The sequence below is a fragment of the Pseudomonas sp. NFACC24-1 genome (assembly GCF_900115235.1).
Lineage (GTDB): Bacteria > Pseudomonadota > Gammaproteobacteria > Pseudomonadales > Pseudomonadaceae > Aquipseudomonas > Aquipseudomonas fluorescens_AA.
In genome coordinates this window covers 1-57671 of record NZ_FOVS01000010.1, presented here as the reverse complement: position 1 = coordinate 57671, position 57671 = coordinate 1, and the positions used below count along the sequence as shown (strand labels likewise).

General features: G+C 61.9%; 46 protein-coding genes and 1 pseudogene (1 of these 47 running past the window's edge). 28 read left to right on the top strand and 19 right to left on the bottom strand.

The window, feature by feature from the left end:
• Nucleotides 1-154 carry the 5' end (the start) of a glycine-betaine demethylase subunit GbcB gene (gene gbcB, locus BM317_RS11655; RefSeq protein ID WP_060743118.1) on the bottom strand. 947 nt of this gene lie to the left of the window's left edge, so 154 of the gene's 1101 nt are visible here — the first part of the coding sequence; it begins with the start codon at nucleotides 152-154; its stop codon lies beyond the left edge, outside the window.
• Nucleotides 155-435: 281 nt separating this feature from the next.
• On the opposite strand from gbcB, the gene gbcA reads away from it, so the two are divergent.
• Entirely contained in the window at nucleotides 436-1731 is a 1296-nt protein-coding gene (gene gbcA, locus BM317_RS11645) for a glycine-betaine demethylase subunit GbcA (protein WP_092169437.1), read from the top strand.
• Between the two features lie 129 nt (nucleotides 1732-1860).
• Here gbcA and BM317_RS11640 read toward each other — a convergent pair whose 3' ends face one another.
• From BM317_RS11640 to BM317_RS11595, 10 genes are all read right to left on the bottom strand, one after another.
• Nucleotides 1861-3105, bottom strand: a complete 1245-nt coding sequence (locus tag BM317_RS11640) for a metallophosphoesterase family protein (protein ID WP_092169434.1) — start codon at nucleotides 3103-3105, stop codon at nucleotides 1861-1863.
• Nucleotides 3106-3132: 27 nt separating this feature from the next.
• On the bottom strand, nucleotides 3133-5001 hold the full coding sequence (locus BM317_RS11635) for a c-type cytochrome (protein ID WP_092169429.1): 1869 nt from the start codon (nucleotides 4999-5001) through the stop codon (nucleotides 3133-3135).
• Between the two features lie 121 nt (nucleotides 5002-5122).
• Nucleotides 5123-8575 (bottom strand): GMC oxidoreductase, encoded by a 3453-nt coding sequence (locus tag BM317_RS11630; protein WP_092474362.1) that lies wholly within the window; start codon nucleotides 8573-8575, stop codon nucleotides 5123-5125.
• Between the two features lie 1101 nt (nucleotides 8576-9676).
• Entirely contained in the window at nucleotides 9677-10243 is a 567-nt protein-coding gene (locus BM317_RS11625; RefSeq protein WP_092175074.1) for a GNAT family N-acetyltransferase, read from the bottom strand.
• Between the two features lie 315 nt (nucleotides 10244-10558).
• On the bottom strand, nucleotides 10559-11329 hold the full coding sequence (locus tag BM317_RS11620; protein ID WP_092474360.1) for an electron transfer flavoprotein subunit beta: 771 nt from the start codon (nucleotides 11327-11329) through the stop codon (nucleotides 10559-10561).
• 13 nt (nucleotides 11330-11342) lie between these two features.
• On the bottom strand, nucleotides 11343-12563 hold the full coding sequence (locus BM317_RS11615) for an electron transfer flavoprotein subunit alpha (protein ID WP_092175082.1): 1221 nt from the start codon (nucleotides 12561-12563) through the stop codon (nucleotides 11343-11345).
• The gene (gene dgcB / locus BM317_RS11610; RefSeq protein ID WP_092474358.1) at nucleotides 12563-14512 is read right to left on the bottom strand and encodes a dimethylglycine demethylation protein DgcB; all 1950 of its coding nucleotides are present in this window, start codon (nucleotides 14510-14512) and stop codon (nucleotides 12563-12565) included. The genes BM317_RS11615 and dgcB overlap by 1 nt, the downstream gene beginning before the upstream one ends.
• Before the next feature lie 157 nt (nucleotides 14513-14669).
• The gene (gene dgcA, locus BM317_RS11605; RefSeq protein ID WP_092175091.1) at nucleotides 14670-16730 is read right to left on the bottom strand and encodes a dimethylglycine demethylation protein DgcA; all 2061 of its coding nucleotides are present in this window, start codon (nucleotides 16728-16730) and stop codon (nucleotides 14670-14672) included.
• A 15-nt stretch (nucleotides 16731-16745) separates the two neighbouring features.
• Nucleotides 16746-17276: a DUF5943 domain-containing protein gene (locus tag BM317_RS11600; protein ID WP_025215877.1), complete on the bottom strand. Its 531-nt coding sequence runs from the start codon at nucleotides 17274-17276 to the stop codon at nucleotides 16746-16748.
• A gap of 79 nt (nucleotides 17277-17355) precedes the next feature.
• Nucleotides 17356-18333 carry a dipeptidase gene (locus BM317_RS11595; protein WP_030139307.1) on the bottom strand — a complete coding sequence of 326 codons (978 nt, stop codon included), beginning with the start codon at nucleotides 18331-18333 and terminating at the stop codon, nucleotides 17356-17358.
• Between the two features lie 235 nt (nucleotides 18334-18568).
• Here BM317_RS11595 and BM317_RS11585 point away from each other — a divergent pair, with 235 nt between their 5' ends.
• The 5 genes from BM317_RS11585 (at nucleotide 18569) to BM317_RS11565 (ending at nucleotide 21057) form a co-directional block, all read left to right on the top strand.
• Nucleotides 18569-18970: a lysozyme inhibitor LprI family protein gene (locus BM317_RS11585; RefSeq protein WP_092175099.1), complete on the top strand. Its 402-nt coding sequence runs from the start codon at nucleotides 18569-18571 to the stop codon at nucleotides 18968-18970.
• A 102-nt stretch (nucleotides 18971-19072) separates the two neighbouring features.
• Nucleotides 19073-19327 carry a type II toxin-antitoxin system RelE family toxin gene (locus BM317_RS11580; protein ID WP_060740284.1) on the top strand — a complete coding sequence of 85 codons (255 nt, stop codon included), beginning with the start codon at nucleotides 19073-19075 and terminating at the stop codon, nucleotides 19325-19327.
• Entirely contained in the window at nucleotides 19311-19634 is a 324-nt protein-coding gene (locus BM317_RS11575) for a helix-turn-helix domain-containing protein (RefSeq protein ID WP_060740283.1), read from the top strand. The genes BM317_RS11580 and BM317_RS11575 overlap by 17 nt, the downstream gene beginning before the upstream one ends.
• A 142-nt stretch (nucleotides 19635-19776) precedes the next feature.
• A complete protein-coding gene (locus tag BM317_RS11570) occupies nucleotides 19777-20553 on the top strand; it encodes a bestrophin-like domain (RefSeq protein ID WP_092474356.1) in 777 nt (258 codons plus the stop codon).
• Between the two features lie 87 nt (nucleotides 20554-20640).
• The gene (locus BM317_RS11565) at nucleotides 20641-21057 is read left to right on the top strand and encodes a DUF3010 family protein (RefSeq protein ID WP_092175102.1); all 417 of its coding nucleotides are present in this window, start codon (nucleotides 20641-20643) and stop codon (nucleotides 21055-21057) included.
• A 182-nt stretch (nucleotides 21058-21239) separates the two neighbouring features.
• Here BM317_RS11565 and BM317_RS11560 read toward each other — a convergent pair whose 3' ends face one another.
• Both BM317_RS11560 and BM317_RS11555 read right to left on the bottom strand, forming a co-directional pair.
• Nucleotides 21240-22418, bottom strand: coding sequence for an AAA family ATPase (locus tag BM317_RS11560; protein ID WP_092175106.1), 1179 nt, complete (start codon nucleotides 22416-22418; stop codon nucleotides 21240-21242).
• Between the two features lie 68 nt (nucleotides 22419-22486).
• Nucleotides 22487-23446, bottom strand: coding sequence for a GlxA family transcriptional regulator (locus BM317_RS11555; RefSeq protein WP_072405838.1), 960 nt, complete (start codon nucleotides 23444-23446; stop codon nucleotides 22487-22489).
• Nucleotides 23447-23638: 192 nt separating this feature from the next.
• Between BM317_RS11555 and BM317_RS11550 the strand changes: the two genes are divergently transcribed.
• The 6 genes from BM317_RS11550 to BM317_RS11520 all read left to right on the top strand — a co-directional run bounded on the left by BM317_RS11550 (nucleotide 23639) and on the right by BM317_RS11520 (nucleotide 29100).
• Nucleotides 23639-24583, top strand: coding sequence for a choline ABC transporter substrate-binding protein (locus tag BM317_RS11550; protein ID WP_072405839.1), 945 nt, complete (start codon nucleotides 23639-23641; stop codon nucleotides 24581-24583).
• A 71-nt stretch (nucleotides 24584-24654) separates the two neighbouring features.
• On the top strand, nucleotides 24655-25542 hold the full coding sequence (locus tag BM317_RS11545; protein ID WP_060740277.1) for a 3-dehydrocarnitine:acetyl-CoA trimethylamine transferase CdhC: 888 nt from the start codon (nucleotides 24655-24657) through the stop codon (nucleotides 25540-25542).
• 182 nt (nucleotides 25543-25724) lie between these two features.
• Nucleotides 25725-26690: an L-carnitine dehydrogenase gene (locus BM317_RS11540; protein WP_092175109.1), complete on the top strand. Its 966-nt coding sequence runs from the start codon at nucleotides 25725-25727 to the stop codon at nucleotides 26688-26690.
• A gap of 162 nt (nucleotides 26691-26852) precedes the next feature.
• Nucleotides 26853-27329, top strand: coding sequence for a thioesterase family protein (locus tag BM317_RS11535; protein WP_092175113.1), 477 nt, complete (start codon nucleotides 26853-26855; stop codon nucleotides 27327-27329).
• Between the two features lie 19 nt (nucleotides 27330-27348).
• Entirely contained in the window at nucleotides 27349-28512 is a 1164-nt protein-coding gene (locus tag BM317_RS11530; RefSeq protein ID WP_092474354.1) for a gamma-butyrobetaine dioxygenase, read from the top strand.
• Between the two features lie 327 nt (nucleotides 28513-28839).
• On the top strand, nucleotides 28840-29100 hold the full coding sequence (locus tag BM317_RS11520; RefSeq protein WP_092175120.1) for a hypothetical protein: 261 nt from the start codon (nucleotides 28840-28842) through the stop codon (nucleotides 29098-29100).
• Between the two features lie 143 nt (nucleotides 29101-29243).
• On the opposite strand, the gene BM317_RS11515 is transcribed toward BM317_RS11520, so the two are convergent.
• Nucleotides 29244-30347: a choline metabolism transcriptional regulator GbdR gene (locus tag BM317_RS11515; protein ID WP_060740272.1), complete on the bottom strand. Its 1104-nt coding sequence runs from the start codon at nucleotides 30345-30347 to the stop codon at nucleotides 29244-29246.
• 567 nt (nucleotides 30348-30914) lie between these two features.
• On the bottom strand, nucleotides 30915-32291 hold the full coding sequence (locus tag BM317_RS11510; protein WP_092175123.1) for an L-serine ammonia-lyase: 1377 nt from the start codon (nucleotides 32289-32291) through the stop codon (nucleotides 30915-30917).
• 425 nt (nucleotides 32292-32716) lie between these two features.
• Here BM317_RS11510 and BM317_RS11505 point away from each other — a divergent pair, with 425 nt between their 5' ends.
• The 12 genes from BM317_RS11505 to yccS all read left to right on the top strand — a co-directional run bounded on the left by BM317_RS11505 (nucleotide 32717) and on the right by yccS (nucleotide 50522).
• The gene (locus tag BM317_RS11505) at nucleotides 32717-33664 is read left to right on the top strand and encodes a choline ABC transporter substrate-binding protein (RefSeq protein WP_072405846.1); all 948 of its coding nucleotides are present in this window, start codon (nucleotides 32717-32719) and stop codon (nucleotides 33662-33664) included.
• Nucleotides 33665-33735: 71 nt separating this feature from the next.
• Nucleotides 33736-34581: a choline ABC transporter permease subunit gene (gene choW / locus BM317_RS11500; RefSeq protein ID WP_014340605.1), complete on the top strand. Its 846-nt coding sequence runs from the start codon at nucleotides 33736-33738 to the stop codon at nucleotides 34579-34581.
• Nucleotides 34578-35756, top strand: a complete 1179-nt coding sequence (gene choV / locus BM317_RS11495) for a choline ABC transporter ATP-binding protein (RefSeq protein ID WP_072405847.1) — start codon at nucleotides 34578-34580, stop codon at nucleotides 35754-35756. Before choW ends, choV begins: the two co-directional genes overlap by 4 nt.
• 508 nt (nucleotides 35757-36264) lie before the next feature.
• A complete protein-coding gene (gene betI / locus BM317_RS11490) occupies nucleotides 36265-36885 on the top strand; it encodes a transcriptional regulator BetI (RefSeq protein WP_092175126.1) in 621 nt (206 codons plus the stop codon).
• Between the two features lie 79 nt (nucleotides 36886-36964).
• Nucleotides 36965-38437 (top strand): betaine-aldehyde dehydrogenase, encoded by a 1473-nt coding sequence (betB, locus tag BM317_RS11485; protein ID WP_092175129.1) that lies wholly within the window; start codon nucleotides 36965-36967, stop codon nucleotides 38435-38437.
• Nucleotides 38438-38644: 207 nt separating this feature from the next.
• The gene (gene betA, locus BM317_RS11480; RefSeq protein ID WP_092474352.1) at nucleotides 38645-40348 is read left to right on the top strand and encodes a choline dehydrogenase; all 1704 of its coding nucleotides are present in this window, start codon (nucleotides 38645-38647) and stop codon (nucleotides 40346-40348) included.
• Nucleotides 40349-40719: 371 nt separating this feature from the next.
• Nucleotides 40720-42162: a TldD/PmbA family protein gene (locus BM317_RS11475; protein ID WP_092474350.1), complete on the top strand. Its 1443-nt coding sequence runs from the start codon at nucleotides 40720-40722 to the stop codon at nucleotides 42160-42162.
• Nucleotides 42162-43499, top strand: a complete 1338-nt coding sequence (locus BM317_RS11470) for a TldD/PmbA family protein (RefSeq protein ID WP_092175141.1) — start codon at nucleotides 42162-42164, stop codon at nucleotides 43497-43499. The genes BM317_RS11475 and BM317_RS11470 overlap by 1 nt, the downstream gene beginning before the upstream one ends.
• 193 nt (nucleotides 43500-43692) lie before the next feature.
• Nucleotides 43693-45120 (top strand): multidrug transporter subunit MdtD, encoded by a 1428-nt coding sequence (gene mdtD, locus BM317_RS11465; protein WP_092175145.1) that lies wholly within the window; start codon nucleotides 43693-43695, stop codon nucleotides 45118-45120.
• 339 nt (nucleotides 45121-45459) lie between these two features.
• Nucleotides 45460-46797, top strand: coding sequence for an ATP-dependent RNA helicase DbpA (gene dbpA, locus BM317_RS11460; protein ID WP_237140825.1), 1338 nt, complete (start codon nucleotides 45460-45462; stop codon nucleotides 46795-46797).
• A 143-nt stretch (nucleotides 46798-46940) separates the two neighbouring features.
• On the top strand, nucleotides 46941-48119 hold the full coding sequence (locus BM317_RS11455) for a BaiN/RdsA family NAD(P)/FAD-dependent oxidoreductase (protein ID WP_092474348.1): 1179 nt from the start codon (nucleotides 46941-46943) through the stop codon (nucleotides 48117-48119).
• 219 nt (nucleotides 48120-48338) lie between these two features.
• A complete protein-coding gene (gene yccS, locus BM317_RS11450; RefSeq protein WP_092474346.1) occupies nucleotides 48339-50522 on the top strand; it encodes a YccS family putative transporter in 2184 nt (727 codons plus the stop codon).
• 128 nt (nucleotides 50523-50650) lie between these two features.
• Here the strand turns inward: yccS and BM317_RS11445 are convergent, their stop codons facing one another.
• Nucleotides 50651-51388, bottom strand: a complete 738-nt coding sequence (locus BM317_RS11445) for a substrate-binding periplasmic protein (protein ID WP_092175155.1) — start codon at nucleotides 51386-51388, stop codon at nucleotides 50651-50653.
• Between the two features lie 261 nt (nucleotides 51389-51649).
• Here BM317_RS11445 and BM317_RS11440 point away from each other — a divergent pair, with 261 nt between their 5' ends.
• A complete protein-coding gene (locus BM317_RS11440) occupies nucleotides 51650-52102 on the top strand; it encodes a GNAT family N-acetyltransferase (protein WP_092175159.1) in 453 nt (150 codons plus the stop codon).
• Between the two features lie 105 nt (nucleotides 52103-52207).
• Here the strand turns inward: BM317_RS11440 and BM317_RS11435 are convergent, their stop codons facing one another.
• Genes BM317_RS11435 through BM317_RS11425 form a run of 3 tightly spaced genes read right to left on the bottom strand, consistent with a single transcriptional unit; the run spans nucleotide 52208 to nucleotide 55178 of the window.
• Nucleotides 52208-52504, bottom strand: coding sequence for a winged helix-turn-helix domain-containing protein (locus BM317_RS11435; protein ID WP_092175162.1), 297 nt, complete (start codon nucleotides 52502-52504; stop codon nucleotides 52208-52210).
• A 4-nt stretch (nucleotides 52505-52508) separates the two neighbouring features.
• Nucleotides 52509-53012, bottom strand: coding sequence for a M48 metallopeptidase family protein (locus BM317_RS11430; protein WP_092474344.1), 504 nt, complete (start codon nucleotides 53010-53012; stop codon nucleotides 52509-52511).
• Between the two features lie 42 nt (nucleotides 53013-53054).
• The gene (locus BM317_RS11425) at nucleotides 53055-55178 is read right to left on the bottom strand and encodes a putative bifunctional diguanylate cyclase/phosphodiesterase (RefSeq protein ID WP_092175172.1); all 2124 of its coding nucleotides are present in this window, start codon (nucleotides 55176-55178) and stop codon (nucleotides 53055-53057) included.
• A gap of 321 nt (nucleotides 55179-55499) precedes the next feature.
• Between BM317_RS11425 and BM317_RS11420 the strand changes: the two genes are divergently transcribed.
• The 3 genes and pseudogenes from BM317_RS11420 to BM317_RS31380 form a co-directional block, all read left to right on the top strand.
• Entirely contained in the window at nucleotides 55500-56168 is a 669-nt protein-coding gene (locus BM317_RS11420) for a polysaccharide lyase family 7 protein (RefSeq protein ID WP_060740254.1), read from the top strand.
• A 332-nt stretch (nucleotides 56169-56500) separates the two neighbouring features.
• Nucleotides 56501-57169: a polysaccharide lyase family 7 protein gene (locus tag BM317_RS11415; protein WP_092474342.1), complete on the top strand. Its 669-nt coding sequence runs from the start codon at nucleotides 56501-56503 to the stop codon at nucleotides 57167-57169.
• 203 nt (nucleotides 57170-57372) lie between these two features.
• A pseudogene (locus tag BM317_RS31380) lies at nucleotides 57373-57485 on the top strand (nucleoid-structuring protein H-NS); the annotation flags it as partial.
• Nucleotides 57486-57671 lie beyond the last annotated feature (186 nt).

Genomic DNA, 57671 nt, shown 5'->3' with positions numbered 1-57671 from the left:
GCCCCGGCTTGAAAAAGAACATGATCGGCTGATCGGCCATGAAGCAGAAGGTGCGCACATCCCAGGTTTCCTGGATGACTTTGACGCAACGTACGATATGTCGGCCATTGGCCCAGGTCTGGGTAGTGACCGGGTTCAGGAAGTTATTGGACATGCTGATCTCCACGGCCGACTGTCGGCCTTCATGATGGCGATTGTGCGCAGGCGTCTGGGTGACCATTTACCTATCTGCGACATTCACATACTTATCGCGACCAGCCCTTAACTACCGGGGCTTGCGCGTCGGGAACAGATTGGGCCATGTCGCCCATGGATAAGGTTCGGCCCCTGCGCGGCCCCACACTCGCCCCAACAGACAAACAATATTTTTTACCTTGCGTAGCACAACCGATCAGCCACTTTCGCGGCCACGTAGAGGGCCTTGAGGATAAAACGATGGACGTCACCACTACCCTGAGCCTGGGCGATCCGCTGGAACCCGCACGCAAGGCCACCGCGCAAATGCTGCAAGAGCGCGAGCGCACCTTCTCGCTGCCACAACCGTTCTACAGCGATGAGCGCCTGTTCGATATCGATATGCAGGAAATCTTCCAGAAGGAATGGTTGATCGCCGGCATGACCTGCGAGATCCCGACCAAGGGCAACTACCTGACCCTGCAAGTCGGCAAGAACCCCATCATCGTGATTCGCGGCGCCGACGGCGTGGTGCATGCGTTCCATAACGTCTGCCGTCACCGTGGCTCGCGGTTGTGCACCAGTGAAAAGGGCAAGGTCGCCAAACTGGTCTGCCACTACCACCAGTGGACCTACGAGCTGGACGGTCGCCTGCTGTTCGCCGGCACCGAGATGGGCGCCGACTTCGACATGAAGCAGTACGGCCTCAAGCCTGTGAACGTGAAGACCGCGGGCGGCTATATCTTCATCAGCCTGGCCGAGAATCCGCCGGCCATCGATGATTTCCTGTCGACGCTGAACCATTACATGGAACCGTACGACATGGAAAACACCAAGGTGGCGGTGCAAACCACCTTGATGGAAAAGGCCAACTGGAAGCTGGTGCTGGAAAACAACCGCGAGTGCTACCACTGCGGCGGTTCGCACCCGGAACTGCTCAAGACCCTGCTGGAATGGGACGACGTCACCGACCCACGCGCCGATCAGGCCTTCAAGGACCACGTGGCCGCCTCCGCCGCCGCCTGGGAAGCCGAGAAGATCCCTTACGCCCACGCCAGTTTCGGCCTGCGCAACCGCATCGTGCGCATGCCGCTGCTCAAGGGCACCGTGTCGATGACCATGGACGGCAAGCAAGGCTGCGCCAAGTTGATGGGCCGCATCAAGAACCCGGACCTGGGCTCGATGCGCATCCTGCACCTGCCGCACTCGTGGAACCACTGCATGGGCGACCACATCATCGTGTTCACCGTGTGGCCGATCAGCGCCCAGGAAACCATGGTCACCACCAAGTGGCTGGTGCACAAGGACGCGGTCGAAGGCGTGGACTACGACGTGGCGCGCATGCGTGAAGTCTGGGACGCCACCAACGACCAGGACCGTCGCCTGGCCGAAGAAAACCAGCGCGGCATCAACTCCACCGCCTACCAGCCTGGCCCGTACTCCAAGACCTACGAGTTCGGCGTGGTGAACTTCGTGGACTGGTACAGCGAGCGCATGCTCAATAACCTCGGGGCTGAACCGGCGCCGTACCTCAAGGGCGTTCCGGTCCAGGGCTAAAACCAGACGCTTCGGTTGGAGATCGTTCCCACGCTCCGCGTGGGAATGCAGCCCGGGACGCTCTGCGTCCCGAAAGCCGAACGCGGAGCGTCCGTTGAGGCATTCCCACGCAGAGCGTGGGAACGATCGTCAGTGAGAAGACCACCGCACACTGCCATCCTCCCCATAAAACGTCTCTTCGATGTTCTCTCCCACCAGCCGCACCTTCACGTACCCATTCAGCACCCGCTCCGGATACGCCTCATCCCCCGCCAACTGAGTCTCCGACCACAGCACCCGGGCATGCCCGTTCAGCTCGCTGGTGGTGCCATAGGGAATCGCCCCGTGCCCGGCGCAACGCGCATGCAGCCCGCCCTGGGTGGCGTAGCAGATGCCGTTATGCAAATGGCCCCAATACCAGTAGTCCGGCTCACGCCCCAGGGCATCGCACACCGGTTGGTAGAGGGCGGTCTTGTTGTGCCCGGAAATATCGAAGCCCTGATGATGACTGAGCACCATCACCTTCTTGCGCTTGGGCAGGGTTTTCATCCACTCGATCTGCTGGGTGTTGAGGGTGCCGTCCATGTACAGGTTCATCGCGTCCGAGGCGTAGGCACTGTCCAGGCCAACCACCAGCCAGTCGTCGTTGTACAAGGCAAAATAGCTGGTGCCTTGCTGCACCGGAAAACGCTTGGCCAGCTCCTTGAAGTAACCGTGGGCACCGCTGTACATCTCGTGATTGGAGTTGAGGGTGAACGAGCCGTGCTTGCCCTGGGGCCAGCCGACCATATCGACGTCTTCCTGGGAATGGGTGCCGGCGTAATACACATCACCCAGATGGATGGTGAAGTCAGCCTGGGCCAGTTGCATCTGATTGGCCACGGCCACCGCCGGCGCGTGGCTGTCGAACGGCCCGGTGCCCCAGTCGCCGGCGATGGCCAGCACCACATCGCTGTCCATTTTCACCAGCGCCGGGTTGGTGGCGAACGGCGCATGATGCCGCAGGTTCTCGATCCACTTGAGCAACGCCTCGCTCCACAGCAGGTCCAGCAGCTCCCATTTGCGGCAGCCGAGCAAGGTGCCGTCCTTGAGCACCCGGGTCGGCAGTTCGTCTTCGCTTTGCGGCAACGGCGTAGGATTGCCGATCTTCAGGATCGACAGGCCGTGGGCCAGCTCCCAGGGCACGGCCGGCTCGTCATCCGGGAGGTCGCCATGCTCGATGACGTGCCGCGCCTGGTCGTGCCCGCGCTGCAACAGTTTGACGATGGCCTGAAACTCCTCGGGCTCCAGGTCGTTGACGAGTTTCTTCCAGGACATCTCCAGCCGCGTGACCAACCCGTGCAGGCGGACTTTGACCTTGTCGAACTCATGTTCCCAATGGTGCAGTAATGACATGTGAACGCTCCTTCGCAATGCCCTGGGCTACAGGGTCTTCATGAATTCGATCAGGGCCCGTTTGTCGACGTCCGACAGCTGCGTGCCATACAGGTGGCCGCCGTTGTGGTTGCCTTCCAGGCGGGTGTCGTATTTGAAATCCGCCGATGCTTTCATCTGCGCGCCGCGGGTGACGAAGCCGACCTTCTCCTGGTCATAAATGTCGGAGCCGGTGTAGAACACCTGCGGACGCTGTTCCGGTGGTTGCAGCAAGTCCCACAGGGTCGGCACCGAGCCGTTGTGCAGGTACGGCGCCCGCAGCCAAATGCCGTCGGTGGGGGTGTTGCTGTAGCTCTGGGTCTTGCGGTAGGCGTTGAAGTCGAACGGCGGTGTCTTGAAGCCGTGGAACGCCGTCACCAGGCCCGTGGTGAAGGAATTCAGGCGATGGGGATCAGTGCCCAACTGGTCGATGTGGGTGGTGACCTGGCCGGTGTCGCTGCGGCCGAAATCATGGCAGCCCGCGCAGTTTTTCTCCCAGATCGGTTGGCCCTGGGCGACTTTCGCCGAGTCCAGGGCGAACGGCCAGGCCGGTGCCTTGTGCCCCAGCAGCCAGTTGGTCACCCGGTTGAAACTCGGCGGCAGCACCGATTCCGGCGTCGCGCCCACGGCCATGGCCGCTGCGTAGTTGCGCTCGTGGATCTGGTTGTTATTGCCGTCCCAATGCAGGTACATGGACTCCCGGGGTTTCTGGTTCCAGACCTGTGGCAGATCCACGGTGCCGATGGTGGAGTCATCCGGGAAGCCGAACACCACCATTTTGGTCGGGTTGAAGGTATCGGTCCGCCCAGGCCCCTGGGCCGGACGCAGCTTCTGCCAGGCATAGGCCTGCTTCTGCTTGAGCAGCGCACTCTTGGCCATCGGGATGATCAAGTAACGGTTGTACAGTTTTTCGAAAAAACCCAACTGGAACTTGCCATTGATCGCCGCCATCACCGCCTCGGGGGTGAATTTCGGGTCGCTGGCGCAATCGTAGGCGAACCACTGGAAAGCTTGCAGTTGCAGGGTATTGGCCGGCGCGGCGGCGACCGGCACTGCCACGTCAGTGGCATTGGCCCGGTAGGAGCCGGTGTGGCACAGGGCGCAATTGGGCTCGACCGTGGGGTAACCGAGTTGCCGCTTGGCCATGCCGATGGGCAGGTCTTTGCCGTTTTCATAGAGAAACCCGAACACTTCGTAGCCGCCGGGCTTGGGCAGTTTTTCCGGGCACATTTGCGGCAGCACGGCGAACAGGTAGTAGGGAATCCGCGCCTCGATGCCCAGGCCGATGGCGGCGTATTTGTAATGGTCTTCGTCGGAGGCGAAGTCCGGTTGCGGCACTTCCCGGATCATTTGGTACCAGGTCTGGTAACCAATGAAACCCAGCAACACGACCACCACCAACATGCCGACCTTGAAGCCGTGGCTCTGCCAGCGCAGCGCCCAGCCGGCGCGCCATTCCCGCCAACCGGCGCAGAGCAAGGCCAGCGGACGATTGGCCACCGGGCTGCCCAGGTACAACAGCACGCCCAGGATCAGGAACATGCTCAGGTCGCCCATCAACATCGGCACAAACAATTGGCCCTGGTCATTGGTGTTGATCAGGTAGATCCAGAACACCACCGCCACCAGCCGCGACAGCACGCACAACCACGAATGCACCACGAAACGCGGCGCGTTGAACCCCGAGGGCATGTAGAACAGGCTGATCCCCACCAGCAACATGCCGGCGTTCTCCAGCCAGGGATCGGACAATACAGGTGGCAGGCCGATCATGGACGTCAGCAACGCCGGCGCGAACAACGCCGGAATCGCGAAGAACATGTTCATGACAATCCCGACCCAAATGATGCGTTGGAACCAGCGGATGTAAGCGTTCATGGCATTTCCCCAGATCGTTCCCACGCTCTGCGTGGGCATGCATCCCGTGACGCTCTGCGTCACAACAGCGGACGCAGAGCGTCCATGGCGGCATTCCCACGCGGAGCGTGGGAACGATCAGCTAGCCGAGGGCGGTCTTCTCCAAGTGCCCGAGAATGAGCGGATACACATCCACCACCGCATCCTTGCCGAACATGCAGTCGATGTGACCGTACCCCGGCACTTCGTGGCGGCTGAACAACTGCGGGCCATGCATCTCGCACAGTCGCTCGTAGGTCTTGAGGGTGCTTTGCGGCAGGTAGCACTGGTTGTCGGCGCCGCTGATGAAGCAGATCGGCAACTTCAACCGATCGAAATGCGGCATGTAGACGTCGTTGCCCTTGAAGTCCACCAGGTGCCCCTTGCGCACGATCAGCGCCAGGTGCTCGAAGGTCTGGATGTTCGACTCGCCGAACAACTCATGCAGGTTGTCGTGCAGGGTTTCGTTGAGGGTGTCGTGGCGGTACAGCGACGCATACATGAACGTGATGCGATGGCAGACCGGGTTGGTGCAATAGCCCTGGGCCTCGATCCGGGCATAGCCATTGAGGGCCTTGTCGTAGAGTTTGTTGAACCAGCTTTCCTTGGTGTCGGCGTAGGCCGTGAGGGACTTGATGCCGATGGCATCGAGCATCCCCGGCAGGTGTAGACCGGCCTTCAGACCGGTGGCGGTGGCGACCACCGTGTCGGCGGCGATCTGCGAGCAAACCACCGAGCGCACGCCCTGCAGCCCCGCCAGCATCGACATGAAGAACGTCGTCGCGCCGTAGCAATGCACCACGCATTGCACGTCACGGGCCAGGGTCGCTTGCTGGATCTGCTCGATGGCCGCCTTGAAATCGTACTGGGCCACTTGGTCGCCGTTCCATTCATGCTTGCTGGCCGGCAGCAGGATGCTCACCCGCAAGTCCAGGAGCCAGACGTCATACTCGTGCTTGCACAGGTACTCCAGCAAGTTGGTATGGATGGTGTCGGTGGAGAAGATGTTCGAGCCCACGCCCAAGCCATGGACCAACATCACCGGACCTTTGGTGCCGGCCTGATAGCGGGTCAGGCGCAGCTCGACATTGTCTTCGGTCTGGAAGAAATGCACGGCCGGCGCCGGCGCATCCAACGGCCGTTTCAACCGGGGCGGCGCGTCCGGGTTGAAATAGACGTCGCCGGCGAAGACACCGCCGTAGCTCTCCCACAGGATACCGGCAAAGAACTTGCCGAATCGCGCCAATGCCTCCACGCGCTCACGCTCGTTGCGTGCATTGAGCACTTTCATGGTGGTCATCTGCTTGGCGAAGTCGGCCGGCAGGATGTGCATCACGCCGCAGCCAATCACTGCGCCGGTCTTGTCCGGCCCGCGATAGAGCGTGACATAGAGCGTGCTGGTGTCATGCCAGATATTCAGCACACCGTTGTCCTCGGGCACGGTCTTGAAGGCGCTGAAGTAATAGTCGCTGCCGTCCTCGGCGGTCAGCTTCATGTCGTAGTTCATGTGCCGTACGCCGACCTGTTCCTGGTACTGCTCGAACAGGTTGAACACCCCATTGCTGGCCACCAGCGGTTGCGGTGAGAGCAGCGGTGCATCGAGGGTGCCCACCAGGGTTGCGGCGTGTTCCGGCTCCTTGATCAAACGGTTGAGGTCGGCGGCGGTGATGGTCAGGGTGAATTCGATGGGCGAGTTGTCGGCCTTGCCGCGCTTGGCCGCCGCTTCGTACAGGCTCAGATCGGTGCCCTGGGCCTGAGTGAAGGCCGTGGAGAAGTAGCCCTTCATGGTTTCGGTGAACTGCACGCCGAGGGTCGGCGGCGCCACCGCTTTGCGCGGGGCCGAGGGCAGCGTGTAGTCGATGATCCAGCCACGGTCGGCCGCCAGCAGCCCCATGTTGCGCTCACTTACCGCCGAGATGGTCAGCAGCGGATTGACCGCCAGGGACGTGGGGATCACCGCACCGTCGGTCACGTACAGGCCCGGGTAGACATCGGTGCCGCTGGCGCCACTGAACACCTGGCCCTTGTGGTTGACCACCCCTTGGGTGGCGTCCTCGCCCATCACGCAACCGCCCAGGGGATGGACCGAGACGATGCTGTGCTTGAGCAGCTTGGTCCAGATCGGGTTCTCGACCCAGATCCCGCCCAGGGCCTTGGTGCTCTGGTGCAGCCGCTCGTTGCCGAGGGTGACGTTCTCCTGTTCGCCGACGCCGGGCCAGTCGATGCGCAACTGGTCCTTGTTGTCGAGCAGCATGCGGCCCTTGGCGTTGTCATGGCTCATGATCAAGTAGGTCTGCATGTTGTGCAGCGCGCCGTAATACGGCCCACGCAGGAAGCTCTCGGCCTCCCGGCCCTTGTACTTGAGGCTGGCACCGAAACCGGTGTCGGTGGGCACACCGATCATTTCGGCAAACGCCGCCATGCTCGGCACCATGGCCCGGCCGAGGGCGCCGGGAATCGAACCTTCCTCGATGACCATCCGGCTGCGCCAGTCGCCTTCGGTGCGCATGTCGATGACTGAGGTGATGCATGGCCCCACCGGCTCCAGCTCCTTGGCCGGATGGGCGCCGAAACCGATGCCATTGATGACCTGGTCGCAGTTGTGGCCGAACCCGAGGATGTCGCCATTGCCGCTCATGTGCTCGCCCAGTTGGCTGGACATGGCCAGGCCCTTGTCCCGCGAGCGCAACATGATTTCGGTGGAGCCCAGGGTGCCGGCGGACACCACCACGATATCGGCCCGCACGAATAACGTGGGTGCCGAGAACAGCTCGCGGCCGCTGTCCAGGTATTGGAAGTGCACGATCCAGCCGTCGCCGTCGCGCTCCAGGTGCCGCACCTCGGCCTGGCAGAAAATCTCCGCGCCGTGGTTCCAGGCATCCGGCAGGTAATTCATCAACGTGGTGTTCTTGGCCTTGTTGTTACAGCCCGACACGCAATCGCCACAGCCATTGCAGGGCAACTGTTCGACGCCGACGTGGTTGAGGTTGTTGGGCAGCTTGTCGAAGGTCACGTTGATCGGCGGCTTGTAGAAATGCGCGCCTTGCTTGAGGTAATCGGCCGACTTCTTGTGGGCGTCGAGCTTGGGCAGGTTCGGTTCCGAAGCCGGGTAAGGGTTGGGCTTGAGCATCTCCCGGGCCCGGGCGTAGCCGTCCTTGAGCAGCGTGTCGCGGTGCTCCCGGACCGCCAGGGGCCAGCGCGGGTCGTCGAACACGCCAGGCTCAGGCTCCAGCGCAACGTTGGCATTGATCAGCGACGTGCCACCCAGGCCGCAACCGACCACCACGTTCTGCTGGGCGTTGACATGCAGATCGAACAGCCCGGTACGCGAGCCGATGTGTCCGTCCGGGTCATGGACCTGCAATTCCTCGGTGGCCGCGAGCAGGGTGTTGGGGTATTCGCCGGGCTGGATCTCCCGGCCACGCTCCAGCAGGCACACCTTGCGTCCGGCCCGGGACAGGCGCGAGGCAGCAATGCCGCCACCGTAGCCGGAACCGATGACGATGACGTCGTAGTGCTCCTGGATATCACTGATGGGGGTTGAGATCCGTGTCATGTTCAAGTCCTCTCAGGCAGAAGGGGCAACTCTGCGGTTGCCTGCAAATCGACAGGCGCACGAACGCCTGGCCACTGTCCCGTGCAGGGGCCAGCGGCAGTCAGCGGTGCTACAGGGGGGAAAACCGGACGCTATAGACGTGCACGCTGATTGGCGGCGCGACGGTGGATGCGTTTGTGCAGCGAAGCAGGCGGTGCCGGGACGCAGGTCGGCAGGGGGAGCGGGTGCGAGCGGGGGTGCTTGCTATCCATCATGTGTTCTCCCTGAACCTGATGTGGATAAAGTGCGATGTCCTTGTGCCATGGAAGTGAAGACAGCCGACAGACCTGCGTCAAGGTTGGGCCTTAGAACTGTATGAAATTTGATCTATCGCGTTTTGCGCTATGCCGGCCGTGGCCTGCAGCGTTTGGCGAACAAGTTATCCACATGGCCACCCACAGCAAATGGGGACAAGTGTGCGTAGGCCACGCATTTTCTCCATGGCAAAGTGAATAAAAACCGTGACTTATGGACCATGACGGTTTTACTGGCCTATCGGTTGTTTTTTGACCAAATCTCTATAAGCCCCGATAAGCATGGGCTGTGGCGGTGAGCAAACACCTTATCCACAGAAGCGCCAACAGTGTTTGGGGGTAATTTTGACGATTCTGTGGAAAACCCCTTGGACGGCTTGTAAATCGCGGTTTTCCGGAAGTTTTCCTGATAAAAAACACCAATCGATCACTTTATGATCAATCCGCTGAACACCCCGTCCCGTATGGCTTGCAGCGTTGAGCGAACATCTTATCCACAGAAGCGCCAACAGAGATTGGGGGCAAGTTCGCCTGAGAGGAGTCGTTATTCACAACAAAAAGCCAATAAAAACCGTGGGTTAGGCTGGCTACTTTTTGACCGCAGGCCGGCAGGGCCCGATTTGCATGGGGTGCAGCGAGGGGCGAACAGGTTATCCACAGAGGCGCGCACAGGGATTGTGGGTAAACACATGCCCCTGTGGGAGCGAGCTTGCTCGCGATGGCGGTGCGTCAGTCAACATCGATGCCACTGATCTACCGCTATCGCGAGCAAGCTCGCTCCCACAGGGTTTCAGGGCCGCTGTACCGGCTACGGCCGATGCATGAGGTAGGCCGCGCCCGTTACTTGAATCAACGGATGCGGGACGACCTGACAGGTTTTGACGATGCCAAAGCCGTGACGCTCATAAAAACGCCGGGCGCCGGTATTCGCGGCGTAGTCGATCAGGCTCAGGCCCTTGAGTGCCAGTTGATCGGCACGCTGTTGCGCCAGTTCGAGGAAGCGAACGCCCAGCCCCTTGTTACGCCAGCCTTCATGCAGGGCCAAGCTTGAGATATAGAGGGTGTCGGGTACTTCCATGTCGGCGTAGGGCGCCAGGACCGGGTCTGTGACTGGGGCCGCCTGTGGATCATGACGCGTGACATAAGCGTGCATCATGCCGATGACCTGTCCGTTGGCCTGGGCGACAAGGCAGTTCTGGTAGGAAAAATCGACATTCTCCCGGGCATAACGCGCGGCGCCCACGTCAAGCAGATCCTGGCCAGGCTCCGCCAGCTGGCTCCAGATGTAATCCGACGCACCCTCCGAGGAAATCCGGAACAGACGGGCGATCTCCCGTGCATCCGTGGGCAAGGCCGGGCGAATTGCTACTTCCATTGATAGGACTCCATTGGCGATGAAACGACCCTTTTCACCCACAGGCTTGGGACGCGGCAACCCGTCAGGCCAGCGGTTTTATGGCCGGATGCTGCAGCAGGTCAGGCGGGTGTTTTGAGCGCAGGCCTGGATGGCCTGGTTTGCGGCGGGCCGAGCAGGTTATCCACAGAGGCGCACACAGCAATGTTGGGCAAACACATGACCCCTGTGGGAGCGGGCTTGCTCGCGAATACGGTATGTCAGGCTGCATTTTCGTCGCTGACACACCGCCTTCGCGAGCAAGCCCGCTCCCACCGGAATTGAGGTGTCCTGGGTTTAGCGAACAACCCCTTCCTCAATCAACAGCTTGAGAATGGCCTCAGCCCCCGCTTCCGGGCTCACGCCCTTGAGCACTTGCCCGCCTCCGCCGCTGGCCTTGGCCGTGGCGGCTTTCATGCGGTCGGCGCCGCTCTTGGCCTTGATCACTTTCAAACGTTTGGGGCGTGGCTTGGCCGGTTGCAGGGTCGCCACCGCCAGCAAGGTGTCGTCGATCACTTCGACTTCCTCGGCATGCAATGCCCCACGCCGGGCCGGGCCGTAGGCGCTTTGCCGAGGTTTTGGCGCGGCGTTATCCACAGTGGCCAGGAATGGCAGGCGCACTTTCAGACGGCGCCGTTGGCCGCGGGGCAAGGCTTGCAGCACCAGGGCCACGCCGTTGTCGATGGACTCGACCTGGGCCAGCCCCACCACCAACGGCCAACCGAGGTTTTCCGCCAGCAGAAAGGGAAGCATGCCCGAGCCTTCACCGGTTTCCGCCTGGCTGCCGGTGAGCACCACTTGGGCGCCAGCGTCACGCAGGTAGTCGGTCAGGGCCGGCAGGGCGTCGGCCCCCTCGGGATTTTCCAGGACGTGGAGTTCATCCAGGCCCATGCCCAAGTAGGCGCGCAAGGCCGGTTCGGCCACATCACCGGCGTGCAGCACTTGCAAGTCGTTGCCGGCCAGTTGCAGGCCCAGTTCTACGGCCCGGGCGTCCTGTTCGGCGCGCCGGGGCCGACCGGAAGTGGGGTGCGCGCCAATGGACACGAGGCTGATCACTTGGGTACTCATCAACTTATCCTTCTTAAGCCGCATCGCGCTTGGCTTCGTTGCGGTAAGCCTCTACCGCCGCGATCAAGGCCTGGAGAATCGCCGCGCTGTCACCGATCACCGACAGGTCCGCCCGTTTGATCATGTCGCAGCCCGGGTCGAGGTTGATCGCCACCACCTTGTCGCAGGCACCGATGCCTTGCAGGTGCTGGATCGCCCCGGAAATCCCCACGGCCACATAGACCCGTGCCGTGACCCAGGTCCCGGACGCACCGACCTGGCGGTCGCGGGCCATGAAGCCGTCGTCCACAGCCACCCGGGAAGCGCCTTCGGTGGCGCCCAGGGCTGCGGCGGTCTGGTGGAACAGCGCCCAGTCCTTGACCCCGTTGCCGCCAGAGAAAATGAACTCGGCTTCTGCCATCGGGATCGCCCCCGGGTCCACCGCCACCGCCCCCAGATCCTCGATGCGCGACAAGCTGCGGGCCACGCTTGTGGATAACTCCACGGGCAAGGCTTCGTGGCGGGTTTCGCTGACCGGTTCGGCGCATTCGGCCGCTGCCAGGATCAAGCGCGCCAATGGCCGGGCCAAGTCTTGCAGGCCCGCACCGGCACGGCCAATGCACTCTTCGCCCTTGACCTGCCAGACCCGCGTGGCCGGGCGCTCGCCCAGGGCTGCGGCAAAACGCCGGCCCAATTCACCGCCACCGGTGCGGCTGTCGGGCAGCAGCCAATGGCGTGGGTTGAATTGGTTATCCACAGCCCGCAGACCCTGGACCCGTTGTTCCGGTGCATAACCGCTGAAGGCCTCACCTTCCAGTACCAGCAAGCGGTCGACACCGGCCGTGGCGAAGGCGTTTTCCTTGTGCTCGCCGAAGACCACGGCCAGCACCGCGCCGTCCGTCCCCGCAAGCTGATGGGCCAGGCCCAGCAGATCGCGGTCGTGGCTGCTGAGGCGACCACCGACCATATCCGGCACCACACTGATGTAGAACGCCGGTTGCGCTACTTGATGCAGCGGCAATTGCACTTCGGCCGCGGCGGTACGCTTGGTCGCGCCACCCTGCTGGGCACCGCTGCGGTCGATGCGCTTGATGCCGTTGGGGCCGATGAAACCGATGCCATGGACATTCTTGCGAATGACGCCGTTGGGGCCCATCCAGCTGTGCTGGACCGGCTGCATGGCCGCGTGCAGCGGGTGCAGGCGGTTGCGGGCGATCCACTCGGCGCGCGGGTCGCGGCGGATGATGTCGCTCATTAATGCACCTCCGCAGGTTCACGTTTGGCTGGGGCCACGGGCTTGCTCGGGGTTGCGTCTTCCAGCAGTGCGTCAGCCACCAGTTCGGCAATGTCCTTGATCATTGGCCGCGGTTCGACCACGCCTTCGAGCATCGCGGTGCACTGTGGGCAACCCACCGCCACCAGCTCAGCGCCGGTTTCGCGAATGTCGTCCATGCGCATGTCAGGAATCCGCTGCTTGCCTGGAATGTCAGTGATCGGCGCACCGCCACCACCGCCGCAGCAACGCGAACGGAAACCGGAACGCTGCATCTCCTTGACCTCGATACCCAGCGCACGCAGCACCTGGCGCGGCGCCTCGTATTCGCCGTTGTAGCGGCCCAGGTAGCACGGGTCGTGATAGGTCACGCTGTCGCCCTTGTGCTGGCCAAGGTTCAGCGCACCGGCATCGATGATCTCCGCCAGGTAGGTGCTGTGGTGCTGCACCAAATAGTTGCCATCGAAGGCGCCGTATTCGTTTTTCAGCACGTGGAAGCTGTGGGGATCGCAGGTGACGATGCGGTTGAAGCTGTATTTGGCCAGGGTCTGGATGTTGCGTTTGGCCAATAGCTGGAACGTCGCTTCATCACCCAGGCGCCGGGCCACGTCGCCACTGTCGCGTTCTTCGAGACCGAGCACGGCAAAGTCGATTTTCGCCGCCTTCAGCACTTTGACGAAAGCGCGCAGGGTACGCTGGTTGCGCATGTCGAAGGCACCGTCGCCGACCCAGAACAGCACGTCGGTGGATTTCTTCTCGCTGAGCAGGCTCAGGTTCAGGTCCGCCGCCCAGTTCATCCGCCCGCCCGGGGCAAAGCCGCCAGGGTTGTCGGTGGCAATGAGGTTTTCCAGGACCTCGGCGCCCTTGTTCGGCGTGGCGCCTTTTTCCAGGGTCAGGTGGCGGCGCATGTCGACGATGGCATCGACATGCTCGATCATCATCGGACATTCCTCGACGCACGCACGGCAGGTGGTGCAGGACCACAGGGTCTCGGCGTCTACCAGGCCATTGACGATCGGCTGATGGGGATTGCCCGCATGCTCGCCCACAGGTTTGCCCGGGTATGGGCTGCCCGCGAATTTCGCATCGGTGCCGCCGGCCAGGCCGACGACCATGTCCTGGATAAGTTTTTTCGGGTTCAACGGCTGGCCGGCCGCGAACGCCGGGCAGGCCGCCTCACACTTGCCGCACTGCACGCAGGCGTCGAAGCCCAGCAGTTGGTTCCAGGTGAAGTCCTTGGGTTTCTCCACGCCCAGTGGCGCGGCGGGATCGTTCAGGTCCAGCGGCTTGAGACCGGTGGAACGGCCGCCGCCAAAACGCTCGGCACGGCGGTGCCAGGCCAGGTGCAGGGCACCGGCGAAGGCGTGCTTCATCGGCCCGCCCCAGGTCATGCCGAAGAACAATTCCGACACACCCCACAGCACACCGACACCCAGGACCGCCGCCACCAGCCAACCGCCGAAGTTCTCCGGCAGGATGCCTGCCACCGGCAGGGTCACCAGGAAGAACGACGCCGAAAACGCCAGCAGGCTTTTCGGCAGGCGCATCCACGGGCCCTTGGACAAGCGGGCCGGCGGATTGCGCCGACGCAGGTAGACGAAGATCGCACCGACGAACATCACGGCCGACATCAACAGCAACGCATAGCCGAGGAAGCGGTTATGCAGGCCAAACCCGTGGACCAGGATCGCCAGCACTACCGACGCCACTGCACCACCGGCCGTGGCGACGTGGGTGTTGGCGATGTATTTGTCCCGCGCCACTACGTGGTGCAAATCCACCATGTAGCGCTTGGGCATGGCGAAAAGGCCACCGATCAGGTCGACCTTGGCCGGTCGTCCCCGGCGCCACATGTTCACCCGCCGCAAGGCGCCGAGGACCGCGAGGCCCAAAGCGGCGAACAGCAGGATAGGAAGAAGGGTGTTCAACATGGTGAAGCTCCCACCAATACATCTGGAGAAACGCCACTGATCGTTCCTCACGCTCTGCGTGGGAATGCCTCAATGGACGCTCCGCGTCCGCTTTGGGGACGCAGAGCGTCCCGGGCTGCATTCCCACGCAGAGCGTGGGAACGATCAGTTCAACGACCTAGAAATCCTTGCACAACCGCAGGGCGTCGTAGATGGCCGCGTGGGTATTACGCTGGGCCACGCAGTCACCGATGCGGAACAGCAGGTAGCCATCGCCGCTCTGCTCCAGGCACGGCTGAGGCTTGATCGCGAACAAGGCTTCGACGTCGATCTGGCCCTTGTTGCGCGAACCTTCCTTGAGCGCGTAGTAGATTTCTTCATCCGGCCGCACGCCGTTTTCCACCACCACCTGGTCCACCACGCGTTCTTCCTTGGCACCGGTGTATTCGTTCTCCAGCACCGCTACCAGCTTGTCGCCTTCGCGGTAGACCTTCTCCAGCATCATGTCCCCGGTCATGATCACTTCCTTGGGGTACATGCTGCGGTAGTACGTGGGGAACGAAGTACCGCCAATGGCCACGCCCGGCTTGATGTCGTCGGTGACGATCTCGACCTGGCTGCCCTTGTCGGCGAGGAAGTCGGCCACCGACATGCCGGTGAACTCGCAAATGGTGTCGTAGACCAGCACGTTCTTGCCCGGCGCGACCTTGCCGTCGAGCACGTCCCAGCTGCTGACCACCAGCCCTTCGGCGGCGCCCCAGTGTTCGTTCTGCTCCAGGTTCGGATGCCCGCCAACGGCCAGCACCACCACGTCCGGACGCAGGTCCATGATCGTCGCCGCGTCAGCCGCCACGCCCAGGCGCAGGTCGACTTTCAGCCGCGCCAGTTCCAGTTGGAACCAGCGAGTGATACCGGCGATCTGGTCCCGTTGCGGGGCTTTCGAGGCGGTGGTGATCTGCCCGCCGATGAATTCTTTCTTCTCGAACAGGGTCACCTCGTGCCCACGTTCGGCGGCCACACGCGCCGCTTCCATCCCGGCCGGGCCGGCACCGACGACAACCACTTTGCGCTTGGGCCCGGTGGACTTCTCGATGATGTGCGGCACGCCCATGTATTCACGGGACGTCGCGGCGTTCTGGATGCACAGCACGTCCAGGCCTTGGTACTGGCGGTCGATGCAGTAGTTGGCACCGACGCACTGCTTGATCTGGTCGATCTGGCCCATCTTGATCTTGGCGATCAGGTGCGGGTCGGCGATATGGGCACGGGTCATGCCGACCATGTCGACGTAACCGCCCTCCAGGATCCGCGTGGCCTGGTTCGGGTCCTTGATGTTCTGCGCGTGCAGCACCGGGACCTTGACCACTTCCTTGATACCGGCGGCCAAGTGCAGGAACGGCTCCGGTGGATAACTCATGTTCGGGATGACGTTGGCCAGGGTGTTGTGGGTGTCGCAACCCGAGCCCACCACGCCGATGAAATCCAGCATGCCGGTGTCGTCGTAGTACTTGGCGATCTGCTTCATGTCCTCGTGGGACAAGCCGTCCGGGTGGAACTCGTCGCCGCACAGGCGCATGCCCACGCAGAAATCGTCGCCCACTTCGGCGCGCACGGCCTTCAGCACTTCCAGGCCGAACTTCATGCGGCCTTCGAAGCTGCCGCCCCATTCGTCGGTACGCTTGTTGACCCGCGGGCTCCAGAACTGGTCGATCATGTGCTGGTGCACGGCGGACAGCTCGACGCCGTCCAGGCCACCGGCCTTGGCACGCCGTGCCGCCTGGGCGTAGTTGCCGATCACCCGCCAGATTTCTTCCGGCTCGATGGTCTTGCAGGTGGCACGGTGCACCGGCTCACGCACGCCGGACGGCGACATCAGGGTCGGCCAGTTGAAACCGTCCCAACGCGAGCGACGGCCCATGTGGGTAATCTGGATCATGATCTTGGCGCCATGCTTGTGCATGGCGTCGGCCAGGTTCTGGAAGTGCGGGATGATGCGGTCGGTGGACAGGTTCACCGAGCTCCACCATTCCTGCGGGCTGTCGATGGCAACCACCGACGAGCCACCGCAAATGGCCAGGCCGATGCCGCCCTTGGCCTTTTCTTCGTAATACTTGACGTACCGGTCGGTGGTCATGCCGCCGTCGGTGGCGTAGACCTCGGCGTGCGCGGTGCTGAGTACGCGGTTGCGGATGGTCAGTTTGCCGATCTGGATCGGCTGGAACATTGCTTCAAAAGCCATGGCGCGATCCTCGACTTACAACGGCTTGACGATGAACAGGCCGTCGTCGTGGCCTTCTTCGGAACCGCCATAGACCTGCTCGGCCACGGTGCGGATCGAACTGCCACGAGCGGCGAGGATCTGGTCCATGGCGCCGGCGAACCAACCGGTGAACATGTAGTCGACCTTGCGCCCGACCTTGCCGTACACATAGACGAACGCCGAGTGTTCGAGCTTGACGCTGGCGGTGCCTTTATCCAGGTCGATGTCCTGGATCTTGAACAGGCCCCAGCCACGTTGGGACAGGCGCTTCATGTAGTGCTCGAACACCGCGACGCCTTCCAGGCCGTGGCATTCGGCTTCTTTTTCACACCAGTGCCAGGCGGATTTGTAGCCGGCCTTGTAGAGAATCTCGGCGTAGGCGTCGGCGCCCAGCACTTCTTCAATGCCCATGTGGTTGTTGACGAAGAAGTGACGCGGTACGTACAGCATCGGCAGGGCGTCGGACGTCCAGATACCGGTTTCGCTGTCGACTTCGATAGGCAGTTGCGGGGCGATCTTGGCCATGAAAACTTGACTCCGGAAATTCGTGGTATTGCCTGCGGCGCAGAGGGCCGCAGGTAGAGGATTAGCGATGCGGCGGCGGTTATTCGCCCCAGACGTCTTTCAGCACGTTGACCCAGTTTTCACCCATGATCTTGCGTACCACCCGCTCAGGATGGCCGCGCTTGAGCAGCGTCTCGGTGAGGTTCGGGAACTCGCCCACGGTGCGGATGCCCAGGGGGTTGATGATCTTGCCGAAGCTGGTCAGACGACGGGCGTAGCCCTTGTCGTGGGTCAGCATTTCGAAGAAATCCTGGCCGTGGCCCTGGGTGAAGTCGGTACCGATGCCGATGGCGTCCTCACCAACGATGTTCATGGTGTATTCGATGGCTTCGGCGTAGTCGTCGATGGTCGAATCGATGCCCTTGGCCAGGAACGGCGCAAACATGGTCACGCCGACAAAGCCGCCGTGATCGGCAATGAACTTCAGTTCTTCATCGGACTTGTTGCGCGGGTGCTCTTTCAGGCCGGACGGCAGGCAGTGGGAATAGCACACCGGCTTCTTCGATTCGAGGATGACTTCTTCGGAGGTCTTGGAACCGACATGGGACAGGTCGCACATGATGCCGACGCGGTTCATCTCGGCGACGATCTCGCGACCGAAGCCCGACAGACCGCCGTCGCGCTCGTAGCAACCGGTGCCCACGAGGTTCTGGGTGTTGTAGCACATCTGCACCACACCCACGCCCAACTGCTTGAAGATCTCGACGTAGCCGAGCTGGTCTTCGAAGGCGTGGGCGTTCTGGAAGCCGAAGATGATGCCGGTCTTGCCCTGTTCCTTGGCGCGACGGATGTCGGCGGTGGTTTTCACCGGAATCACCAGGTCGCTGTTCTCGCGGATCAGCTTCTGGCTGGCGACGATGTTATTGATGGTGGCCTGGAAACCTTCCCACACCGACACGGTGCAGTTGGCTGCGGTCAGGCCGCCCTTGCGCATGTCTTCGAACAGGTCGCGGTTCCACTTGGCAATGATCAGCCCGTCGATAACGATGCTGTCGGCGTGCAATTCGGCTGGGCTCATCAGGCAGTCCCCTTTTGTCAGCGATTCATGCGCCGAATCGTGTGCCGGCGCTTTGGGGCCAGCATATGCCTGAGGGCCGTCGCGACCCGGTGCAAAAACGACAGGGGAATTGCCGAAAGCGTCAATCCACGACAATGGGCTACGACAGGCCCGCCCTGCCCGTCTGTTCTTTACCCGACGGTTGCGCCAGAATCCGCCGCATCACTGGTTTTCACTGGACTTGAGCGGCAACGCGATGAAATCAATCTTCCTGGCTTTGGCACTGATCAGCACCCTGGCACACGCAACCGAAGACACCGAGCCCAATCCCTGCGACGAAGTTGAAAACGACGTCCAGACCCTGGCCTGCTCGGCCTATGGCAAAACCGCCGCCGAGCAATTGCTCAACGAAAACCTGCAGAGCCTCTTTGAGCGCCTGCAAACCCGCTACGCCAGCGACAAGGCCCAGCTCAACGACATCACCGCCAAGATCAAGGCCGCCCAACAACTGTGGCAAAAACAGCGCGACGCCGACTGCGCCATCGCCGCCTTCCCGGCCAAACCCGGCAGCGAAGCCTACAAAATCGCCGAAAACGACTGCATGGCCCAGGTGAGCGATGATCGGTCGGAGTTTTTGGAGTCGATTGGGCAGGAGTAAAGAGTTATCCACGGAGCAATATCCAGACATCGTTCACGCGTTGGCCCCGGAAAGAATATAAGTCAGGATTCGCAAATCTTATAAAAGACTTATATTCTTTCCATGAACACTATCCACTGGACCAGAAAAGCCGTTAAGCAGCTTCTGAAATTGCACTCAGCCCATCAGGCCCAAGTTCGGGATGCCGTTACGGCGCTCGCCCAGATGCCTGACGTGGTCAACGTCAAAGCGCTTGTCGGTCATGACTATGCGTACCGCCTGCGGGTAGGCAACTACCGAGTCATGTTCGATTGGGACGGGGCGATCAAGGTCGTCAGCATTCAAGAGGTCAAGAAACGCGATGAACGCACCTACTGATATTCAGATCATCAACGATGCAGACGGAAACCCGGCATTTGTGGTCATTCCGTACGCGCAATACGTTGCGCAAAAACTGGAGCCCGATCTGATTCCTCATGAAGTGGTCAGCCGTATCGTCGACGGCGCTACGCCTATCCGCGCCTGGCGCGAACACTTGAATCTGACTCAGGATGAAGTCGCCAGGCGCCTGGGTATTTCTCAGTCGGCGTTTGCCCAACAGGAATCGGTCGCAAAGCCTCGCCGGGCTACCCGAGAGAAAATTGCCGCTGCCTTTGGTATCCATGCTGATCAGTTGGAACTGTAGGCCTACGGGGGATATCCCAACAGACATTAGGCTTCGGATACTGTTAACTCTGACAGTATCCGAAGCGAAAGGAGGGGCTTAGGATCAGCTCATGACAGGCACTCACGTTAGTCGGTGTTATTGCCTATCAAGGGATTTTCATATGCTCTCTCTTACCGCCTTGCCTTTATATGGGTTAGCTATTTTTATCGCCATCGTGGCGGGCATCGAGGCCGGTCGCCGGATCGGCAACCGTCACCTGGCCCAAGACCCGGAGGGCGCCCGCCAAGGCATTGGTGCAATAGAAGGCGCGGTGTTCGGCCTGCTGGCACTCCTGATTGCCTTTACCTTCTCTGGCGCAGCCACACGCCTGGATCAACGGCGCGCGCTGATCGTTGCCGAAACCAATGCCATGGGCACCGCCTGGCTACGCCTGGACCTGCTACCGGCCAGCGAGCAACCGGCCCTGCGCCAGGCGTTCAAGGACTATGTCGACGCCCGCATCGAGTATTACCGCGACCTGCGCGAAGACGAACTCGACGAAGCCGCCCATGATCGTGCCAGTGACTTGCAACAGATCATCTGGAAATGCACGATCGCCGCCCTGCAGCAAATGCCCACCCCAACCCTGGGGGTCAGTGTGCTGCAGGCACAAAATGAAATGATCGATATCACCACCACCCGCGCCGTGGCCCATGAAACCCACCCACCGCTGGTCATCTACCTGATGCTGGTGACCATGGCCCTGATCAGCGCCCTGCTGATCGGCTATGGCATGGCCGGTGCAAAGCGGCGCAACTGGCTGCACAGCCTGGGTTACGCGGCGGTCATGGTCTGCGTGCTGTATGTGATCCTGGACTTCGAATACCCCCGCTTTGGCGTGATCCGAGTCGATTACTTCGACAAGATCATGCTCGACCTGCGCCAAAGCATGAACTGAGTGGGCCGCAGATGAAAAAATCAGAGCGGCGTTCCAGACCAAGATGGATAAACTGCAATTCCACACCTCCAGGCATCAAGGGTTCCAATGATCATTTGCGGCATCGAAATCAAAGGCAGCGAAGCGATCATCGCCGTTGCCTCGCTGGAACAGCAGACGCTGACCCACATCGCCCTGAATACCAAGAAAATCGCCCTGGACGACGATGACGACGCCGCCAACGTCAAGGCGTTTGCCGCTCAGGTACGGGCGTTCGTGGCTGAACATGGCATCGAACGCATCGCCATCAAGAAGCGCAGCAAGAAAGGCGAGTTCGCCGGCGGACCGACCACGTTCAAGATTGAAGGGGTTTTCCAGTTGCTGGAAGGCTGCGAGGTGACACTGCTGTCACCGCAGACCCTCAACGCGCAGCACAAGAAACATGACTTCGCCTTGCCGGCGACGCTGAACAAGTATCAGCACGAGGCGTACAAGGCGGCATGCTCGGCGTTGGTAAAGAAGTAAGCTGCCAACCCATACTTGATGTGGCGAGGGGATTTATCCCCGCTGGGCGCGAAGCGGCCCTGAAACCTGGTAACTCGGTCTCTCATATAGCTTGAATCGCTATTATCGGGGCTGCTGCGCAGCCCAGCGGGGATAAATCCCCTCGCCACAAGTCTTTGTTCGACAGTTCATTGGAGGTGGCATCAGTCTTTCTGCTTGCGATACCCCTTCAACCAATCCGCAAACGCCTTGTCCTCCAGTGCATAACCACCACGATTGGACTTCCACACCAGTTCCTTGTCACGCAGCGCGTCGATGCAGGATTGGATGGTCTGGGTGCCTGGCACGACTTCGCTCCCCATGCTCCTGAGCACCTTGCCCACGGCGTCCAGCGTTGAATCGGTGAAGGGCGCAAAGGGTTCGTTGTTTTGCGAGCGCTCGGCCATGACCTGCAGCACTGCTCGTTGCGGCACCGTCAAGGCGTTCCAGGCACTTTCAAACTCGGTCCAGACGCCAGCACGGAGCATTTGCGCGCTGTTGCGCAGCAATTCGCCCAAGTGGCTCGCCTCACCCAGTTCCAAGGCAATTTCGCCAATGACGCTGCGCAGCATTTCAGGGCGGCGCCCTACCAACTCGAAGGCCTGGTCCAAGTCATCGGCATTGAACTGATTGGTTTGGGCCAGATGCGCGTTCAAATGGGCAGCGTAGGCTTTGGTGAACTCTTTACCCAGCAATGGGAACGAGGTGATGCTGGATCCGTAGAACGGTTGGTTACGGCTGAGTACCAAGTGCGCGAGTTTGTCGCGATTGGAGCCGGTGAACACCAGGCGCAGGCCGCTGGTATCACCCTCGCGCCCTTGGTTGAGTTGGTCGCGGGCAGCCTTGAGGGCGAACATGGCGTTGACCCCGGCCTCGGTGGTCAACGCATGCTGGGCTTCGTCGATCACCAGCACCACGGTTTTACCGGCCGCACTGTGCAACAACTCCAGCGCCTGGGTCAGCGTCGCCCCTTCGGGCAGTTGCGGCAGGCTGAAATCCCAGGACAACGTGCGCAAGAAGCTGAGTTTGTCGATGCCCATGGATTTGGCCAGCTTGCGGATCCCCTTTTCATAAGGCACCAATGCCCCGGTGATTGCCGAAGCGATCAGGTCGGCAGGGTCTTTCTCCTTGTTGGCCCACAGGTCGACGTAGACCGCGAGCCAGCCGCGGGTTTCGCACTCGGGAATCAAGTCTTCACGCAGGAACGTACTTTTTCCGGTACGTCTCGGAGCGGCCAGGAACAGGCCTGAGGTGTAATCCTGGATCCCGGCGCCGACCAGCCCATCGACAATATTGCGGGCCAGATCAGGGCGCCGGAATACAAAACCGGGGTGCTTGGACATGGTTTTATACTCAATTATGGCGACAGGTATAATTTATAGTCGCGAGTATAATTGAGTATAAAAGCCTGTCAAACCACCTCCCGCCCATCCCCCTGCCGCCGTCGATCCTCCCGCGGACAACGCGCGAACCGTGCCCGGTAACTGCGGGTGAAGTACGACGGTGACTCAAAGCCGCAGGCGATGCTCACTTCCAGTACGCTCATGTCGGTCTGGCGCAGCAGTTGCCGGGCCTTCTCCAGGCGCAGGCGCAAGTAGAAGTTGCTCGGGGTGTCGTTCAGGTGCAGGCGGAACAGGCGTTCGAGCTGCCGGCGGGTGACGTTGATCGACTCGGCCAGGGCCAAGGTGCTCAGGGGCGGTTCGCTGTGGGTTTCCATCTCGCCGATGACGTGCACCAGCTTCTTGTTGCGAATGCCATAGCGGCTGGCGATTTCCATGCGCTGGTGATCTTTGCGCGGGCGGATGCGGCCGAGCACGAACTGTTCGCTGACCTGGATCGCCAGCTCCGAACCATGGGCCTGGCCGATCAGGTCGAGCATCAGGTCGATGGACGCGGTGCCACCGGCGCAAGTGATGCGGCGACGGTCGATTTCAAACAGTTCCTGAGTCACGCCAAGCTGCGGATAAGACTCCTTGAACGCCTCGATCGCTTCCCAGTGCAAGGTCACGCGATGCCCTTCCAGCAGCCCCGCCTCGGCCAGGACAACACTGCCGGTGTCGATGCCGCCCAGGATCACGCCTTCGTTGTCCAACCTATGCAGCCAGCGCTCCAGGGCCGGGGTGGCGAACTTCAGTGGCTCGAACCCCGCCACCACCCAAAGAGTCGCGCCCTTCTTCAACGGCTCCAGAGCGGCATCGGCGTTGACCGACATGCCATTGCTCGCCAGCACCGCCCCGCCATCGACGCTCAACACATGCCAGCGATACAGCTCGCCACGAAAACGATTGGCGACCCGCAACGGCTCGATGGCCGAGATGAAACCGATGGCCGAAAAGCCCGGCATCAACAAGAAGTAGAAATCCTGGGACATGAAGCGCACTCGGTCGACGGGTAGCGTGCGGACCTTGATACGCCAGTTGCAAGCGTCGTTCAAGAGCGCAGGTCGCTGCAGTGCAAGAGCACGTCGCCGCTGTGCGTTTTGCCGCGCTTCGGGCTGCGTAACTTGGCATCACCGGCGCACAGACACCGGGCCCCATAACAATAAGCTGCCGAGGAACCCGACATGAAACGACTGATCAGCTCCTGCGTTCTTGCACTCAGCGGTACCACCTTAATGAATGGCGCCGTCATGGCCGCTGAACCCGCCGCGTGCCAGAACGTGCGCCTGGGCGTGGTCAACTGGACCGACGTCATCGCCACCAGCGCCCTGACCCAAGTGATGCTCGACGGCCTCGGCTACACGACCAAGCAGACCAGCGCCTCCCAGCAAATCATCTTCGCCGGCATTCGTGACCAACGCCTGGACCTGTTCCTGGGCTACTGGAACCCGCTGATGACCCAGACCATCACCCCATTCGTCGAAGCCAAGCAGGTCAAGGTCCTGGAACAACCCAGCCTCAAGGACGCCCGCGCCACCCTGGCCGTGCCGACCTACCTGGCCGACAAGGGCCTGAAGACCTTCGCCGACATCGCCAAATTCGAAAAAGAGTTGGGGGGCAAGATCTACGGCATCGAACCCGGCTCCGGCGCCAACACCCAGATCAAGGCGATGATCGCCAAGAACCAGTTCGGCCTGGGCAAATTCCAACTGGTGGAGTCCAGCGAAGCCGGCATGCTCGCCGCCGTGGACCGCGCCGTACGGCGCAAGGAAGCCGTGGTGTTCTTCGGCTGGGCGCCGCATCCGATGAACGTCAACGTGCAAATGACCTACCTCACCGGCAGCGACGACGCCCTCGGCCCGAACGAAGGCATGGCCACCGTCTGGACCGTCACTGCACCGAACTACGCCGAGCAATGCCCGAACGTCGGTCGCTTGCTGAGCAACCTGACCTTCACCGCCGAAGACGAGAGCCGGATGATGCAGCCGCTGCTCGATCACAAGGATCCGCTCGAATCGGCCCGGCAATGGCTCAAGGATCATCCGCAAGACAAGCAGCGCTGGCTCGAAGGTGTAACCACCTTCGACGGCAAGCCGGCCGCCGACAACCTGAAACTCACCAGCAACTGACCAACCGTTCTCCCTCTGCGCAGCACCACACGGCTGCGCGGTGACTCACCACGCCTGAAGGAATCCGCACCATGAACCACGACGTCATCATCACCTGCGCACTCACCGGTGCTGGCGACACGACCGCCAAGAGCCCTCACGTGCCGGTCACCCCGAAACAGATCGCCGCCGCAGCCGTCGAAGCCGCCAAGGCCGGTGCCACCGTGGTCCACTGCCACGTCCGCGACCCGCAGACCGGCAAGTTCAGCCGCGACGTGGCGCTGTACCGCGAGGTGATGGAGCGCATCCGTGAGGCGGACGTGGACATCATCGTCAACCTCACCGCCGGCATGGGCGGTGACCTGGAAATCGGTGCGGGCGAACGACCGATGGAATTCGGCCCCAACACCGACCTGGTGGGGCCGCTGACCCGCCTGGCCCACGTCGAAGAGCTGCTACCGGAAATCTGCACGCTGGATTGCGGCACCCTGAACTTCGGCGACGGCGACACCATTTACGTCTCCACCCCGGCGCAACTGCGGGCCGGGGCCAAGCGGATCACCGAGCTGGGGGTCAAGGCCGAGCTGGAAATCTTCGACACCGGGCACCTGTGGTTCGCCAAGCAACTGATCAAGGAAGGCCTGCTGGACAACCCGCTGTTCCAGCTCTGCCTGGGCATCCCATGGGGCGCGCCGGCCGACACCACCACCATGAAGGCCATGGTCGACAACCTGCCCGCCGACGCGGTGTGGGCGGGCTTCGGCATCGGTCGCATGCAAATGCCGATGGCCGCCCAGGCGGTGCTGCTGGGGGGCAACGTGCGGGTCGGGCTGGAAGACAACCTCTGGCTGGACAAAGGCGTGCTCGCCACCAACGGCCAGCTGGTGGAGCGCGCTGGCGAAATCCTCAGCCGCCTCGGGGCGCGCGTGCTCACCCCGGCTGAAGGTCGCAAGAAAATGGGCCTGGCCCAGCGCGGCTGAACCGAACGCGCACATTGGATCTGCAGTGACTGCAGATCTCAAGACCACCCAAGATCAAGTGTGGGAGCGAGCTTGCTCGCGATAGCGTCGGCGCCTCCAGTGCATTTGCTGCGCCTGGAATACCGTCATCGCGAGCAAGCTCGCTCCCACAGGGAATCAGCGAATTACTCAGGACAATCACCATGAGCTTTATCACCGACATCAAGACCTTCGCCGCCCTGGGCAGCGGCGTGATCGGCAGCGGCTGGGTCAGCCGCGCCCTGGCCCATGGCCTCGACGTTGTCGCCTGGGACCCGGCGCCGGGTGCCGAGGCGACACTGCGCAAACGCGTCGCCAACGCTTGGGGCGCGCTGGAAAAACAAGGCCTGGCCCCTGGCGCCTCGCAGGATCGGCTGCGCTTTGTCGCGACCATTGAAGAATGCGTGCGCGACGCCGATTTCATCCAGGAAAGCGCCCCCGAGCGCCTGGAACTGAAGCTCGAATTGCACGGCCAGATCAGCGCAGCCGCCAAGCCGAATGCATTGATCGGCTCCAGCACTTCGGGGCTGTTGCCCAGCGAGTTCTACGAAGGTTGCACTCACCCCGAACGCTGCGTGGTCGGACACCCGTTCAACCCGGTCTACCTGTTGCCGCTGGTGGAAGTGGTGGGTGGCAAAAATACCGCCCCCGAAGCCGTGCAAGCGGCAATGCAGGTGTACGAATCCCTCGGCATGCGGCCGCTGCACGTACGCAAGGAAGTACCCGGCTTCATCGCCGACCGCCTGCTCGAAGCACTGTGGCGCGAAGCCCTGCACCTGGTCAACGACGGCGTCGCCACCACCGGGGAAATCGACGATGCCATCCGTTTTGGCGCCGGCCTGCGCTGGTCATTCATGGGCACGTTCCTGACCTACACCCTGGCCGGAGGCGATGCCGGCATGCGGCACTTCATGGCTCAGTTCGGTCCAGCGCTGCAACTGCCCTGGACCTACCTGCCAGCGCCGGAGCTGACCGAGAAGCTGATCGATGATGTGGTGGACGGCACGAGGGAGCAATTGGGCAGCCACAGCATCTCGGCCCTGGAGCGCTATCGTGATGATTGCCTGCTGGCGGTGCTGGAGGCGGTGAAGACCACCAAGGCCAAGCATGGCATGGCTTTCGAAGAGTAAACCCTGGTTTTGGGGCCAGCAGGCCTGGCCCCATCGCGAGCAAGCTCACTCCCACAAGGATTTCGCGGTGTGAACGCTCTTTATTTCCCCAGAAGATCCCTGTGGGAGCGAGCTTGCTCGCGATAGCGCCAACCCAGTCACCCCAATTGTCGGACCTGAATCATGCCCACCCTCACCACCTACCAAACCCGCATCCTCCCCGAATGGGTCGACTACAACGGCCATCTGCGCGATGCCTTCTACCTGCTGATCTTCAGCTACGCCACCGACGCGCTGATGGACCGGCTCGGCCTGGACAGCCAGAACCGCGAAGCCAGCGGTCACTCGCTGTTCACCCTCGAGCTGCACCTCAACTACCTGCACGAAGTGAAGCTCGGGGCCGAGGTGCAAGTGCACACGCAGATCATCGGCCACGACGCCAAACGCCTGCACCTCTACCACAGCCTGCATTTGGTTGGCGGGGATAAAGAACTGGCCGGCAATGAACAGATGCTCCTGCACGTCGATCTGGCCGGCCCGCGCTCGGCGCCCTTCACGGAGCAGACCCTATCCCGGCTCGACGCCCTGCTGGACGAGCAAGCCGACCTGCCGCCCCCAGCCTACATCGGCCGGGTCATCGCCCTGCCCCCCGCCCGGTAAGCCTCCCACAGGAGATCGCATGAACACCGCCGCCGCTTTTGCCGACTTCCGCCGTTATCCCCTGATCTTCGCGTTGACCGCCGCAACCCCCTTGGCCGACCGGGTGCAAGTCACATGGGCCGATGGCCGGACCAGCCCCTTTCATCACCCATGGTTACGGGACAACTGCCCTTGCCCCCAATGCGTCTACAGCGTCACCCGCGAGCAGGTGCTGGAAATCGTCGATGTCGCTGAGGACATGGCCCCCGGCGCGATTCGCCTCGACGACGAAGGCTGCCTATGCGTGGACTGGCAGGACGGCCACCAGAGCCGTTTTGACCCGGGCTGGTTGCGCGCCCATGCCTACGATGACCAATCCCGAGCCGAGCGCCTGGCGAACAAGCCCCGGCGCCAGCTGTGGCGGCACGACCTGCCACTGCTGGTGTTCGATTATCCGGCACTGATGGACGATACCGACGCGTTGCTGCGATGGTTGCTGGCGTTGCGCGACATCGGCTTGACCCAAGTGCGCGGCGTGCCCACCGAACCCGGTTCGCTGAAACGGGTGGCCCAACGCATCGCCTTCATCCGCGAGAGCAACTTCGGCGTGCTGTTCAACGTGCAGTCCAAGGCCGATGCCGACAGCAACGCCTACACCGCTTTCAACCTGCCGCTGCACACCGACCTGCCGACCCGGGAGTTGCAGCCTGGGCTGCAGTTCTTGCATTGCCTGGTGAATGACGCCGACGGTGGCGAGAGCATTTTTGTCGACGGTTTTGCCATTGCCGAAACCCTGCGCCAGGAAGACCCCGAGGCCTTCGACGCCCTGTGCCGGATTCCGGTGGAATTTCGCAACAAGGACCGCCGCAGCGACTACCGCTGCCTGGCGCCGATCATCGCCCTGGACGCCCTCGGAGAAGTCTCGGAGATCCGCATGGCGAACTTCCTGCGTGGGCCATTCGACACCTCGGTCGAGCAGATGCCCAAACTTTACCGTGCCTACCGCCGCTTCATCGCCCTGACCCGCGAGCCACGCTTTCGCTTGGTGCAGCGCCTCGAACCCGGCCAGCTCTGGTGCTTCGACAACCGCCGCACCCTTCACGCGCGCAACGCCTTCGATCCCGCCTCCGGGGCCCGGCATTTCCAGGGGTGCTATGTGGATCGGGATGAGTTGTTGTCGCGGATTCTGGTGTTGCAGAGGTAGACCGCGTCATCGTTCATCGCGAGCTTGATCGCGATAGCGTCCTGACGAACAACCCATCACTCCCTGATTGTCACAGACAAAAAAATCCCCGATCAAGCCGTGACAGGATCGGGGCAGGTTGCGTTACTGGAGGAGCTGTTGCGCGAGGGTGACCAAACCATCGTGATTCAGCTTGGGGCCAGTGTGCCCAGTCCAGGCCTGGGCAAGTTAACCGAAAACGACGCCTCCATAGTCATTCGTGACATTGCGACCATTTGCCCTTGCCGCCGCTTCGGGTGGCTACCAGAATCGAGACACGACCCCAATCCCTGAACAAGGAAAAGCGTCATGATGCACGCCGATTTGATCGACCAGGAAGACCTGCTGGGCCATCTCAAGGCCCTGGGACTGCAAATACCCAGCGGCTCCACTGCCGAGCAGGCATGCGAATGCGCTGTGCGGGGGTTGGACCAGGCCCGCGCCAATGAACTGCGGCGGATGGTCAAGGACATGTACACCAGCAGCGCCACCATCCTGCCGGCCGTGCGCCAGGCAATCGACAAGCAGCTGTTGCCGGCGCTGATGAATTACCAGCAAAACCACAGCTGATCCTGGTCCCTGTAGGAGCTGGCGAAGCCTGCGATCTTCTAATCTTTCACTTGGGACTCAAATGTCTAGAGAAAGATCGCAGCCTCGCTTCGCTCGGCAGCTCCTACACAGCGCCTGCAGGCCCTGCGGGGGCAAGCTCCCTTCTAGAGCCTCACACTGGCGAACGTCGATTCATTACGCGCCTGGCTCAGCGCCGACAGCGGCCCGGACAATGGCGACAGCACCAACGCCTGCGGCAGCGGCATCATCGCCACCTGTTGCGTGGTGTTGGAACCGACGCGCTCGTCCCGCGGCGGAATGCCGAAGTATTCGCGGTAGCACTTGGAGAAGTGCGGGGTGGAAACGAAGCCGCACACCGAGGCCACCTCGATGATCGACATCGGCGTCTGCTTGAGCAGTTGCCGCGCACGAATGAGCCGCAGCTTGAGGTAGTAGCGCGACGGTGAGCAGTGCAGGTATTTCTGGAACAACCGCTCCAGCTGACGCCGGGACACGGCGACGTACACCGCCAGTTCGTCCAGATCGATCGGTTCTTCGAGGTTGGCCTCCATCAACGCCACGATTTCCTGCAACTTCGGCTGGTTGGTGCCAAGCATGTGCTTGAGCGGCACACGCTGGTGATCCTGCTCGTTGCGGATACGCTCGTAGACAAACATTTCAGAGATCGCCGCCGACAGCTCGCGACCGTGATCGCGACTGATCAGGTGCAGCATCATGTCCAGCGGCGCGGTGCCACCGGAGCTGGTGAAGCGGTTGCGGTCGAGGGTGAACAGGCGGGTACTCATCGATACCCGCGGGAACGCTTCCTGCATCGCCGCCAGGCATTCCCAGTGCACGCTGCAATCGAAACCGTCCAACAGGCCGGCGCAGGCCAGGGCCCAACTGCCGGTGCAGACCGCGCCGAGGCGACGGGACTGGCGGGCCTGGCTCTGCAACCACGACACGTGTTCACGGGTCACGGTGCGCTGGATGCCAATACCACCACAGACAATGACGGTGTCCAGGGGCGGCGCCTTGTGCATGGAGGCGTCGGGGGTGATCTGCAAACCGTCGCTGGCCCATACCTGGCCACCATCGACCGTGAGGGTGGTCCAGCGATACAGCTCGCGACCGGATAGCTGGTTGGCCATGCGTAGCGGTTCCACCGCGGACGCCAGGGAAATCAGCGTGAAATTGTCCAGCAGCAAAAAGCCGATGGATTGAGGCGCACGGTTCTGGGGTTGGGCCCCGGAGTTGGACGTCGTCATCGCGGTATCTCCTCACACAAAGCGGGTGATGGCCTCAGGCGGAGGCTCTTGTTATTGCCACGTTCTCTTGCGCGAGACAGGGCTTTATCGGGATAGAGCAATTGCCATGCCTAAAATTGAATGTGTGTTCAATAAATCCTGAAAACGACATCGCGGCCTGTCTATATAAGGCGTGCATCGAGTCCAGGTTTTAGGCGCCGTCAATGGCGGCAGGTACCGACCACAGAAGGCTGTGAGCAGTTCGGTAGCACTTGTGGGAACTGGGCTGCGCGGCTTGCGCAAGGAGTAGCACCACAGGTGCGGGTGACGGACGGTCGAGCGCGATTGAGCGGCTGGCTCGACAACGGGGGCCTTGTCTGTTTGCGACGCGCTAAAAGGTGGCGCTTTTGCGAATGGGTGTTCATTTTACGAGCAACTTGAGGTCCTTGTGGCGAGGGGATTTATCCCCGCTGGGCTGCGAAGCAGCCCTAAACTCAAACGCCTCGGTGTATCAGAAAGACCGTAGGGGGCCGCTGCGCGGCCCAGCGGGGATAAATCCCCTCGCTACAGTGAATGAGCAACCTCAGGTCAGCACTCCACCGCACTGACCGCCAAGCCGCCGCGCGAGGTTTCTTTATATTTGTCATGCATGTCGGCACCGGTGTCACGCATGGTGCGGATCACCCGGTCCAGGGAGATGAAATGCTGGCCATCCCCGCGCAGGGCCATTTGTGCGGCGTTGATGGCCTTGACCGCGGCGATCGCGTTGCGCTCGATGCACGGCACCTGCACCAGGCCGCCCACCGGGTCGCAGGTCAGGCCGAGGTTGTGTTCCAGGCCGATTTCCGCCGCGTTGCACAGTTGCTCCGGCGTGGCCCCGAGGATTTCCGCCAGGCCCGCCGCCGCCATGGCGCAAGCCGATCCCACCTCGCCCTGGCAACCGACCTCGGCGCCGGAGATCGATGCGTTCTTTTTGCACAGGATCCCGATGGCCGCCGCAGCGAGGAAATAATCCACGACGTTGGCGTCGGTGACCGCTTCGCTGAATTTCATGAAGTAGTGCAGCACCGCCGGGATGATCCCCGCCGCACCGTTGGTCGGCGCCGTGACCATGCGTCCGCCGGCCGCGTTCTCCTCGTTGACCGCCAGGGCGAACAGGTTGACCCACTCCATGGCGCTGAGGGTCGAGCCGATGACATTGGGCTTGTTCAGCTCTTGCAGGCTGCGGTGCAACTTGGCCGCCCGCCGACGCACATTCAAACCGCCCGGCAGGATGCCTTCGTGCTTGAGGCCCTGCTCGACGCAATCCTGCATGGCCCGCCACAGCTTCATCAGGCCACTGCGGATCTCTTCTTCGGACCGCCAGACCTTTTCGTTGGCCAGCATCAACTCGGCTACCCGCAAGTTGTGGGTACGGCACAGCTCAAGCAATTCTTCGGCGCTGGAGAAATCGTAAGGCAGCTCAGTGTTGTCCAGATCCACCACGCCGCTGGAGGCCTGGGCCTGATCGACGACAAAACCACCGCCAACCGAGTAATAAGTGTCACGGTGCAACTCGCCGCCGGCGCCCTCGGCCACCAGCGTCATAGCATTGGGATGGAATGGCAGGTTCTCGTCGATCAGGCGCATGTCCCGGGACCATACGAACGGCACCGGCAGGCGACCGTCGAGCAACAGGGTCTGGGTTTCACGCAGCAGCTCGATGCGCGGGCCGATCTGCGACGGGTCGATTGCGTCCGGCCACTCCCCCATCAGGCCCATGATCACGGCGTTGTCGCTGCCGTGGCCGATGCCGGTGGCCGACAGCGAACCGAACAATTGCACCTCGACCCGGCGCACATCATTGAGCAGGGCCTTTGCCTTCAGCGCTTCAACGAACAGCGCCGCGGCACGCATGGGGCCCACGGTGTGGGAACTGGACGGGCCGATACCGATTTTGAACAAGTCGAAAACGCTGATTGCCATTGCCGATAACCTCCAGAACAGGCACATCCGGGCGCAGGAGCGTCCGGTGACGGAGCTGCTACGCTCAACGCCGGGATGGCCGCATCATCCGGTTTTTGCCTTGGCGCCCGACGTCTGACACCGACGCAATCATGCCCACCAGCGCCGCCCGTCCCTGACCCCGGTTCTGCGGCGTTTTTCTGCGTGTCAGAGGCCCGTCAGGGGCGGAAAAAATCTGTAAACGACGTCACCGACACTGGATGCGACCATCCCTGTACTGGATACGACCCACCCTGTAGGCGTCAGATTTGCACTGGTACATGATCGGTTACGGCTCGTTTGCAAGGCCGCGTGTCAGAGAGTGCCCACGCGCCACCAACCGCAACATCCAATTAAGCGTGGTTGTCCTGACCGGACACCGCCGATAAAACACCAGGAGTCCACCCATGAAAGGTTCCAAGCCGTTGTTGTTGGCCGCCATGCTGAGTCTTCCGATGCTGGCCAACGCTGCAGAACCCGAAAAGTGCAGCACCGTCAACTTCTCCGATGTCGGCTGGACCGACATTACCGTGACCACGGCGACCACCAGCGTGGTGCTGGACGCGCTGGGCTACAAGACCAAGACCACCATGATTTCCGTGCCGGTGACCTACAAGTCCCTGGCCGATGGCAAGAACATGGATGTATTCCTCGGCAACTGGATGCCGACCATGGAAAACGACATCAAGGCCTACCGCGAAGCCGGCACCGTGGAAACCGTGCGCACCAACCTCAAGGGCGCCAAATACACCCTCGCCGTGCCCCAGGCCCTGTATGACAAGGGTCTGCATGACTTCGCCGACATCCCCAAATTCAAGAAAGAGCTGGACGGCAAGATCTACGGCATCGAACCGGGCAACGACGGCAACCGCCTGATCCAGAGCATGATCGAAAAGAACGCCTTCGGCCTGAAGGACGCCGGCTTCAAAGTCGTCGAGTCGAGTGAAGCGGGCATGCTCTCCCAGGTCGACCGCGCCTCCAAGCGTGGCACCGACGTGGTGTTCCTTGGCTGGGCGCCACACCCGATGAACACGCGCTTCAAGATCCAGTACCTGACCGGCGGCGACGACTTCTTCGGCCCCGACTTCGGTGCCGCTACCGTAGCGACCAACACCCGCAAGGGCTACAGCCAGGAATGCAGCAACGTTGGCCAACTGTTGAAAAACCTGGAGTTCACCGTCGACATGGAAAGCACGCTGATGGGCAACGTGCTCGACGACAAGATGAAACCTGAGGCCGCCGCCAAGGCCTGGCTGAAGAAAAACCCACAGGTACTCGATACCTGGCTCGCTGGCGTGACCACCATTGACGGTAAACCTGGCCTGGAAGCCGTGAAAGCCAAGCTTGCGCAATAACTGCTTATGTTATGCCGGGCGAGTTCGCTCGCCCGGGCTGTTTATTCCCTTGCATGCGGACGTTCACTACCATGCTTATTGATCAGAAAATACCTTTGGGCCAGTACATCGCGGGCTTTGTCGAATGGTTGACGCAAAACGGCGCCAACACATTCGACGCAATCGCGCTGTTTCTGGAAACGATGATTCACGGCGTGACGTTTGCGCTGACCTGGTTCAACCCCCTGGCCCTGATCGGCCTCATCGCGCTATTGGCGCACTTCATCCAGCGCAAATGGGGCCTGACCGTATTTGTCATCGCGTCCTTCCTGCTGATTCTCAACCTGGGTTACTGGCAAGAAACCATGGAAACCCTCGCCCAGGTGCTGTTCGCGACCCTGGTCTGCGTGCTGATCGGCGTGCCGCTGGGCATTGTTGCCGCGCACAAGCCGATGTTCTACACAATGATGCGGCCGGTACTCGATCTGATGCAGACCGTACCGACCTTCGTCTACCTCATTCCTACCCTGACCCTTTTCGGTCTGGGTGTGGTCCCGGGCCTGATCTCCACGGTGGTGTTCGCGATTGCCGCGCCCATCCGCCTGACCTACCTGGGCATCCGCGACGTTCCGGACGAACTGATGGACGCCGGCAAAGCCTTCGGCTGCTCCCGTCGCCAACTCCTGTCGCGCATCGAACTGCCCCATGCGATGCCCAGCATCGCGGCCGGTATCACCCAGTGCATCATGCTGTCGTTGTCGATGGTGGTGATCGCCGCGCTGGTGGGCGCCGATGGCCTGGGCAAACCCGTGGTCAACGCACTGAACACCGCCGATATCGCCCTGGGCTTCGAAGCAGGCCTGGCGATCGTATTGCTGGCGATCATGCTCGACCGAATCTGCAAACAACCCGACGCTAAAGTAGGGGGTGACGCATGAGCATCATTCGTTTCGAAGACGTCGATGTTATTTTCTCCAACCGCCCCAAGGCCGCGCTGGACCTGCTGGACAAGGGTTTTTCGCGCCCCGAGATCCTGCAGCAGACCGGCCTGATCGTCGGCGTGGAAAAAGCCAGCCTATCCATCGAGAAGGGTGAGATCTGCGTCCTGATGGGCCTTTCCGGCTCAGGCAAATCCAGCCTGCTGCGCTGCATCAACGGCTTGAACACCGTCAGTCGTGGCAAGTTGTTCGTCGAGCATGAAGGACGGCAGATCGACATCGCCTCCTGCTCCCCCGCCGAGCTGAAGATGATGCGCACCAAGCGCATCGCCATGGTGTTCCAGAAGTTCGCCCTGATGCCTTGGCTGACGGTGCGCGAGAACATCAGCTTCGGCCTGGAAATGCAGGGCCGTCCCGAGAAGGAACGGCGCAAGCTGGTGGATGAAAAACTCGAGCTGGTGGGCCTGACCCAGTGGCGCAACAAGAAGCCCGACGAGCTGTCCGGCGGCATGCAGCAACGGGTCGGCCTGGCCCGCGCCCTGGCGATGGACGCCGACATCCTGCTGATGGACGAACCGTTTTCGGCCCTCGACCCGCTGATCCGCCAGGGCTTGCAGGACGAACTGTTGGAACTGCAACGCAAACTGCAAAAGACCATCGTGTTCGTCAGCCATGACCTGGACGAAGCCCTCAAACTGGGCACGCGGATCGCCATCATGAAAGACGGCAAGATCATCCAGTACAGCAAGCCGGAAGAGATCGTGCTGAACCCGGCGGACGACTATGTGCGCACCTTCGTCGCCCACACCAACCCACTCAACGTGCTCTGCGGTCGCAGCCTGATGCGCACCCTGGACAACTGCAAGCGCATCAACGGTTCGGTCTGCCTGGATCCGGGCGGCGACTCCTGGCTCGACCTGGCCGAAGGCAACACCATCAAGGGCGCCCGGCAGAACGGCGCGGCCCTGGACCTGCAAAACTGGGCACCGGGCCAATCAGTGGAAGACCTGGGCCGGCGTCCGACCCTGGTGGACTCCAACATCGGCATGCGCGACGCGTTGCAGATCCGCTACCAGACCGGCAACAAACTGGTGCTCCACGATAACCAGAAAGTCGTCGGGATCCTGGGCGACAGCGAGCTGTACCACGCATTGCTCGGCAAGAACCTGGGCTGAGCCCACGCACAAAAACGCCGCGAGATGATCGCGGCGTTTTTGTTTGTGCACTGCTGACTGCTGACTGCTGACTGCTGACTGCTGACAAGCTTGACCTGGAATGCAAACAACTGTGGCGAGGGGATTTATCCCCGCTGGGCTGCGCAGCAGCCCCAAAAACTGCGAACTCATTCCACCTGACACACCGAGACATCTGGCTATGGGGCTGCTTCGCAGCCCAACGGGGATAAATCCCCTCGCCACAACAGTATTCCAGCTATCAATCGGCGTCAGGCCTTCACACCGACCGACGAGTGTTATAAAGACATCCCGAAAAAGTCCTCGCCCCGCGCGCGGCGGTTTCCCATGTGCCTTCAGGCGCCATTTACACATGGAATCCCGACAAGCAGCGACGACTTGTCATAGAACTTTGTTTTTGTTGATTGAACGTTCAATCAAAACAAAATAGACTGGCCCTCGCCAGGACGGACTGCACTCGTCCGCCTGCAGGCCTAAGGAGATGTGCTAGATGCCCAAGGTCGGTATGCAACCCATCCGCCGCCAACAATTGATCGAAGCCACATTGCAAGCGGTCGATCAGGTCGGAATGGGGGACGCCAGCATTGCGCTGATCGCCCGTTTGGCCGGTGTCTCCAACGGCATCATCAGTCACTACTTTCAGGACAAGAACGGCCTGATCGCGGCCACGGCCCAGTACCTGATGACTGTCCTGAGCGAAAACGTCACCGCACGTCGCCAGGCACTGGAGGACACCAGCCCGCGGGCGCACTTGAAGGTGATCATCGAAGGCAACTTCGATGCCAGCCAGGTCAATGGCCCGGCAATGAAAACCTGGCTGGCCTTCTGGGCCACCAGCATGCACCACCCGTCTTTGCACAGGTTGCAGCGGATCAACGATCACCGCCTGTATTCCAACCTGTGTTGCCAGTTTCGCCGCCTGTTGCCCGTTGATCAGGCACGCAGCGCGGCACGGGGCCTGGCCGCGCTGATTGACGGTTTGTGGCTGCGCGGAGCGCTGTCGGGAGACGCGTTCGATACCGCCCAGGCGCACCAGATCGCTTACGAATACATGGATTTCCAACTGGCCAAGGCAGGGGCGCCAGAGCACACAGAACCGCTCGACTCCTGAACCCCCACCGCAGCGCGTAGTCAGCTATAAACGACACGCTCGGTGGCCAGCCAACCACTCATGCACTTGCGAGGACTTTATGGCCCGTTTCGAACTGCAAAAACTCTACATCGATGGCGCGTACAGCGATGCCAGCGGCGACGCCACTTTCGAAGCCATCAACCCGGCCAACGGTGAAGTACTCGCCCTGGTGCAGCGCGCAACGTTCGAGGACGTCGAGCGCGCCGTGGTGAGCGCCGAAAAGGGCCAGAAAGTCTGGGCCGCCATGACCGCCATGCAGCGTTCGCGCATCCTGCGCCGCGCCGTGGACATCCTGCGCGAGCGCAACGATGAACTGGCCGCCCTGGAAACCCTGGACACCGGCAAGGCCTACTCCGAAACCCGTTACGTCGACATCGTCACCGGCGCCGACGTGCTGGAATACTACGCCGGCCTGGTGCCTGCCATCGAAGGCGAGCAGGTTCCGCTGCGCACCACCTCATTCGTCTACACCCGTCGCGAGCCCCTGGGCGTGGTGGCCGGTATCGGCGCGTGGAACTACCCGATCCAGATCGCCCTGTGGAAATCCGCCCCGGCCCTGGCGGCTGGCAACGCGATGATCTTCAAACCGAGCGAAGTCACCTCGCTGACCACCCTGAAACTGGCCGAGATCTACACCGAAGCCGGCGTTCCAGCGGGTGTGTTCAACGTATTGACCGGTAGCGGTCGTGAAGTCGGCACTTGGCTGACCGAGCACCCGCGCATCGAGAAAATCTCCTTCACCGGCGGCACCGACACCGGCAAGAAAGTCATGGCCAGTGCCTCGAGTTCTTCGCTCAAGGACGTGACCATGGAGCTGGGCGGCAAGTCGCCGCTGATCATCTTCGACGACGCCGACCTGGATCGCGCCGCCGACACCGCGATGATGGCCAACTTCTACAGCTCCGGCCAGGTCTGCACCAACGGCACCCGCGTGTTCGTACCGAGCCACCTCAAGGCCGCCTTCGAAGCCAAGATCGCCGAGCGTGTGGCACGCATCCGCGTTGGCAACCCGGAGGATGAAAACACCAATTTCGGCCCGCTGGTGAGCTTCGCCCACATGGAAAGCGTGCTGGGCTACATCGAGAAAGGCAAAGCCGAAGGCGCGCGCCTGCTGTGCGGCGGCGGTCGCCTCACTGAAGGCGAATTCGCCAAGGGCGCGTTTGTCGCTCCGACCGTGTTCACCGATTGCACCGATGAGATGACCATCGTGCGTGAAGAAATCTTCGGCCCGGTGATGAGCATCCTCACCTATGACACCGAAGAAGAAGTGATCCGCCGCGCCAACGACACCGACTTCGGCCTGGCCGCCGGCGTCGTGACCCGCGACCTGAACCGCGCCCACCGCGTGATCCACCAGCTCGAAGCCGGTATCTGCTGGATCAACGCCTGGGGCGAATCGGCGGCTGAAATGCCGGTGGGCGGCTACAAGCAATCGGGCGTGGGCCGTGAGAACGGCATCAGTTCGCTGAACAACTTCACGCGAATCAAGTCGGTACAGGTCGAACTGGGCGATTACGCGTCGGTGTTCTGATTGGACATGAGGCCTTGAGTGAACGCTGTTGTGGCGAGGGGATTTATCCCCGCTGGGCCGCGAAGCGGCCCCAAAAGCTGCGAACTCATTCTGCCTGATACACCGAGATACCAGGTTCCGGGGCTGCTTCGCAGCCCAGCGGGGATAAATCCCCTCGCCACAAAGGCAACCGCGACCTGAACCCAATTCAAAAAGAGGGTGCATTTCATGTCCCAAGAATTCGATTACATCATCATCGGTGCCGGCTCGGCCGGTAACACCCTGGCCACCCGCCTGACCGAAGACGAGGGCGTCACCGTCCTGCTGCTCGAAGCCGGCGGCCCGGACTATCGCCTGGACTTCCGCACGCAAATGCCTGCCGCCCTGGCATTCCCGCTGCAAGGCCGGCGCTACAACTGGGCCTACGAGACCGACCCGGAGCCGCACATGAACGGCCGGCGCATGGAATGCGGTCGCGGCAAGGGCCTGGGCGGTTCTTCGCTGATCAACGGCATGTGCTACATCCGCGGCAACGCCCTGGACTATGACAACTGGGCAAAACTGCCTGGCCTCCAAGACTGGACGTACCTGGACTGCCTGCCCTACTTCAGAAAAGCCGAGACCCGGGACATCGGCCCGAACGACTACCACGGCGGCGACGGCCCGGTCAGCGTGACCACGCCCAAGGCCGGCAACAACCCGTTGTTCCACGCCATGGTCGAAGCCGGCGTGCAGGCTGGTTACCCGCGTACCGAAGACCTCAACGGCTACCAGCAGGAAGGTTTCGGCCCGATGGACCGTACCGTCACGCCCAACGGCCGTCGGGCCAGCACCGCCCGCGGTTACCTGGATGTCGCCAAGAAGCGCTCGACCCTGACCATCGTCACCCACGCCCTGACCGACAAGATCATCTTCGAAGGCAAACGCGCGGTCGGCGTGCGTTACCTGGTGGGCGCGGCTGAAGAACGTGTCGAAGCCCGGGCACGCAAGGAAGTGCTGTTGTGCTCCGGCGCCATCGCCTCGCCACAGATCTTGCAACGCTCCGGCGTCGGCCCGGCCCAATTGCTGGAAAGCCTCGACATCCCGGTGGTCCATGACCTGCCGGGGGTCGGTGAGAACCTGCAGGATCACTTGGAGCTGTACCTGCAATACGCCTGCACCCAACCGGTCTCGCTGTACCCCTCGCTGCTCTGGTACAACCAGCCGGCCATCGGTGCCGAATGGCTGTTCAACGGCACCGGTATCGGTGCCAGCAACCAATTCGAGGCCGGCGGTTTCATCCGCACCCGCCCGGATTTCGATTGGCCGAACATCCAATACCACTTCCTGCCGGTGGCGATTAACTACAACGGCAGCAACGGCGTGAAGGAACACGGTTTCCAGGCGCACATGGGCTCCATGCGCTCGCCAAGCCGCGGCCGGATCCAGGCCAAGTCCAAGGACCCGCGCCAACACCCGAGCATCCTGTTCAACTACATGGCGACCGAGCAGGACTGGCAGGAATTTCGCGACGGCATCCGCCTGACCCGCGAGATCATGCAGCAACCGGCACTCGACCCGTTCCGGGGTCGCGAGATCAGCCCGGGCATCGAGGTGCAGACGGACGCGCAACTGGACCAGTTCATCCGCGAACACGCCGAAACCGCGTTCCACCCGTCCTGCTCGTGCAAGATGGGCACCGACGACATGGCCGTGGTGGACGGCGAAGGCCGCGTGCATGGCATGCAAGGGCTACGCGTGGTGGATGCCTCGATCATGCCGATCATCACCACCGGCAACCTGAACGCGCCGACGATCATGATCGCCGAGAAAATCGCCGACAAGATCCGCGGCCGCAAGCCCCTGCCACGCAGCACCGCCCCGTACTACGTGGCCGGCGACGCGCCGGTGCGCGGCAAGCCACTGCGGGAAGTTGGGCCAATGGCTCAGTAAGACTCAGGACCGCCATCGCGAGCAAGCTCGCTCCCACAAAGGGCACGGTGGCTGGCACAGATCTTGTGCTCGCCGAAAGGCCCATGTGGGAGCGAGCTTGCTCGCGATGGCGGTGGATTGGCTTGCATCAATGTCGGATGTACCGCCGTCTTCGCGGGCAAGCCCGCTCCCACAAAGGCACGACGGCCAGCCACGGATTCCGTGGTCGCCGAGGATCCAGTGTGGGAGCGGGCTTGCTCGCGAAAGCGTCCGCCCTGACAACCTCAGTATCCCCTTCTACCTTGATCCCACCCCCACCCCAGGCCTAATCTAGAGCCGCCGCGTCAATGCGCCGCACCTCGCTGCATCGCCACTCCAGACAAGGAGGTTTCATGTTCGACTTCCACCCCCGGCTCAAGGAGCGTTTTGCTGCCTTGCGCACGGGCGCTGAATTCTTTTCCCTGCGTTACGTGCGCGAATCCGGCCAGCATTTGTCGGTGCGCAAGAACGTCGCCGAACCGCCCAGCCTGAACCGTGATGAAGGTGCGATGCTCACCGCGCGAGTCAACGGTGTCGAGGCATATGCCGCCACCAACGACCTGTCCCAGGCCGGCCTGCAAGCGGCACTGGAACGCGCCGAGCAGCATGCTCGCCAGCTCAAGCCCCATGCCTTGCTCGATCTGCGCGAACAAGCCGTGTCCAGTGACCGCGCCGACTACTTCTCGCCACATTTCGACCAGGCCTTCCCGCCCCTGAGCGACTGCTACCAATTGCTCGGCGACGAATCGGCTGCGGTGCCCCAGGACAAGCGCCTGGTGAACTGGCAGGCCAGCATCGGGCTGACCCAGGTCGAGCAGATCTACCTCAACAGTGCCGGCGCTGAACTGCGCCAGGCCCAACGCTTCATCTACCCAGCCCTGGAAGTCACCGCCTTCGACGGAAACGACAGCCAGACCCGTACCCTGGGCCGGGAGAACTTCGGCCAGCAAGGCGGCTTCGATGTGATCAGCCGCTGCGGCCTGATCGGTGCCGGGCCGAAAATCGCCGACCAGGCCCTGCAGTTGCTGATGGCGCCGAACACGCCACAAGGCCCCCGAGACCTGCTGCTGATGCCCGACCAGATGATGCTGCAGATCCACGAGTCCATCGGCCATCCGCTGGAACTGGACCGCATCCTGGGGGACGAACGCAATTACGCCGGCACCAGCTTCGTCAAGGCCAGCGATTTCGGCCACCTGCAATATGGCTCTGGCCTGTTGAACGTGACCTTCGACCCGAACATTCCCGAAGAACTGGCCAGCTACAGCCACGACGACGACGGCAGCGCCGCCAGCAAACAGTTCCTGATTCGCGAAGGCCTGTTGCTGCGTCCACTGGGCGGCGCGCTGTCACAGTTCCGCGCCGGCCTCGACGGTGTCGCCAACAGCCGCGCCTGCGGCTGGAATCGGCCACCCATCGACCGCATGGCGAACCTGAACATCGAACCCGGCGACCAGTCCCTGGCGCAACTGATCCAGGGCACCGAACATGGCGTGCTGATGCGCACCAATCGTTCCTGGTCCATCGACGACGCCCGCAACAAATTCCAGTTCGGCTGCGAGTGGGGCCAGTTGATCGAGAACGGCGAGCTCAAGGGCGTGGTGAAGAACCCCAACTACCGGGGCATTTCCGCGCAATTCTGGAAGAGCCTGCGCGCAGTGGGCGATGCCAGCACCCTCCAGGTCCTGGGCACGCCGAACTGTGGCAAGGGCGAACCGAACCAGGTCATCCGCGTCGGCCATGCGTCGCCCGCCTGTGTGTTCAGCAACATTGATGTATTTGGGGGAGATGCCTGATGAGTACCGTCAATAGTCAGGCCGGGGCGTTCAAGGCGTTGGTCGACTGGCTGCATGATGCGTTGCATGAACCTGAACAGTTCACCCTCGGCTACGCCGCCGAGTCTTCGGCCTTCGTCCGTTTCAACCATGGCAAGGTCCGCCAGGCCGGCCAGGTGCAGCAAGCCAATGTCAGTTTCAAACTGATCGACGACGGGCGCCACGCCGATTTGCAGATCACCTTGTCCGGCGACCTCGAGACGGACCTGCAACGCCTGGCCGAAGGCCTGCAACAACTGCGCGAAACCTTGCCGCTGCTGCCCGCCGATCCCTACTTGCTGCTCAATCCCGCCCCCTGGCAAAGCAACAATGTGCAGGACCATCCATTGCCCGAGACGGAACAGGCCGTTACCGAAATCACCCGCGCCGCCGAAGGCCTGGACCTGGTGGGGTTCTATGCCGCCGGGCCCATCAGCCGTGGTTTCGCCAGTTCTTCGGGGGCGTTCGGCTGGCATCAGGCCAACAGCTTCAACTTCGACTTCAGCCTGTTCCATGACAATGGCCAGGCGGTGAAAGCCAGCTACGCCGGGCATGAATGGAGCAGTGACGGATTTGCCCGGCGCTTCGAACAGGCCCGCGAGCAACTGGAGTTTCTCGGCCGCCCGCTACGCACGTTACCGCCCGGCGAATATCGCGCCTACCTGGCGCCGGCCGCTCTGGAAGAGATCATGGGCATGCTCAGTTGGGGCGGGTTCTCGGCCCGTGCAATCGCCAGCAAGCAAAGCCCGCTGCAGAAGTTCTACGCTGGCGAAGCCCACTTCAGCCCCAACGTGTGGCTGGCGGAGCAGGTCAGCGGTTCCTTGAGCCCGGCGTTTTCCGACGAAGGTTATCCCCGCGATGACCTGGGGTTGATCGCCAAGGGCACGGCCAATGCGCGACTGGTCAACTCCCGCAGCGCCGCTGAATATGACCTCGCGGCCAATGGCGCCAGCAGCTACGAATACCCTACGGCGCTGGACATGCGGGGCGGACAACTGGAGCAAAAACACATCCTCGAAGCACTCGGCACCGGGCTGTACATCAGCAACCTCTGGTACCTGAACTACTCGGACCAACCGGCGGCGCGCCTGACCGGCATGACCCGCTTCGCCACGTTCTGGGTCGAGAACGGCCAGATCGTCGCGCCGGTCAGCACCATGCGTTTCGACGACAGCGTCTACAGCCTGCTCGGCTCACAACTGGAAAGCCTGACCCAAGAGCGGGAACTTCTGCTCTCGGCCAGCACCTACAGCCAGCGAGCAACGGCCTCGATGCTATTACCGGGGGCGCTGGTCAAGCGATTGACCTTGACGCTGTAACCAACCAAACACAGGACCTGTGGCGAGGGGATTTATCCCCGCTGGGTTGCGAAGCGACCCCCAAAGGGTAAATGCGTCCTGCCTGACTCACCGAGGCGACAGTTCTGGGGCTGCTTCGCAGCCCAGCGGGGATAAATCCCCTCGCCACAACAGCGGCACCTGTTCCTGATCAACACGCCATACAAGAGGTCCCATGCCCAACCGCGCACCGCTCGACGCCGTCACCGCCCGCTGGCTCCCATGGGTCGTGGCGATCGCCTTCTTCATGCAGTCCCTGGACGGGACCATCCTCAACACCGCCCTGCCCGCCATGGCCAGCGACCTGGCGGAAAACCCCTTGCGCATGCAGGGCGTGATCATTGCCTACATGCTCACCGTGGCGCTGCTGATCCCGGCCTCGGGCTGGATCGCCGACCGCTTCGGCACCAAGAAGATCTTCTTCGGGGCGATCCTGCTGTTCAGCTTCGGCTCGCTGCTGTGCGCCCTGTCCAATTCGTTGAGCATGCTGATCGGCGCCCGGGTCATCCAGGGCCTGGGCGGTGCGCTGATGCTGCCGGTGGGCAGGCTGGTGGTGCTGCGGGCTTACCCGCGCTCGGAACTGGTGCGGATCATGGGCTTCATCACCATCCCCGGCCTGCTGGGCCCACTGATCGGGCCGACCATGGGCGGCTGGATGGTCGAGTACCTGACGTGGCACTGGATCTTCATCATCAACCTGCCGGTGGGCGTGATCGGTTGTTATGCCGTGTGGAAGTTCATCCCTGACCTGCGTGGCAGCGAGCGCACCCGGTTCGATGGGCTGGGGTTCCTGCTGTTCGGCGCGGCGATGGTGCTGATCACCATCGCCATGGAGGGCCTGGGCGAACTGCACCTGCCGCACCTGCGGGTGATGTTGCTGCTGTTCGGCGGCATGGCCTGCCTGGCGGCCTACTGGCTGCGGGCCGGACATATCGAGAACGCGCTGTTCCCGCCGTCGCTGTTCAAGACCCGCACCTTCGCGGTGGGCATCCTCGGCAACCTGTTCGCGCGCCTGGGCAGCGGCGCCTTGCCGTTCCTGGTGCCGTTGCTGCTGCAAGTCGCCCTCGGCTATTCACCCTCCCAAGCCGGCATGAGCATGCTACCCCTGGCGGCGGCAGCCATGGTCGCCAAGTCCGTGGCCCGACCGTTGATCGAACGCCTGGGCTATCGCATCGTCCTGACCGGCAATACCGTGGCCCTGGGTGTGATGCTGGCGAGCATGGGCCTGGTCAGCGAACAGACGCCGTACTGGCTGCTGCTGGCGCAACTGGCGGTGCTGGGGGCGATCAACTCGCTGCAATTCACCGCGATGAACACCGTGACCCTGATCGACCTGGACGACGCCAGCGCCAGCAGCGGCAACAGCCTGTTGTCGGTGGTGGCGCAACTGTCCCTGAGCCTCGGCGTGGCCTGCGCCGGCGCCCTGCTCGGCGGCTTTACCGCCCAGGTGGGCAACGACGGAGTGGACACCGTGCTCGGCGCGTTCCAGCTGACATTCGTGACGGTGGGGATCATGGCGATGCTGGCAGCGACGATTTTTTCCCAGTTGTCCAAGCAGGATGGACGGCGACAGAAACGTCCCGATGAGCATATCGAGCATTAAACCGAGCTTGAATGGCTTCGGTGAGCTTTTGTGGCGAGGGGATTTATCCCCGCTGGGCTGCGAAGCAGCCCCAAAAAGGTTGAATGCGATCAGCCTGGCTCACCGAGCTGACAGATTGGGAGCTGCTTCGCAGCCCAACGGGGATAAATCCCCTCGCCACGATAAGTCCCCTGCCACAAACAATCAGCACCGTTGTGATCGTCCTGAGAAAACCACGCTCGTCCAGAACTTTCGAAGAAAGTGGCACGAGGCTGCTACACTGCGCGACATTTTGTTTTGCAGGCCAGTCCCGTGACCACCATTGCCACCGCTTTTAATACTTTGCCGCTGTCCGCCGCCATGCTGGCTAACCTCGAATCACTCGGTTATGCCCAGATGACGCCGATCCAGGCGCAAAGCTTGCCGGTGATCCTCAAGGGCATGGACCTGATCGCCCAAGCCAAGACCGGCAGCGGCAAGACCGCCGCCTTCGGCATCGGCCTGCTGAACCCGATCAACCCACGTTTCTTCGGCTGCCAGGCACTGGTGATGTGCCCGACCCGCGAGCTGGCTGACCAGGTCGCCAAGGAAATCCGTCGCCTGGCCCGCGCCGAAGACAACATCAAGGTCCTGACCCTGTGCGGCGGCGTGTCCTTCGGCCCGCAGATCGCTTCCCTCGAACACGGCGCCCACATCATCGTCGGCACGCCAGGGCGTATCCAGCAGCACCTGCGCAAGGGTTCGCTGGTGCTCGATGGGCTCAATACGCTGATCCTCGACGAAGCCGACCGCATGCTCGACATGGGCTTCTACGACGCCATCGAAGACATCATCCAGCAGACCCCGGAGCGCCGCCAGACGCTGCTGTTCTCCGCCACCTACCCGGTGGGCATCAAGCAACTGTCGTCCAAGTTCATGCGTAATCCGCAGCAAGTGAAGGCCGAGGCATTTCACTCCGACGCGCAGATCGAACAACGTTTCTACGAAATCTCCCCCGAGGAGCGCATGGACGCGGTGGTCAAGGTGTTGGCGCATTTCCGTCCGGCCTCCTGCGTGGCGTTCTGCTTCACCAAGCAGCAGGTCCAGGAAACCGTCGACCACCTGAGCGCCAAGGGCATTTCTGCCGTTGGCCTGCACGGCGACCTGGAACAGCGCGACCGCGACCAGGTGCTGGCGATGTTCGCCAACCGCAGCACCTCGGTGCTGGTGGCGACTGACGTGGCGGCCCGCGGCCTGGACATCGATGCCCTGGACATGGTGATCAACGTCGAACTGGCCCGGGACTCGGAAATTCACATCCACCGTGTCGGCCGCACCGGTCGCGCCGGTGAAAAAGGCATCGCCATCAGCCTGGTGGCGCCGTCCGAAGCCCACCGCGCCCAGGCCATCGAGCAACTGCAGAAATCGCCCCTGAGCTGGGACCAACTGGACAACCTCAAGCCCCAGGGCGGCGGCCCGCTGCTGCCGGCCATGAGCACCCTGTGCATCGGCGCCGGGCGTAAAGACAAGGTCCGCCCCGGCGACATCCTCGGCGCCTTGACCGGCGAAGCCGGCATTCCCGGCGCCCAGGTCGGCAAGATCGCGATCTTCGATTTCCAGGCCTATGTGGCCGTGGAACGCGGCATCGCCAAACAGGCGCTGCAACGCCTGAACGATGGCAAGATCAAGGGCCGCTCGTTGCGGGTGCGGATCCTCTGACGATGATCGTTCCCACGCTCTGCGTGGGAATGCCGCCCGGGACGCTCTGCGCCCCTTTCTGTCAAGCGTGACGCAGAGCGTCACAGGATGCATTCCCACGCAGAGCGTGGGAACGATCGTAAGAAAGCTGAGAGGACACCGCTTTGCGCTCTACCGAAGTCGTGATCATTGGCGCTGGCGCCGCAGGGTTGATGTGTGCGCTGACCGCGGCCGCGCGCGGGCGGCAGGTGATGCTGCTGGACCACGCCAACAAGGCCGGCAAGAAAATCCTCATGTCGGGCGGTGGACGCTGCAATTTCACCAACATGTACACCGAGCCGGGCAACTTCCTGTCGCAGAACCCGCACTTCTGCAAGTCGGCCCTGGCCCGCTACACCCAGTGGGATTTCATCGCGTTGGTGGCCAAGCACGGCGTGCCCTATCACGAGAAAAAACTCGGCCAGTTGTTCTGCGATAACAAGTCCAGTGACATCCTCGGCCTGCTGCTGGATGAATGCGACCAGGCCGGCGTCAACCTGCACCTCGACACGTCGATCACCCAGATCGAAAAAACCGACGGCGGCTATCTGCTGCAAACCACCCTCGGCGCCCTCACCTGCCAATCCCTGGTGATCGCCACGGGCGGGCTGTCGATCCCGACCCTGGGGGCGACCGGCTTCGGTTATCAGGTGGCGAAACAGTTTGGCCATGCGCTGCTGCCGACCCGCGCCGGGCTGGTGCCGTTCACCATCACCGATCAGCTCAAGGCACTGTGCACCGAGCTGTCGGGCACCTCGGTGGATTGCCTGGTGAGCTGCAACGACCAGAGTTTTCGCGAGAACATCCTGTTCACCCATCGCGGCCTGAGCGGTCCAGCGATCCTGCAGATTTCCTCGTTCTGGGAACCAGGGGACACGGTGCAGATCAACCTGCTGCCCGACCACGACGTGCCGCAATGGCTGCAACAGCAACAGGTCGAACGCCCCAACAGCGAACTCAAGACCCTGTTGGGCGAGCTGTTCACCAAGAAGATGGCCAACCTGCTGGCCGACACCTGGTTCGTCTCCAAACCCATGAAGCAGTACACCCACGGGGAGTTGGCGGACATTGCCGAGAAACTGGCGAGCTGGAACGTCGTCCCCGCCGGCACCGAAGGCTACCGCACCGCCGAAGTCACCCTGGGCGGCGTCGACACCCGGGAGGTTTCGTCCAAGACCATGGAATCGTTGAAAAGCCCTGGCCTGTATTTCATCGGCGAAGTGCTGGACGTCACCGGGCACCTGGGCGGGTTCAACTTCCAATGGGCGTGGGCTTCCGGTTACGCCGCCGCGCAGTACGTATGACGTAGCACACATCAAATGTGGGAGCGGGCTTGCTCGCGAATGCGGTGAGTCAGTCAATTCGATGACTGCTGACACACCGTATTCGCGAGCAAGCTCGCTCCCACAGGGACTGGTGGCGGCTCCCGGAACACTTTTTGCTGTCAGATGTGATCGCCGCCATTGCGTCGGCGTCATTACTGCCTCAATTTAGCGTCATTGCCCGTCAGGCCCGTGCACTTCATGTCATCGAACTCGTTTAGCCAGTCTTTGCGTCGCCTTTGGGCGTTGGATAAGTTCAGTTATAGCGTGCGAGTCTTCATCGCCCTGACCGGCAGCATGGGGCTGTGCTGGTATCTCGACGAAATGGCCCTGCTGATTCCCCTCTTCCTGGGCATCATCGCCAGTGCCCTGGCCGAAACCGACGACAGTTGGCAGGGCCGCCTCAACGCCCTGGCCGTAACCCTGGTGTGTTTCACCGTCGCGGCGTTTTCGGTGGAGTTGTTGTTCCCATATCCCGTGCTGTTCATCATCGCCCTGGCCCTGGCGAGCTTCGGCCTGACCATGCTCGGAGCCCTGGGTGAACGCTATGGCGCGATTGCCTCGGCCACCCTGATTCTTTCGGTCTACACCATGATCGGTGTGGACCAGCGCGGCGGCGCGGTCACCGATTTCTGGCATGAGCCGCTGCTGCTGGTGGCGGGCGCCACGTGGTACGGCCTGCTCTCGGTGCTGTGGCAAGCGCTGTTTTCCAACCAACCGGTGCAGCAAAGCCTGGCGCGGCTGTTCCGCGAGTTGGGACGCTACCTCAAACTCAAATCGTCGCTCCTGGAGCCGATCCGCCAACTCGACATCGAAGCCCGCCGCCTGGAACTGGCCCAGCAGAATGGCCGGGTGGTCGCCGCACTCAACAGCGCGAAGGAAATCATCCTGCACCGCGTGGGCAACGGCCGGCCGGGCTCGAAGGTCAGCCGCTACCTGAAACTGTACTTCCTGGCCCAGGACATCCACGAACGCGCCAGCTCTTCCCACTACCCCTACAACGCCCTGTCCGAAGCGTTCTTCCACAGCGACGTGCTGTTCCGCTGCCAGCGTCTGCTACGCCAGCAAGGCAAGGCCTGCCAGGCGCTGGCCGAGTCGATCCAACTGCGCCAGCCGTTCGTCTACGACGACACCTTCGCCGAGGCCCTCAACGACCTGCACGCGTCCCTTGAGCACCTGCGCATCCAGAGCAACCCGGCCTGGCGTGGCTTGCTGCGTTCGTTACGGGCGCTGGCGGCGAACCTGGGCACCCTGGATCGCCTGCTCAGCGATGCGAGCAACCCCGACGCCCTGGCCGACGCCACCGACAGCAGCCTGCTGGACCGCTCGCCGCGCAGCCTCAAGGATGTCTGGCTGCGCTTGCGCACCCAACTCACACCCACCTCGCTGCTGTTCCGCCATGCCCTGCGCCTGCCCCTCGCCCTGAGCGTGGGCTACGCCGTGGTGCACATGATCCACCCGTCCCAGGGCTATTGGATCATCCTGACCACGCTGTTCGTGTGCCAACCCAACTACGGCGCGACCCGGCGCAAGCTCGGCCAGCGGATCATCGGCACCGCCATCGGCCTGACGGTGGCCTGGGCGTTGTTCGACCTGTTTCCCAATCCGCTGGTGCAGTCGTGCTTCGCCATTGCCGCCGGGGTGGTGTTCTTTACCAACCGCACCACCCGCTACACCCTGGCAACGGCGGGGATCACCATCATGGTGCTGTTCTGCTTCAATCAGGTGGGCGACGGCTATGGCCTGCTGCTGCCACGGCTGTTCGATACCTTGCTCGGCAGCCTGATCGCCGGGCTGGCGGTGTTCCTGTTCCTGCCCGACTGGCAAGGTCGGCGGCTGAACAAAGTGCTGGCCAACACGCTGACCTGCAACAGCATTTACCTGCGCCAGATCATGCAGCAATACGCCGCTGGCAAAAGTGACGACCTGGCCTACCGCCTGGCCCGACGCAACGCCCACAACGCCGATGCCGCGCTGTCCACCACGCTGGCCAACATGCTGATGGAGCCGGGGCACTTCCGCAAGGAAGCCGATGTGGGGTTCCGCTTCCTGGTGCTGTCCCACACCCTGCTCAGTTACTTGTCCGGCCTGGGCGCCCACCGGGGCACCGAACTGCCGACCGAAGTGCGCGAACAGTTGATCGACGGTGCCGGGGTGAAACTGGCAGCGAGCATCGACGAAATCGCCCAGGGCCTGGCGAGCAAACAGCCGATCGCGATCCAGAGCGACGAAGAGGAAGCCCTGGCCAGCGAGCTTGAGCAGATGCCCGATGAAATCGACGAAGGACAGCGCCTGGTGCAGACGCAACTGGGGTTGATCTGTCGACAGTTGGGGCCGTTGCGCACGCTGGCGGCGCATTTGATCAAAGACACTGGCGAGGCTTGAGGGGTGTGGTGTCCAAGCGGGCCTCATCGCGAGCAAGCTCGCTCCCACATTAGGAATGCCTCCCCTGTGGATGGACGACATACCCCTGTGGGAGCGAGCTTGCTCGCGATGGGGCCAGCCCAGACACCTTACATCCCATGCGCCTTCAATAACCGCTCATAACTCCCATCCGCCTTCATCGCCGCGATCTCCCGATCGAATCCGGCCACGATCTGCTCATGCTCCGGGTTCTTCAGGCTGACCAGGATGTGCAGGCTGTTTTCGCTCAAGGGTTTGGGCAGGAACTCCACGGCGCTGCGCACCTTGGGCGATTCGCGGGCCAGGTAATAGCGGGCGACGAACTCATCTTCCAGGGTCAACTTCACGCGGTCGGCAGCCAGCATGCGCACCGCCATGGCGAAGTTATGCACCGGGATTTTCTGCATCTGCGGGTCTTCATCGAAATCCTTGGAATAGGCATAACCGCGCACGACAGCGATGGGATAGGCACGCAGCTGTTGCAGGCTGTCGAACTGGATCGCCTCGTCCTTGCGCTTGATGAAGCGCACGCGGTTGATCAGGTATTCGGCCGAGAACCGGCCGATATGGGTGCGCTCCTCGCTGTACCAGGCGTTGATCAGCACGTCATAGCGGCCCTCGCCGATGCCCAGCATCGCTCGGGCCCAGGGCACCTGTTCGAAGTCCGTGGCGTAGCCGGCCCGCGCCAGGGCGGTACTGACGATATCGGTCGCCAGGCCGCCATTGATCAAGGTGGAGTCGGTAAAGGGCGGCCAGGCATCGGCGACCAGGCGCAACTTCTGCGCGCAAGCCTCGTAGCTCAGCAACAGCAACCCGATCAATGCAAGAGCTCGATGCAATCGCGGCATGCCAAACGTCCTTGACGGGTTCAAAGCCCGGTTTTCTTTTTAGCCGAAACTCAACAGGCATCCTCAGACACCCGGTCCTAACATTAGCTCATTGAAACCGCTGCGCAGGGCTGTCACGAAGATTACACAAAGACGACAGCACCGCGACAAAGGAATGATGGCATTTTGGTCTTTGTCACAGATTTTCCGGTCGCGCGAGCAAGAGACTTCCGAGCCAACCACGCTTAATATCGGCAGCAGGTTCTTCAGGAAATTCAAAAAATGGAAATCGAGTGGGTCTGCAAACATCACAGTGACCTGAGCAAGGAACAGCTGTATGCCATCCTCAAACTGCGCTCCGACGTGTTCGTCGTCGAGCAGAACTGCGCCTACCCGGATGTCGACGGGCTGGACCTGGAGGGCGACACCTGCCACCTGATGGCCTGGCACGACAACCACCTGGTGGCCTACCTGCGCTTGCTCGACCCGCACTCGCAGAACAGCGACGTAGTGATCGGACGCGTGATCATCGCCCCCCAGGCCCGCGGGCAGGGGCTGGGTCACACACTGATGGAGCAAGGCCTCAAGCAGGCCGAGAAACATTGGCCCGGAACGTCAATCTCATTGTCGGCCCAGGCGCATTTGCAGGGGTATTACGGGCGGTACGGGTTTGAAGCGGTGGGTGTGGAATACCTGGAGGATGGGATTCCACACATTGGCATGCATCGGCCGTAGGAGCTGCCGAAGGCTGCGATCTTTTGATCTTGATCTTTCGCTCAGGACTCAATTGTCTGGGGCAAGATCGCAGCCTCGCTTCGCTCGACAGCTCCTACGCAGCGCCTACGGGTATTCCAACACTGCTTTGATCCGCGGCAGATTCGCCTCGATCCACCCCCGGTCAATTGCCCCCCAGTCGCGAATCCGATAGCGCCCGGCGTGGTTGCGAGCGCCCTCCTCTTGTTCGAACTCACACACGATATCCAGGTCAGCCAGGGCCGCGACCGTGTCCTGGGCGGTGCGGCGCGGCATGCCGGTGACTTCAGTGAGCGCCGGGACGTTGCTGGCCAGGCCGCTGTCGATCAGGTAAGCCACGTACAGGCGACGGTAGAAACTGGTCTTGGTCTTGCTCACGTCCATCCGGTCAGTCCTTGTGAGATTGCAGGTCACGCCAGGTCAGGTACACCCGCAGGTCGAATTCCAGTTGGTGATAACCCGGCAGCATGTGTTCGCAGAGTTGGTAGAAGGCCTTGTTGTGGTCCGACTCCTTGAAGTGGGCCAACTCGTGCACCACGATCATCTTCAGGAACTCGGGCGCCGCGTCCTTGAACAGCGCCGCGATGCGGATTTCCTTCTTGGCCTTGAGCTTGCCGCCCTGCACCCGCGACACCGCGGTGTGCAGGCCAAGGGCTCGGTGGGTCAGGTCCAGGCGACTGTCGAACAACACTTTGTCGATGGCCGGCGCGTTACGCAGGTATTGCTGCTTGAGGTCCAGCGCATAGCCGTACAGGGCCTTGTCGCTCTGGATCGGATGCCGGCCCGGGTAGCGCTGTTGCAGGTAATCGCCCAGACGATCCTGGGCGATCAATTGCTGCACTTGGGCTTGCAAGGCGGCGGGGTAGGCCTGGAGGTATTTGGGCGCGGTCATCGGCAGGCAACACAGTCACAAGAGGCCGCCAGTGTAGCGAATTCAGGCCTGCACCGCGCTCCAGTCGAAGGGCGTGGCGAAGACATCGGTGTCTTCGGCCATCAACGGACGCGCCACCAGGAACCCCTGCACGAACTCACAGCCGTGGGCATGCAGCCACAGATACTGCTCGCGGGTCTCCACCCCTTCGGCGATGACCCGCAAGCCCAACTGCGTACACAGGTCGATGACCGAGGCGGCCAGCGCGGCGTCCCGGGGCGACCCTGGCAGACGGGCGATCAAGTGTCGATCCAGCTTGAGAGTATCGAGTTCAAGGTCGCGCAGATGCGTCAGCGAACACGGGCCCGACCCGAAGTCATCCAACGCCACGCGCACCCCGAGCTGACGCAGCAACCGCAATTGCTTTTGGGTTTCATCGGGATTGCGCATCAGCGCATCCTCGGTCACCTCGACCTCCAACTGCCGAGGCTTCAAGGCGTGGCGCTCCAGCACCTGGCGCAACTCGGTCACCAGGTTCGGCATGCCGAACTGAGTGCTGCTCAGGCTTACCCCCAACACCAGGTCGTCAGCGAACAAACGCTCCCAGACTTTGCGCTGGGCCGCGCTGCGATGATAAATCCAACTGCCCAGCCGACTGATCAATCGCGCCTCTTCCAGCAACGGCAGGAACAGGCCCGGCGGCACATCGCCGACACTCGGATGCTGCCAGCGCAACAGCGCCTCGAACCCACGGATCCGCCCGTCGACGATGCTCACCTGCGGCTGGTAGACCATATTGAAGTCGCGGTTTTCGATGGCCGAGCGCACGCTCTCTTCCAGCATCAGCCGTGAACGGGCTCGACCGTTCATTTCATGGTCGTAGAAACGGTATTGCTGGCGACCGGCACGCTTGGCTTCGTACATGGCGATGTCGGAGGCCCGCAGCAAGCCATCGAGGTTGGCGCCACAGTCCGGGTACGTCGCGATGCCGATGCTGGCGCCGAGCGCCACGTCCATGCCTTCGATCTGCTGGCAGATCGCGACACGCTCGATGAGTTTCTCCGCAATCTTGGCCGCCTGTTCGGGAAACTCCAGGTCCAGCAGGGCCGTGAACTCGTCACCGCCCAGCCGCGCCAGGATATCGAAGGGGCGCAGGCACGCCTTCAACTGCTCCGACACCCAGCGCAAGACCCGGTCTCCGGCGTCATGCCCCAGCGAGTCATTGACCCGCTTGAAGCCATCGAGGTCCAGGTACAGCAGTACCCAGTTGCTTTCCAGCCGCTCGCTGCGCATCAACAGGTTTTCCGCGGTCTGGTAGAAGCCCCGGCGGTTGAGCAAGCCGGTCAGCGGGTCCGTGACGGCCTGGTATTCGAGCTGCTGGTGCAAGTGGCGAACCACGGACATGTCCTGCAGCGTTACCACCATCGCCTTCTGCTCCGAGGGCAGCGGCGCGCAGGACAAGGCCACCGACACCTGCTGGCCGGGTGCCGTGCGCAGCACCGCGTCATGCAACCGCCAGGTTTCACCACGCCGATAGGCATTATGGATATCGGAATCGGCCCATTCGGGAATATGGGGTTTCTGCAGGAAATCCAGGAACGGCATCCCCTGCAACTGGTCGGCGGTGGCATTGAGCAAACGGCAGGTCGACGGGTTGGCGAAGCGGATACACCCATTCTCATCCACCACGAGGATGCCTTCGGCGGCGTTGTCCAGCACCGAGGCATTGAAGGCCCTGGCCGCCTCGAGATCCTGGCTCAGGCGCTGCAAGGCCCGGCGATTGCGTTGGTGCTCGAGCAATGCCTGGACCTTGGGCTTGAGGATTTGCGGATCGAAGGGCTTGAACAGGTAATCCACGGCGCCACTGGCGTAGCCCTTGATGACCGCGTCCTGGGATTGCTCGTTGGCGGTCAGGAAAATGATCGGCGTGAGTCGCGTGCGCTGGCTGCCACGCATCAGGCGCGCCACTTCGAAACCGTCCATGTCGGGCATCTGCACATCCAGCAGCACCAGGTCGATGTCGTGTTCGAGCAGCAGGGTAAGCGCCTCGACCCCCGAGGACGCGGTCATCACCTGCCAATCCTGCCGCTGCAACAAGGCCCTCATGCTGAGCAGGTTTTCAGGGTAATCATCAACAATCAAAAGGACAGAGCTGTCTTCGCCGGGCGTTGGTTGCGCGCATTCCATGCTGCTTCTCTTATCGGGCGCCACGTCCGTTTTTACGTAGCAAAGCGGACAAATACTGTCCCCTCACTCTAGACCGGGATTTTGAAAAGCAGTAGGTGTCATCAAGCCATCACCCAGACAAAGCTCGAAATAGCCGACTAACGGTCACCCACCTCGGGCACAAAAACTGCAAAGACACCAGCGACGAACAATTGACGTCAATCATCCGCCGGGCGGCTGTCGAAAAACACCCATCCTGCGTGATCAACACGCCCACAACGCGCGAGTTAGAGCCCGCGCCAGGGCTCCAACTTTTTTCGCTTCGTTACGTAGGATCCGGACATGATCGATCTCGCCACCTGGAACTTGAGCATCCCCGAGGGCAGCCCACCGGCAACCATTTCAACCCCGCTACTGGTACAGGGGTTCAAGGACCAATACTTCAACTCCGAAACCGGGACCCTGTTCTTCTGGGCACCGGTGACCGGCGCCAAGACGGAAAACGCGATCTACCCGCGCAGCGAACTGCGGGAGACCTACAGCAACGGTACATTGCGCAACTGGCTGTATTCGGCGGCGGACAACAAACTGGCCGCGACCCTGACCGTCAGCCAGGTGCCCAGCAGCGGCAAGATCGTGATCGGCCAGATCCACGCCAAGGACAGCACCAGCCCCATGGTGAAGCTGGAGTACCAGTACAAGACCTACAGCTCCACCGGCAACATCGTCGCCAAGGTCCGCATACGCCCCGATGACGAATCGGGCCAGGTCATCACCATCGCCACGGGCATCAAGCTGAACCAGTCGTTCTCCTACCTGATTCACCTCAGCCCCGCCGGCGTCCTGACCATCAACGGCGCCGGGTACCAATGGAATACCAACATCAGCAACACCTGGAGCGACAAGCCGCTGTACTTCAAGGCCGGCGTATATGTGCAAGACAACACCGGCTACGTCACCGAAGGCGGGAAAGTGACCTTCAGCATGCTGGATATCGATCACAACCTGTGATTGCGCCCTCTAGTAGCGCCATAGCGGCAGGGAACGCTGCTTGGCTCGTGCGACAAAAACCCCCTATCCGCTGCTTGACGCCCTACAACAGGGCGCCATAGACAGATGCCATATCGCCATGTTCCCGAAAAATTCCTACTAGCCGACTAACGGTCGTCTATCTCGGGCACCAAACCGGCAAACGCAACTCTGACGGACTGTTGACGCCAACCCTCTGCCGTACGAACGTGCCAAATACGCGTTCGCGCCCCCTTTTGGCCTCAGCAAAAGCGCGTCTTAGAGCCCTCCGGCTGTGGCGTAAATCATTTCTTCTTCTCAGAAAGGATCCGAACATGGTCGATCTTGCAACCTGGAACCTGAGCATTCCCGAAGGCAGCCCACCAAAAACCATCGAAACGCCTCGACTGGTGAATGGGTTCAAGGATAAGTACTTCAACTCAGAAGGCAGCACGGTGTACTTCTGGTCGCCTGTCACCGGCACCAAGACTGAAAACGCGATCTACCCGCGCAGTGAATTACGGGAAACCTACAAGGACGGCACCTTGCGCAACTGGGTCTACCCTGACGCCGACAATAAATTGAGCGCGACCCTGGTGGTCAACCAGGTGCCCAGCAGTGGCAAGATCGTGATCGGGCAGATTCATGCCAAGGACAGCAGCAAACCCATGGTGAAACTGGAGTACCAGTACAAGGATGACGGCAAGACTGGCGACATCGTTGCCAAGGTCCGCATGCGCCCCGATGACGATGAGGGTCGGGTTATCACCGTCGCCACCGGCGTGAAGCTGGCTCAGTCCTTCAGTTACCGGCTCCACCTCGATCGTACGGGTGACCTGGGTATTACTGCGGCGGGTCGTAGTTGGTACACCACCATCAGTTCCAAATGGAAGGTCAAGCCGTTGTACTTCAAGGCTGGCGTGTATGTGCAGGACAACAGTGGCTATACCAGCGAGGGTGGGAAGGTGACGTTCAGCAAGTTGGATATCGATCACAACACTTGATTGTGGGCTTTCGATAGAGAGATATCGTGTGTATATCCGTTGCTGCGGTAACGGCGGCTTACGGTTCCGCCCTTACGGCGGGTCACTTTTGAGAAGCGCAAAAGTAACCAAAACGCTTTATGCCCCACCACTCGGCACCTCGCCTAGGCTTGGTGTGCCCTCACTCCGGCATTGCTCCGTGGGCCCGCCGCGAAGGGCCATCCATGGCCCAGCGCGGCTATCCCGGCATCCATGCCGGGATGCCCACTCCACAATGCCTGCGTTCGGCCAGCGTGGTTAACGGGGCGCCGAGATCAACGTCCACCGCGAGGCGGCCTGCCAGCCGGCCTGGCTCTCACGGTCGTACTCCGATCCAATTGTGGGAGCGAGCTTGCTCGCGATGGCGGCCTGACAGCCGACTAGGATTTGTGGGGTGTCGGAGATTTTGATCGTTCCCCCGGCCTTCTGAAAATCTCGTAGGAACTCCCCCTTTGTGGCGAGGGGATTTATCCCCGCTGGGCTG

Excerpts from the sequence above, each read along its gene's own strand:
- gbcA (WP_092169437.1), top strand. The coding sequence starts at position 436 with ATGGACGTCACCACTACCCTGAGCCTGGGCGATCCGCTGGAACCCGCA.
- BM317_RS11640 (WP_092169434.1), bottom strand. The coding sequence starts at position 3,105 with ATGTCATTACTGCACCATTGGGAACATGAGTTCGACAAGGTCAAAGTC.
- BM317_RS11635 (WP_092169429.1), bottom strand. The coding sequence starts at position 5,001 with ATGAACGCTTACATCCGCTGGTTCCAACGCATCATTTGGGTCGGGATT.
- BM317_RS11630 (WP_092474362.1), bottom strand. The coding sequence starts at position 8,575 with ATGACACGGATCTCAACCCCCATCAGTGATATCCAGGAGCACTACGAC.
- BM317_RS11625 (WP_092175074.1), bottom strand. The coding sequence starts at position 10,243 with ATGGAAGTAGCAATTCGCCCGGCCTTGCCCACGGATGCACGGGAGATC.
- BM317_RS11620 (WP_092474360.1), bottom strand. The coding sequence starts at position 11,329 with ATGAGTACCCAAGTGATCAGCCTCGTGTCCATTGGCGCGCACCCCACT.
- BM317_RS11615 (WP_092175082.1), bottom strand. The coding sequence starts at position 12,563 with ATGAGCGACATCATCCGCCGCGACCCGCGCGCCGAGTGGATCGCCCGC.
- dgcB (WP_092474358.1), bottom strand. The coding sequence starts at position 14,512 with ATGTTGAACACCCTTCTTCCTATCCTGCTGTTCGCCGCTTTGGGCCTC.
- dgcA (WP_092175091.1), bottom strand. The coding sequence starts at position 16,730 with ATGGCTTTTGAAGCAATGTTCCAGCCGATCCAGATCGGCAAACTGACC.
- BM317_RS11600 (WP_025215877.1), bottom strand. The coding sequence starts at position 17,276 with ATGGCCAAGATCGCCCCGCAACTGCCTATCGAAGTCGACAGCGAAACC.
- BM317_RS11595 (WP_030139307.1), bottom strand. The coding sequence starts at position 18,333 with ATGAGCCCAGCCGAATTGCACGCCGACAGCATCGTTATCGACGGGCTG.
- BM317_RS11585 (WP_092175099.1), top strand. The coding sequence starts at position 18,569 with ATGAAATCAATCTTCCTGGCTTTGGCACTGATCAGCACCCTGGCACAC.
- BM317_RS11580 (WP_060740284.1), top strand. The coding sequence starts at position 19,073 with ATGAACACTATCCACTGGACCAGAAAAGCCGTTAAGCAGCTTCTGAAA.
- BM317_RS11575 (WP_060740283.1), top strand. The coding sequence starts at position 19,311 with ATGAACGCACCTACTGATATTCAGATCATCAACGATGCAGACGGAAAC.
- BM317_RS11570 (WP_092474356.1), top strand. The coding sequence starts at position 19,777 with ATGCTCTCTCTTACCGCCTTGCCTTTATATGGGTTAGCTATTTTTATC.
- BM317_RS11565 (WP_092175102.1), top strand. The coding sequence starts at position 20,641 with ATGATCATTTGCGGCATCGAAATCAAAGGCAGCGAAGCGATCATCGCC.
- BM317_RS11560 (WP_092175106.1), bottom strand. The coding sequence starts at position 22,418 with ATGTCCAAGCACCCCGGTTTTGTATTCCGGCGCCCTGATCTGGCCCGC.
- BM317_RS11555 (WP_072405838.1), bottom strand. The coding sequence starts at position 23,446 with ATGTCCCAGGATTTCTACTTCTTGTTGATGCCGGGCTTTTCGGCCATC.
- BM317_RS11550 (WP_072405839.1), top strand. The coding sequence starts at position 23,639 with ATGAAACGACTGATCAGCTCCTGCGTTCTTGCACTCAGCGGTACCACC.
- BM317_RS11545 (WP_060740277.1), top strand. The coding sequence starts at position 24,655 with ATGAACCACGACGTCATCATCACCTGCGCACTCACCGGTGCTGGCGAC.
- BM317_RS11540 (WP_092175109.1), top strand. The coding sequence starts at position 25,725 with ATGAGCTTTATCACCGACATCAAGACCTTCGCCGCCCTGGGCAGCGGC.
- BM317_RS11535 (WP_092175113.1), top strand. The coding sequence starts at position 26,853 with ATGCCCACCCTCACCACCTACCAAACCCGCATCCTCCCCGAATGGGTC.
- BM317_RS11530 (WP_092474354.1), top strand. The coding sequence starts at position 27,349 with ATGAACACCGCCGCCGCTTTTGCCGACTTCCGCCGTTATCCCCTGATC.
- BM317_RS11520 (WP_092175120.1), top strand. The coding sequence starts at position 28,840 with ATGATGCACGCCGATTTGATCGACCAGGAAGACCTGCTGGGCCATCTC.
- BM317_RS11515 (WP_060740272.1), bottom strand. The coding sequence starts at position 30,347 with ATGACGACGTCCAACTCCGGGGCCCAACCCCAGAACCGTGCGCCTCAA.
- BM317_RS11510 (WP_092175123.1), bottom strand. The coding sequence starts at position 32,291 with ATGGCAATCAGCGTTTTCGACTTGTTCAAAATCGGTATCGGCCCGTCC.
- BM317_RS11505 (WP_072405846.1), top strand. The coding sequence starts at position 32,717 with ATGAAAGGTTCCAAGCCGTTGTTGTTGGCCGCCATGCTGAGTCTTCCG.
- choW (WP_014340605.1), top strand. The coding sequence starts at position 33,736 with ATGCTTATTGATCAGAAAATACCTTTGGGCCAGTACATCGCGGGCTTT.
- choV (WP_072405847.1), top strand. The coding sequence starts at position 34,578 with ATGAGCATCATTCGTTTCGAAGACGTCGATGTTATTTTCTCCAACCGC.
- betI (WP_092175126.1), top strand. The coding sequence starts at position 36,265 with ATGCCCAAGGTCGGTATGCAACCCATCCGCCGCCAACAATTGATCGAA.
- betB (WP_092175129.1), top strand. The coding sequence starts at position 36,965 with ATGGCCCGTTTCGAACTGCAAAAACTCTACATCGATGGCGCGTACAGC.
- betA (WP_092474352.1), top strand. The coding sequence starts at position 38,645 with ATGTCCCAAGAATTCGATTACATCATCATCGGTGCCGGCTCGGCCGGT.
- BM317_RS11475 (WP_092474350.1), top strand. The coding sequence starts at position 40,720 with ATGTTCGACTTCCACCCCCGGCTCAAGGAGCGTTTTGCTGCCTTGCGC.
- BM317_RS11470 (WP_092175141.1), top strand. The coding sequence starts at position 42,162 with ATGAGTACCGTCAATAGTCAGGCCGGGGCGTTCAAGGCGTTGGTCGAC.
- mdtD (WP_092175145.1), top strand. The coding sequence starts at position 43,693 with ATGCCCAACCGCGCACCGCTCGACGCCGTCACCGCCCGCTGGCTCCCA.
- dbpA (WP_237140825.1), top strand. The coding sequence starts at position 45,460 with ATGCTGGCTAACCTCGAATCACTCGGTTATGCCCAGATGACGCCGATC.
- yccS (WP_092474346.1), top strand. The coding sequence starts at position 48,339 with ATGTCATCGAACTCGTTTAGCCAGTCTTTGCGTCGCCTTTGGGCGTTG.
- BM317_RS11445 (WP_092175155.1), bottom strand. The coding sequence starts at position 51,388 with ATGCCGCGATTGCATCGAGCTCTTGCATTGATCGGGTTGCTGTTGCTG.
- BM317_RS11440 (WP_092175159.1), top strand. The coding sequence starts at position 51,650 with ATGGAAATCGAGTGGGTCTGCAAACATCACAGTGACCTGAGCAAGGAA.
- BM317_RS11435 (WP_092175162.1), bottom strand. The coding sequence starts at position 52,504 with ATGGACGTGAGCAAGACCAAGACCAGTTTCTACCGTCGCCTGTACGTG.
- BM317_RS11430 (WP_092474344.1), bottom strand. The coding sequence starts at position 53,012 with ATGACCGCGCCCAAATACCTCCAGGCCTACCCCGCCGCCTTGCAAGCC.
- BM317_RS11425 (WP_092175172.1), bottom strand. The coding sequence starts at position 55,178 with ATGGAATGCGCGCAACCAACGCCCGGCGAAGACAGCTCTGTCCTTTTG.
- BM317_RS11420 (WP_060740254.1), top strand. The coding sequence starts at position 55,500 with ATGATCGATCTCGCCACCTGGAACTTGAGCATCCCCGAGGGCAGCCCA.
- BM317_RS11415 (WP_092474342.1), top strand. The coding sequence starts at position 56,501 with ATGGTCGATCTTGCAACCTGGAACCTGAGCATTCCCGAAGGCAGCCCA.